The organism is Lentzea sp. (assembly GCF_036380075.1).
Taxonomy (GTDB): domain Bacteria; phylum Actinomycetota; class Actinomycetes; order Mycobacteriales; family Pseudonocardiaceae; genus Lentzea.
In genome coordinates this window covers 1-43,123 of sequence record NZ_DASVFL010000391.1, presented here as the reverse complement: position 1 = coordinate 43,123, position 43,123 = coordinate 1, and the positions used below count along the sequence as shown (strand labels likewise).

Below are 43,123 nucleotides of genomic sequence, written 5' to 3'. Positions count from 1 at the left end.
CACGCGCGGAAGTGCTCGCTGTCAACGTGGGTGACCTCCCCGCACGCCTGCTTCCCGATTTCAGGACAACCGCGCTGCTTCGGATTCCCTGGTCCCGACCCAGTGACATCAGTTTGAAGCGCAATCTCGGGCTCCTGATCGGGAGAGCGGCCGGCTGGCAGCGCGTCGTCTTCCTCGATGACGACATCGTGGTTCCCGAACCACTCGATCTCGAACGAGCGGCCGCGCTCACCGACAGGTATGACGGGGTCGGTCTTGCCATCGGCGGACATTTCGACAACTCAGTCGTCTGCCACGCGTACAGAGCGGCCGGCGGAGCTCAGGACGTGTTCGTCGGAGGCGGCGCACTCGTGATCCACACGAGGTCGACGAGGGCTTTCTTCCCCAACATCTACAACGAGGACTGGTTCTTCCTCCTCGACGACAAGGAGTTGCGCCCCACCGCTGTCATCGGTGAGGCGGTCCAGCAGGAATACGACCCGTTCGATCGAGTCGAGCGCGCTCGTGCAGAGGAACTCGGAGACGTTCTCGCCGAGGGACTCTTCTGGCTGCTGGACGACGGCAGATCTCTGAAGAACGCCACTGAGGGCTACTGGGCCTGGTATCTCCGGAAGCGAAGACGATTCATCATGGACACCATGAAGGCCGTACGCCTGCACGTGGAGGACTCAGAGCAGAAGAATCGCATGCTCAACTCGTTGAAGGCCGCATGGGGAAGGAACTGCCTCATCCGTGCCGATTTGTGCGAGTCGTACGTGCGAGCATTGCGCAGCGATCGACGTACCTGGCACCGGCATCTCAGCCGTAACCAACTGGTCGGAAGGCGACCCCGCTTCGAGGGTGACCTCAAGGAGCTGATGGCTGCCATGGGGCTTGCAACCAAGAGCACGTACCTACCGGGTGAGCGACTTGGTCATCACAGCGCAGACCTCCACCCGGCGATGTCCGTTGACGTCGCCGAGGGAGTAACAGTTGATCAGTCCGTGTCTCCAGTTCCGGAAGCCAAGACTCTTGTATAGGTTGGCAGCGGCGCCGTTGTTCACCTCAACGGCAAGCGCGACCGAACGGTGGCCTTCTCGCGCCAGCAGTTCCTCGGCCTTGCCGATCAACCCACGCCCGATTCCCTCACCGCGGTGCTGCGGGTGGACCTCCAGATGGGTGATCAGCGGCGTGTCGGGCAGGTGGCGGCGGATCTCCGGTTCCTCCGCGATCTCGAGCCACACGTAGACCACGCCGAGCACCACACCCGCACGCCAGGCGGTCAGGAGCACGCCCAACCCTCTCGACTGGCGGTCCAGGCGATCGGTGAAGTACCGGCCCTGCCCCAGTCGCCAGGTCAGCGACGCGAGGTCTTCGAGCCGGGCCGGTCTGACGGTCCAGTCGCCCATGCCACCCCTGCACCAGGTTACCGAACCGAGTCAGACCCAAGCGCGAGTCCGAAGTAGACGATCCGGCTCCCGATCACCGTATCCTGGAGGCATGGCCTCGGTGTTCGTGAACTACCGCGTCCAGGACCAGCCCGGCTACGCCACACTGATCCACCAGGCGCTGACCCAGCACCTGGGCTCCGACCAGGTCTTCCTCGCCTCCCGCTCGATCCACCTGGGCGACGACTTCGTCGACAGGGTCTTCGACACGCTGAGCCGCTGCGAGGTGCTGATCGCCGTCATCGGCAAGAGCTGGCAGGAGCTGCTGGGCGACCCGGAGCAGGACTGGGTGCAGCGGGAGATCGTGGATGCTTTCTCCCGTGGAATAAGGGTCATCCCGGTTCTCGTCGAGGACGCGCAGGTACCCTTGGACCTCCCCGACGGCATCAGGGCGCTGGCCAGGTGCCAGCACCTCAGGCTCCGGCACTACACCATCGAGAACGACCTGGCCCACCTGGTGCGAGAGCTGCGCAACCTGTTGCCACACCTGGCAGACGCGCGTGCCTCCGGACCGGCGACGTCGTTCCGGCTCTCCGCGGACCGGGGCTGCGAGTTCGTGATCGTGCCGGGCGACATCCTCCGGTGCACCAACGCGGACGTCTGGGTCAACAGCGAGAACACCGACATGTACATGGCCAGGCCGACCGACTTCAGCGTCTCGAGCATCATCCGGTTCTGGGGAGCGAGCCGCGACAACACCGGGCGGATGCTCGACGACCCGATCGCCACCGAGCTCGAGTCGCAGGCTGAGCAACGGCCTGTGGCGCCCGGCAGCGTGTACGTCACGGGCAGCGGCGAGCTTGCGCGCACTCACAACGTGCGGCACATCGTCCACGTGGCGGCCGTGCACGGCGAGCCCGGCGCCGGGTACCGGCAGGTGGGTGACGTCGGTGGCTGCGTGCGCAACGTCCTGCGGACTGTCGAACAGCTCGAAAGCCGGCGCAGCGTCCTGTTCCCGTTGCTGGGCACCGGTGCCGCGGGCGGTGATCTCAGCCGTACCGCCGAGGCGATGGTTTCGGCGGCTGTCGACCACGTCGTCGATCATCCGGACACGGCGCTGCGGCGCATCCAGTTCCTGGGCTACACGCGCCGGGAGGAAGAGGCGCTCGCGGCGGTCTTCCGGGTGCTTTCCTTGACAAAAATCTGACACCGCAAGGAGAAGCCAGGGCGAGGAGGTACCTTCGGCCGCAGGAGCGCGCTGCCAGAACAGGACCAGGGTGACCATCCGAGCGACCGACACCGTTGTCGTGCTGACGGCTTTGGAGAGCGAGTACGCCGCCGTCCGGGACCTCCTCGAGGCGCCGGAGGTGCACCGCCACGCCGCCGGCACGTGGTTCGAGGTCGGCCGGGTCCGCAGCGGCGGAAGGATCGCGCTGGCGGTCGCGGGAGCCGGAACCGCGCCTGCCGCCGTGCTCGCGGAGCGTGCGATCACCGAGTTCCGGCCGCTCGCCGTCCTGTTCAGCGGGATCGCGGGCGCGCTGCACGACGACCTCAAGCTCGGCAGCGTCGTCGTCGCCACCAAGGTCTACGGATATCACGGCGGTTTCCAGGAGCGCAGAGGTTTCAAAGCCCGCCCTCAGGCTTGGGACGCGGACCACGAGCTCGAACAGATCGCGCGCCACGTCAGCAGGTCTGGTGCCTGGAGCCGTGGGCTTTCCGCCGTCCCAGGCGTGGTCTTCCGGCCGGTGGCGGCCGGAGAGGTCGTGCTCAACTCCCGTGACACCCCGCTCGACAAGCAGTTGCGGCTGCACTATGCGGATGCCGCCGCCATCGAGCAGGAGAGCGCGGGCACGGCGAAGGCCGCGCAGCTCAACAGGTCCCCGTTCTTGGCCGTGCGCGGCATCAGCGACAAGGCCGACGGGCTCAAGTACGAGACCGATCGCCACGGGTGGCAGACGACGGCCGCCCGCAACGCCGCTGCCTTCACCATCGCGGTCGCCACCGAAGTGCTCGCCCAGGTCCCCAGGACGCCGCGCCGGTCGAGGCATCCCATGAATGTCAACTGGCGAGCGGACCTCACCGGGACGAGATCGGCAGTCGAACGTTGCGCCGTCGAAGTGCACCTCGTACCCATGGACGACTTCGGGCAGTTGGAGGCAGCACGGCTGGAACAACTGCCCGGCGTCCTCTCCGACCACGGCAGAGTTCGCGGGTTGTTCAGCGGCACGGAGAGGCTCACGTCCGACGTGGCCGGCGAGGTGGCCTGGGTGCGCTCGGCACCGAGTCCCTCCGGGCACAAGGGACTCGCGGTGCACCGCACAGGGCAGCGGTCCGCATGGTTGCCGCTCCTCAATAACGCCCGCGGGTCGGTCCTCGACCTCAACGCGCTGAACGACCAGATTGAACGGTGTCTGCGCTGGCTGGCCGAGATCGCAAGCCTTCCGGCACCGGCGACTGTCGCGCTGGCCGCCGGGCTCGAGCCAGCCGCGGGACTCACCGAACGCCAGGCAGGTGGCTTCTGCACCGTGCACCACCTCAGGGTGCTCTCCGAGGACGCGATCCCCATCCGGGACCTGCTCCACCAGGCGCGGGAGGTTGCCGGCGAGCTCTCCGCGCGGTTGCACGACGCCTTTCGAAAAGCCTGCTGAGCTACCTCACACCGTCGTCCGAGTTTTTGCTCCAGTGCAACCTGTGAACAGCCGTCAAGATCGACTGCTGGCGCAGTCGCGCCGGCGTGGGTAATCATGCGGGTGGGCTGATCACGGAGAGAGCAACGGAGGACCGACGACAACGGGAGTCTGCATGACCACAGGGGGCAGGAAGCAGCTCGGCATCGACCTGGACGAGCTGCGTCTGCTGGTCGGCTTGTCCTACCGCGAACTGGCGCGCCGCACCGGGTGCGCGCGCAGCACGTTGCACGACGCGTTGACCGGGCGGCGGTTCCCGCGGCTCGACACGGTTCTGGCCATCGCACGGGCCTGTGGCGGGGACCCCGCCCGGTGGCGGCTGCGGTGGGTGGCGGCGTGCCGGCGGTCAGGTGCCGCGCACCACGCCGACCACGTCCCGGCAGTCGACGAGGCCCAGCTGACGGGAGTCCTGTGAGCGCGGGTTGTCCCCCGCGACGGCGACGAACCCGGCCGGGACGTGCGTCACGTCCGGCATCGCCGGCGCCAGCCAGTCCGGTACGGGGTCGCCCGCTACGGCCGCCACCCGTTTGACCCGGTGGGGGAGATCGGGGTCCGGCACCCGGAACACGATCACCTCGTGACGCCGTGGACGGCGGAAGAGCCTGCGCGCCAGCAGTTCCTGGCCGTCGCGCAGGGTCGGGGACATGCTGGAGCCCCGCACGGTGACCCTGACCCACATCAGCTCACCCTCGCATCCTGGTAGCCGTCCGCCTGCAACCGGAACAGGCGGGCGTACTCACCGCCGGCGTCCATCAGCTCGTCGTGGTCACCCTGTTCGGCGACTCGTCCGCCGGCCAGGGTGACGATGACGTCCGCGTCGCGCAGGGCCGCCATCCGGTGGGAGATCAGCAGTCTCGTCCTTCCCCCGGCGTGCCGCCGCACGGTCTCGTGCACCCGGTGCTCACCTTCTGCGTCGAGGCCGGACGTCGGTTCGTCGAGGATCATCAGCTCGGCATCGGTGCGCATCAGGCAGCGGGCCAGCGCCACGCGTTGCCACTGGCCGCCGGACAGCGTGACGCCCGGCCGGTCGTCGTCGGCATGGGTTCTCGACAACACCGTGTCGTAGCCGTGCGGCAGTGCTTCGAGGGTGTCGGCGATGCGCGCGGTGGTCGCGGCTTCGACGATCCGCGGCCGGTCGTCGTGCGAGTCGGCGCGGCCGATGCCGATGTTCTCCGCCGCGGTCAGGTCGTAGGCCATGAACTCCTGGAACACCACGCCGATCCGTTGCCTCAGCAGCACGACGTCCAGGTAGCGCAGGTCCACGCCGTCCCACGTGATCGATCCCCGCTGCGGGTCGTAGAAGCGGCACAGCAGCTTCACCAGCGTGCTCTTGCCCGCGCCGTTGACCCCGGCCAGGCCCACCGCCGCACCCGCCGGGATCGTGAGGTTCACCCCGCGCAGCACCCACGGCCCGTCGTCCTCGTAGCGGAACCACACGTCCCGCAGCTCGACAGCACCGGCCGACGGCGTCCCGGCACCGTTGACGAGGTCGTCCTCGGTGCCGATGACGTCGAGGTAGTGCCCGAACAGCCGCACCGCCCGTCCCGCCTCCCCCAGCTGGAGCACGACGCCCGACAGCCCGGTCTGCACACCGGTGACGGCACCGAGGAACAGCACGAGATCGCCGACCGACGACTGCCCCCGCACGACGTTCAGCGCCACCACCACCGTTCCGGCACCGGCCACCACCGCCCCGAGCAACGCCAGGGCGCTCTGCACGCCGGTTCCCCGCCGCTGCGCGTCGAGCCTCGCACCGGAGACCGCGTGCAACGAGCCGATCATCCTGCTGTGCAACAACTCTCCGAGCCCGAACAGCCGGATCTCCTTGGCCGCCCGCACGTCGGTGAGCAGCGCCCGGTAGAACATCCGCCGCCGGTCGGTCGCGACCCACGCCTCCTCGGTCGCCGCCTCGCGCCGTGCGGTCGCGAGCCGCGCGAACACCGCCGTGACCACGGAAGCGAGCAGCAGCAACGTCATCGGCGGCCACACCACCAGCAGCGCGCCGGTGAAGCTCGCCAGCAGGACGACCGAGCGGACCAGTTCCTGCGCGAACTGCGAGATCGTGCCGGGCGCCTCCTGGGCGGCCTGCTCGGCGAGCCGCAGCCGGTCGTGGAACGCGGGGTCCTCGATCCTGCGCAGGCCGGGCAACGTCGCGACCCGCCGGAACAACCGGCTCTCGACGGTGAGCGCGACCCGGTGCCGCACCACCTCCCCGAGGTAGCCGCAGAGGTAGAGCAACGCGATCGCGACACCACCGGTCACCGCCGCGGCGATCGCCAGGAACGCCGCCCGCCCGGCGCTCGCCGTGGCGGAGGTGAGCTCGTCGACCAGCGACCCCGTCAGCCAGGCGCCCCACGCGGGGGCGGCTCCGGCGAGCACGGTGAGGGCGAGCGTTCCCCCGGCGATCACCGGCGCGGCCCGGAACGGCAGGGCGAGCGCCGCCGCTGCGTTGCGGATCATGCCACCGGCGCCGGAACGCCGGCGAAGTCGTCGAGCCTGATCCCGGACGCCGTGACGACACCGCCGTGCGTGTGCACCAGTGTCGGGAACGCCATGACCTCGAACGCCGACAGCACCGGGTCGTCGGTGCCGACCACGACGACCCGCCCGAGTCCGCTCACCTTCTCGACAAGTCGTTTCGTGGCATCGGGATCACTCGGATCATCATCCACAACGGACACGAAGCGGGCGACGGGCGGACTGTCCAGCAAGGCGTCCGTCAAGGTCCGGCACGGCCCGCAGCCGACCGAGAAGAAGCCGACCTGCACCGGTCCGTCGAGGTCGGCCTCGGTGAACGCCCGGCCGTCGGTGTCGGTGAGCGCGAAGGGCTTCACCACCAGCCCCGGCTGAGGCAGGTTCGACGGACGCGCGGGGCCCTGGCGCTCCTGCAGCTCCCGCACCCTGGCCACCAGCCCGAACGTGAACAGCACGTGCACCGCCACCACCACGGCGAGCAGCACGACGGCGATCGTCAGCAGGGTCAACGGTTCCTCCCAAGAACCAGGGGTCGGCACGAAAGCCCCCGAAGCGGCGACTCCGATCAGCGCGCCGTTGCGCACGAGGTGCTTCGTGCCCAGCACATCGCCACCGGCGCCGAAGCACTTGCAGCGCACCGGCTTCCGGCCGGACATCGCCAGGACGATCGCGCCGCAGAACACCGCGAGCAACGCGGCCACGACCGCGTAGCCGATCCGCGTCCCCGGAACGGCGAGCAGCACCACAGCGACCGCCTCCCCCGCCAGGACCAGGACGGCGAGCGGTCCGGCCGGCAACCGCGGCACGAGTGCGGCGACCGAGCCGCGGAACTCCACGAAACCCTGCCCGGTGCGCACCTTTCCGGCGAACGCCGCGGCGAAGACGGCACCGAGCAGCAGACGAGCGAACAGATCGAGCACTTCGGCCTCCCGCGACGGGTGCGGGGGTGCCGGCGGGACGCGCCCGCCGGCACCCCCTTGCGTCACTTGCAGGTGCTGCTCACCGACGAGCAGATCCCGTTGCAGTTGAAGCGGTAGCCCTTCTTGCAACACTGCCCGTGCTCCGGCACGCAGGCACCGGCGTCGATCCTCGGCAGCACGAGTCCGACGAGCCGCTCACCGGCCAGCTTCGCGAATCGCTTCACGGGTCCGCTCCTCCCAGTCGACCAACAGAACGCCCCCACGCTCGCCCGGCGGGGCGGGTCGGCGGAAGGAGGGTCGGACACTGTCGGACGGGGTCGGACGCACCGGTGATTCCAGCCCGGGTGGGGCGGCACTGCCGGCTTTTTTAGATCGATCGGGGCATCGACGCAGGTCCCGGGGCGTGAATCATGGAAGCATGCGGGCGGACCAGTCCTTCTGGGGGATGATCGACGACCAGGACCGCGCGGCACTGCGGGCGGCGGCCACGCAGGTGGCGTTCGAGTCCGGGGTCGTGATCTGCCACCAGGGTGACGACTCGCGCAACGTGCTGCTGGTGTCGCGCGGCCGGGTCAAGGTCAGCCGGTTCGCCCTCAGCGGTGAGGAGACGGTGCTGGCCGTGCGGGGGCCCGGTGAGATCATCGGCGAGTTCTCCGCCATCGACGGGCGGCGGCGGTCGGCGACGCTCACCGCCGTGGATCCCGTGATCGGCATGGTGATCCACGCTTTGGCGTTGAAGAGGTTGTGCGCCACCAGGCCTGAGATCGCGTGGGCGTTGCTCAAGGTCGTCGTGTCACGGCAGCGGGCCACCGGGGAGCAGCAGGACCTGCGGACCGGGCCGTCGTTGTTCCGGGTGGGTGCGGTGTTGCTCGACCTCGCGCACCGGGGAGCCGACGACATGATTTCCACGGTTCCGCTGAGCCAGAGCGAGGTCGCCGGCATCGCGGGGATTTCCCGTGAGACGCTCGCCAGGGCCTTGAAGACACTGCGGCAAAGGGGGATCATCGTCACCAGCCGCACCAGCATCAAGATCCTGCGCGAGGACGAACTGCGCAAGCTGTGTGGCATCTGACGCAGACGTTCGCGCCGGACAGGCGTTTCCTTGGGGCTCAGACGAAGAGCACTCACCCAGGAGCCGTCATGAAGCGCCAGACTCTGCCGGAAGACCACTCCCGCAAGCAGCTGCAGCGCGCACGGCGCAAGCACACGGAACGGGTGGTGTACGCCGTCGTCTTCACCGCTGTCGAACTGTGGGCCGTCGTCGCCGCGGTCGTGCTGCTCGACGACGACGGCGTGCTCGCCGTGGCCGTCGCCGTGGTGCTGTCGGCAGCGCTCATCGCCGTGTGGGACACATGGCAGTCGGTACTCGCCAACGGTCGGGCGTTGCGCGAGAAGATGCCGGACCGGAGTCCCGCCGAGGGGATCGACCCGCACCACCGCGCGAACCTGGTGCGGCTCTGATCCCGGTGTGGCCGCGGCGTAGGGGGGCGCGGCCACACCACCAGCTTCACACCGCGACGGGCTCGCCGGCCATCTTCCGGACGGCGAGCGCGATCCGCGCGGCCGGCGAACCGGTGCCGTAGGGGGACGGGATCTCCCGCAGCGCCAGGCGGTGTGCCGCGACGTCGTCGAGCCAGGAGCGGACCGCGTTGCCCACCAACGGGCCCGGCGGGACGAGCGTGCCGAACGTTCCCTCGATCTCCGGCCGCTCGGTGCTGCGGCGGACGACCACGACGGGACGCTTGAGCACGCTCACCTCCTCCTGGATTCCACCCGAGTCCGACACGACGACGGCGGAACCGTGTGCCAGGGCCAGGAAGTCGCGGTACGGCCGCGGTTCGACCACCTGCAGGCCGCGCACCAGCTCCGAGAGCCCGAACGAGCTCACCCGCGCCGCGGTCCGCGGGTGCAGCGGCAGCACCACGGGCAGCGGCAACGAGAGCAGCTCGCGCAGGATGATCTCCAGGTTGCCCGGGTCGTCCACGTTCTCCGGGCGGTGGATCGTCGCCAGCACGTAGCGGTCGCGCGTCAGGCCCAGGCCCGCGAGGACCGCGTTCTCCTCGTCCTGGCCGGGCAACGCGTGCGCGAGCGCCTCGACGACCGTGTTGCCGGTGACGACGACCCGGCTGTCGGCGACCCCCTCGGCGAGGAGGTTGTGGCGGTTCAACGACGTCGGCGCGCAGCACAGGTCCGCCAGGTGGTCGATGACCACGCGGTTGTGCTCCTCCGGCATCGCGCGGTCGTAGCTGCGCAGGCCCGCCTCGACGTGCACCAGCGGGACGTCGCAGGCGTTGGCCGCCAACGCTCCGGCGAGCGCCGACGTGGTGTCGCCCTGCACGATCACCGCCGCCGGGCGGTCGGCGGCCAGCACCTCGTCCACGGCCGCGACGGCGCGGCCCAGCTGGTCGCCCCGGCGCAGGCCGCCCAGGCGCAGCTCGTGGAACCCGCCCGGTTCCGGCACCTCGCGGCGGATGAGCGAGTACATCGAGCGGTCGTAGTGCTGGCCGGTGTAGATCATGGTGCACGCGCTGCCGAAGTGGTCGACGAGCGGCGCGAGTTTGATCAGTTCGGGCCTGGTTCCGCAGACGATCGTCACGGTGTTCGTTTCCCGCACGGCGGCAAGCTACTTCATCGTTCCGCGCGTTCCCCGGCGTTCACCGCTCACGTTCACCCGAAAGCGTTGCCTGGGATATCGCTCGAAAGTGTTGCGGCAGAGGCGTGTCGTAGTGTGCGCGCTCATCTGAGGCGCGCGCCGAAGCGTGTTTCGCCGAAACCGACGGAGAGTCCCGCGTGTCCGGTCATCTGGCGCTTGCCGTGTCCACCGTGCTGTACGGACTGGGGATAGTCGCGCAGACCGTCGCCGCGCGCAGGGCGGACGACCGTCCCGGCACCGGCGTGGGGCTGCTCGCCCGGCTCGCCTCCGACCGGGTGTACCTGCTCGGGTTCACCGGTCAGGTCGGCGGGTTCGCGTTCGCCTTCCTGGCGCGCGAGGACCTCCCGCTCTACCTGGTGCAGGCCGGGTCCTCCAGCGCGGTCGGGCTGGCGACGGTGATCGGCGTGCTGCTGCTCGGCTGGCGGATCCGCCGCGTCGAGGTCGCGGTGCTCGTGGTGATGGCGTGCGGACTGCTGCTGCTCACGGGCGCGGCGGCGCCGTCCACCGCGAAGGAGCTCCCGCTGGTGCCCGCGCTGGTGGTGCTGGGCGCGCTGACGCTCGCGGTGCTCCCGCTGGCGCGCACGCTGAAGGCCGCGACCCCCGTGCTGGCCGGTGTCGCGTTCGCCGTCGTCGCCGTGGCCGCGCGCAACGTCGCCGGCAAGCCGCTGCTCGACCTCGTGCTGCACCCGCTGACCTGGGTGATGGTGGTGGCCGCGTTCGCCGGGCAGGCCTGTCTCGCCACGGCCCTGCAGCGCGGCTCGGCCACGTCCGCGGTCGCGTCGATGGACGCCACGACGGTCGTGCTCGGCTCGGTAGCGGGCCTGCTGCTCATGGGCGACCGGATCGCGCCGGGACGCGAGTGGTGGGTCGTTCTCGGCGTGCTGCTGGTCGTGTCCGGGGTGCTGGTGCTCGGGTCGACCGCGCGGCCGGCGCGGGAGCTCGTGCACGCGGGAGGCGAGCGGTGAAGCCCGTCGCCAGCGTGTCGCTGGACCTCGACAACCTCTGGGCGTACCTGAAGACGCACGGCGACCCGGCGTGGGAACGCAGGCCCAGCTTCCTGCCGTCCGCGGTGCCGAGGCTGCTGGACGTGTTCGGCGAACAGGGTCTGACCACGACGGTGTTCGTGGTCGGCGCGGACGCCGAACGCGACGACGGCGCCGAGGCGGTCGCGGCGATCACCCGAGCGGGCCACGAGGTCGCCAACCACTCGTTCGGCCACGAGCCGTGGCTGCACCGGTACTCCGACGACGAGCTCGCCGCCGAGGTCGCCAGGGCGGAGGAGGCGATCACCGCCGCCGGGGCGCCGCGCCCGGTCGGGTTCCGCGGCCCCGGTTACAGCGTCACGCCGCAGCTGCTCCACGTGCTCAAGGAGCGCGGATACCGTTATGACGCCAGCGTTCTGCCCACCTGGATCGGGCCGCTGGCCCGCGCCTACCACAACCGCACCGCCGGCTCGCGGGACGACGCCGCGGACCTCTTCGGCGGGTTCGGCAAGGTCAAGGCCCCCAACGAGGCGTACCGCTGGCGCGCCAACGGGCTCGTCGAGCTGCCCGTGACCACGATGCCGTTGTTCCGGGTCCCGATCCACGGCGCGTACCTGCTGCAGCTGCACCAGGTCTCGCCCCGGCTCGCGCGCGGCTACTTCCGCACGGCGCTGGGGTTGTGCCGTGCCGGGAACGTCTCCCCGTCGCTGCTGCTGCACCCGACCGACGTGCTGACCGCCACCGAGGCGCCCGGCATGGAGTTCTTCCCCGGCATGGCGGTCCCCGGCCACGAGAAGGTCGCGCTGCTGGAGTGGGTGTTGTCGTCGCTGCGCCGCCACTTCGACGTCGTGGGAACCGGCGAGCACGTGGACCGCGTCACGCGGACCCGTCTGCGCGAACGGGACCCGGTCGCATGTGGCTGACGGCCCTGCTGCGCGTCCTCGCCTGCGGCACGGTCGCGCTGGCCCCGCTGGAGGGGTACCTGCTGGAGGTGAACGGCCAGCTCGCCAAGGTCGTGCCCGCCGCGCTGATCGCGGTGTGGGTGGTCTCGCTCGTCCGGAACCGCCGGCTGCCGGAGCCGCACCCGTTGCACCTGCTGGTCGCGCTGCTGGCGGTGGTGCTGCTGACGACCTCCGCGGTGCACGTCGCCGAGCCGTTCACGCTGGAGTACCTGGTCCGCTGGGTGCCGTTCCTCGTCATCACCGTCGTGCTGGCCGACGTGGCCGCGCGTGAGGTGCCGGTCAAGGCGCTGCTCGCCGCGGCGGTCGCGGGCGCGGTCGTGGCGGCGTCCGGCGGGCTGGTCAGCCTCGTCAGCGGTGAGCTGCGGGCGACCGGGCCGCTGGAGGACCCCAACGACCTGTCGTTCTTCCTCGTGGCGGCGTTGCCGTTGCTGGTGGCGCTGCCGGCGCGGGGCCGTTCGCGGATCGTGTTGCTGCTGCTGGGGGCGGTGCTGGTGGCCGGTGCCGCGGCGACGTTCTCCCGCGGCGGCGGGATCGCGCTGGGCTGCGCGCTCGCCTGGCTGGTGCTGCGCCGCGCGATCCCGGTGCGGGCGGTCGTCGTCACCGCCGCGGTGACCGGGCTGGCGGCGCTCGTGTTCGCGCAGACCGCGCAGGCGGAGCTGTCCCGGGCGTTCCAGGAGAAGAGCCACATCGCGGGCACCAACGCCGACACCAGGGTGCTGCGCTGGCAGGCCGCCGCGCGGATGCTGGCCGACGACCCGCTGCTCGGCGTCGGGCCCGGCGGGTTCCGCCAGGAGTACGCGGCGGCGTCGCGCAACGCGGAGATCGACGAGCAGACCCCGGTGGCGCACAACCTGTTCATCGAGGTGGCGGCGGAGCTCGGGCTGCCCGGTTTCGCGGTGCTGGCCGCGCTGGTCGCGCTCGGCTTCGTCGCGAGCGAACGGGCCGTGCGGGCGAACCGGCGGGAGGCGGTGGCCGTGCAGGCCGCGCTGATCGCCGTGCTGGTGGCCTCGATCTTCCTGTCCGAGCAGTACTACCTGCCCCTGTGGTCGCTCGTCGCCGTCGCCGTCGCGATCGGGCAGCGGGCCCTGAAGGAGAGTCGATGCGCGTCCTCCACGTGATCAGCGAGATGGGCGCGGGTGGCGCGGAGGCGCTCGTGGCCGGGATGGTGAAGGCGGGCGGTGACGTCGGCTGGGAGTCCGCGGTGGCGAGCGGCGGCGGGTTCCGCGCCGACGCCCTGCGGCGGGACGGGTTCCCGGTGTTCGACGTGCCGGTGGCCCGCAGGTCGCCGCTCGGGGTCGCCCGGGCGGCGTGGGCGACGCGGCGGGCCGTCCGCCGGTTCCGGCCCGACGTCGTGCTGGCGCACAACGTGTCCGCGAGCCTCACCGCCCGGATCGCGGCGCCCCGGCGTCCGCTCGTGACGGTGTTCCACGGGGTGGCCGACGCCGACGTCGCCGGTGCCGTGAAGGTGCTGCGGCGGGTGTCGGACACCGTCGTCACGGTCGCGGACGCCGCCGCCGACCGGCTGGAGGGCGCCGGGCTCGGCGCCGTGGTGGTCATCCCCAACGCGGTCTTCCCCGAACCCGCCCGCACGGACCGCGCGACCGTGCGCGAGGCCCTCGGCACCCCGCCGCACGTGCCCGTCGCCCTGTGCCCCGCGCGGCTGGAACCGCAGAAGCGGCACGACGTCCTGCTCGACGCGTGGGGACTGGTCCCCGGCGACGCCGAGCTGTGGCTGGCCGGGGACGGCAGCCTGCGCGGTGAGCTGGAGAAGCGGGCGGAGCGGTTGTACGGCGTCCGCTTCCTGGGCACGCGCACCGACGTGCGGGACCTGCTGGAGGCGGCGGACGTCACCGTGCTCACCAGCGACTGGGAGGGCATGCCGATCGCGCTGCTGGAGTCGCTCGCGGCGGACCGGCCGGTCATCGCGTCCGATGTGGACGGTGTGCGCGAGGTGCTCGCCGGCGGGGGCGGGGTGCTCGTGCCGCGCAGGAGCCCCGGCCAGACCGCCAAGGCGTTGCGCAGCCTGCTCTACTCCCCCACCGCCCGCTCGGTCGCCGCGGCCCGCGACGGCGGCGCCGACGCGCACACGTTGATGAAGTCCTACGACGAACTGCTCCGCACGGTGGCGGAACGTCGGTGAGTTTCCCGCGAACTACCGTCCTGGAGGGACGATGAAGGCTCCCAGAGCTGTGGTCGAGGGCGTGCTGGCCGCCATCGCGGTCGGCGCGCTCGTGCTGCTGGCCGTCGCCCTGCGCGACGGCGTGAGCGAGGGCAGGCTCGCCCTGCTCGCCACTCCGTCCACACCGGACAGCTCCCAGTTCGGCGAGGTCACCTCGCTCGCGGCGCCCGCGGTGGTGCAGCTGGTCCGCAGCCCGTCCGTGCTGGCCGCGGCGGCGCAACAGGCGGGCACGACGCCGGAACGCCTGGCCGACGCCATCGCCGTCGAGCTGGTGCCGGCGTCCGGTGTCGCGCGGATCTCCGTGCGCGCCGACACGGCCGAGCACGCCTCGAAGGCCGTGACCGCCGTGGCGAAGGCCGTGGTCGACGCCGACCTGCTCGCGCCCGCGGCCCGGTTCCGGCTGGTCGACCCGCAGCCGGAGACCGCGACGGTGAGCCCGGACTGGCGGCTCGCCACCGGTCTCGCGCTGGTCGCCGCCGTGATCGCGGGTGTCGCCGTCGGCGTGCTGCGGCGGGGGAACACGGCTCGGTCCTCCCTCACCAAGGCGGGCATCGACCACCCCGTGGTCGTGGCGCAGGACGACGACCCGGCGCTCGTCGAGCGGCTCACGGCGCTGTGCATGGCGGCGGCACGGCCGGTGCGCGTGCTGGCCGTCAGCCCGAACCTGGCAGAGCGGGCGGAGGAGCTCGCGCGGACGTTGCCGGACAAGGCTTCCGAGCCCGCGGACGGCACGGCGGTGATCGCGGTCGCCGAACGGGGCCGCAACGACCTCGCGACGGTGCTGGCCGTGCTGCCGGAGTCGTCCGTCGTGGTGGCGGTGGTGCTGGCGTGATCACGACGACCAGCCGCGCGGGACTGGCCAGGTCGCTCCTGGTCGGGCTCGTCGCCCTCGCGGGTGCCGCGAGCGCGTTCCGGGCGTTGCGGCCGTCGTGGGAGGTGCCGCTGCCGACCGAGGGGAACCTGCCCGAGGAGCGCATGCAGGACTTCCGGGACGCGCTGTACTTCCCGATCCGGGAGTTCCTGAACGGCGGCAACCCCTACGACCCCGCCGTGATGTTCGACCACTGGCCGGTGCGCCAGAACTTCAACCTCTACCAGCCGTACCACCTCGTGCTGCACCTGCCGTTCGCGCTGCCGGACTACCGGGTCGGCGCGGTGTCGTTCGCGCTGGCCTGCCTGGTGCTGCTGGCAGGGCTGTCGGTGATGGCCGCGGGCAGGGCCCGGCTGCCGCTCGTCGCCGGCACGGTCGTGATCGGCACGTTGCTGGTGACGAGCCAGGTCGGCAAGGCGCAGCTGTACATCGGCCAGGTCAACCCGCTGCTCGCGGTCTGCGTGGCCGGCGCGCTGCTGCTGCGCGCGTCGAACCCCGGCTGGGCGTCGGTGGCCCTGGCGCTGGCGTGGCTGAAGCCGCAGTTCGGGTTGCCGCTGGCGGTGGTCCTGTTCGCGCGGGGCGACCGGAGGGTCGCGCTGCTGGGCACCGGGATCGCGGCCGCCGCGAGCCTTCCGGTGGCGCTGCTGCTGGTCGTGCGCGGCGGTGGCGTCGGCGAGTTCCTCGACGTGATCTCCCGCAACCTCGCCTGGGCCAGCCACACCGGGTACGGCGCCGTCGACTCGATGGAGGCGCAACGCGTCGACCTCCCCGCGGTGTTCTTCCGCACCACCGGCTGGCTGCCCCCGGCGGCCGAGCTCCTGGCGCTGTGCGGTGTTCTCGCGGCGACCGCGTTCCTGGCGCGCCGGCTCGACCGGACCGAGAGCGGGTCCGAGGTCGCGGACGTCCTGACGTGCCTGGGCATCGTGGTCGCGCTGGTCCACCAGCCCGGTGACGTGCTGATCGCCGTGCCCGCCCTCGTCGCGCTCGCGGTCCTGTGCTGGCAGCGCCGCGGCGAGAGCCACTGGCGCTGGGCCGGGTTCGCCACGCTGCTGCTCGCGGTTCCGTTCGCCCACCTGCACTTCGTCGACACGGCGGTGCGGAGCGCGTTCGGGGCCAGGGCGAGCGTCACGCTGGACGGACTGGCCGTCGTCGCCGCCTGGGTCGTGCTCGTGGTCTTCGCGGTGCGGCACACCCGGCGCGCCGCATGACCGACGTGGCGGTGCGGGGCTCGCTCTGGCTCTTCGCGGTCAACCTGGTGAGCAAGAGCAGTCAGATCGCCGTCACCCTGGCGCTCGCGGTGTTCCTCACCGAGGCGGACCTCGGCGCGGTCGCCCTGGTCGTGTCGGTGGTCAACATCGGCCAGGTGGTCCAGGCGATGGGTGTCTACGACATCGTCAGCCGCACCGCGCGCGACCCGCTCGTGCTCGCCGGCACCGTCCTCACGATGAGCGTCGGCACCGGCGCCGTCCTCGCCGCCGCCGTGGTCGCCGCCGCGCACCCGATCGCCGCCGCGCTCGGCGCACCGCAGGCCGCGGGCATGCTGCGGCTCGCGGCGCTCACCCTGCCGTTCACCGCCGCGGGTGGCGTGCAGATGGCGTTGATGCACCGCAACCTCGACTTCCGCCGCCGGATGCTGCCGGACGCGGGCGGGATGCTCGTCGGCGCGGTGGTCACCGTGACGCTGGCCGCGACCGGAACCGGGCCGACCGCGCTGGTGGTCGGTCTGCTGTGCACGGCGGTCGCGCAGCCGGTCCTGGCCGCGGTCGCCGGGGCGCGGATCAGGCCGGTGTGGGACCGCGGCAGCGCGTCCGAGGCCGCGCGGTGGATGGCCGTCGTCGGACCCGGCGCGCTCATCGCCGTGCTGCTGGTCAACGTCGACTACCTCGCCATCGGGCACGTCCTCGGCCCGGAGGCGGTGGGCGGCTACTCGCTCGCGTTCCGGATCGCCTGGGTGCCCTACATCCTGGTCGCGGTCGTGCTGGGCGGGGTGCTCTTCCCGCTCTGCGCGGACCTGGTCCGAAGTGGACAGCGGGACCGGCTCCCCGGAACGCTGCACCGGTTCACCGTCGCGACGCTCGTCGTCACCGGTGGCCTGTACGTCGTCGTGGCGCTGCTGGCGGACGGCGTCGTCGTGCTGGGCCAGCAGTGGGCGGGTGCGGCGCGGATCCTGGTGCTGCTCTGCGGCTACGGCCTCGGACTGGGCTTGCTGCACGTCTGGTACCAGGGGATCAGGGCCGCCGGGCACGCCCGGCAGTACCTCGCCCTCGAAGCCGCCCACCTCGCCGCCCTGCTGACGGCGCTGGTGTTCACGACGCGCCTCGGCCCCGAGGCGGTCGCCCTCACCCAGCTCGCCGTGGTGTGGCTGCTGGTCCCGATCACCTGGCTGGTGCTGGCCCGCAACGGACTCGCGCTCCCCCGGTTCGCCCGGCCCGTGGCGACGGTGGCGGCGGGTGGCGCACTCGCTTTCGCGCTGCACGCCGTCCTTCCGGACAGCACCGGCGTTCCCGGCCTCGTCGCCACCGGGCTCGCACTGGCCACCGCCTACTGCGCCGTCGTCCTGCCGCTGAACCGCACCGTCCTCATCGGACTGAAGGAGCGCGTGTGAAGATCGTCCACGTGACGCAGCCGGTCGAGGCCGGGGTCGCGGTCGTGGTGCTGGCCCTCGCCGGGGCGCAGCTGCGGCGCGGCTGGGACGTGGGCATCGCCTGCCCGCCCGGCTGGCTCGCCGACCAGGCCGGGCAGGCGGGCATCCCGGTCCACCCGTGGCACGCGACCCGGTCCCCCGGCCCGCGCACCGCGTCGGAGCTCCGGGCGCTCCGCAGGACCCTGCACCGCCTGCGGCCGGACGTGGTGCACCTGCACAGCTCCAAGGCCGGACTCGCCCGGCTCGTCCTGCGCGGCCGCGTGCCGACGCTGTTCCAGCCGCACCTGTGGTCGTTCGGCGTCGCGGAGGGCCTCCTGAGCCGCGCCTGCAGGCGCTGGGAGGCAACGGCTTCCCGCTGGACCGGGCTGCTCGTCTGCGTCAGCGACGACGAGCTCGCCGCCGGCCGGCGGGCAGGGGTGACCGCACCGGCCGAGGTCGTCTGCAACGGCGTCGACACGCGGCACCTGCGCCCGCGCCCCAAGGACGACGACACCCCGACGGCCGTCTGCGTCGGACGGCTCGCCCACCAGAAGGGCCAGGACCTGCTGCTGCGGGCCTGGCCGCAGGTCCTGGAACGGGTGCCGGACGCCCGACTGCTGGTCGTCGGCGACGGTCCCCTCCGGGACTCGCTGCGGGCCACCGGCCACCCGAACGTCCACTGGCACGGCCACAGCGACGCCCCGGCCGACTTCTACGCGCAGGCCGACGTCGTAGTCCTGCCGTCACGGGCCGAAGGCATGGCATTGGTTCCGCTGGAAGCCATGGCCTGCGGACGTTCCGTCGTCGCGTTCGACGTCGAAGGCGTGCGGCAGAGCCTCGGCGACGCGGGCGAAGTCGTGGCACCGCAGGACACCGCGGCACTCGCGCAAGCGATTGCGCTGAGACTCGCCGACCCGGAGCTCGCGGCTACCGAGGGCAAGCGCGGCCGGGTCCGCGCCGAGGCGCTGTTCGACCGCGACCGCATGACCGACCAGATCACGACCCTCACCGAGAAGCTGGTGGAAGGACGACGATGACACGGATCGCCTACCTGCTCACACAGGACAGCGGTGGCCCGGTGGACGTCACCGTGCGCCTGGCCGCCGCACTGGCCCGGACCGATCAGGCCGAGGTGCGCGTCTTCGGCCCGCGCCCGCGCCGGGGCGCCGACCTGGTCGACCCGTTCTTCGAGGAGATCCTCGTGCCGCGCAAGGGGGACGTGCGCGCCGCACGGCTGGCCCGCGCCGCGCTCAGGACGTGGCGGCCCGACGTCGTGCACGCCCAGGACCGGCGCTCGGGCCTGGTGAGCGCGGGTCTCTCCACCACCGGCACCAAGATCGTGCACACCTACCACGGCGTGCCCGACGACGTGGAGGAGCCGTGGTTCCGCGGGGTGCGCGGCGCGACTCCCCCGCCGGCCTACACCCGAGCGGTGCTGGCGGCGGACGCCGCCGTCGCCCGCGTCGTGCACCGGACGGTCGTGCCCGCCAGGGAGATGGGGCGGTTCCTGCGCGACCGCCTGTACGTCCCGCCGCACCGCATGACCCACATCGACAACTGCGTCGAGGTCGGCGCCACGAACCCGCCCACCGGTCCCGTCCGGAACCTGATCTTCGTGGGCCTGCTGGTCGAGCGCAAGGGACTGCTCACCCTGCTGGACGCGCTGGAGACCACGATGCCGGACGACGCGACCCTGACGGTCGTCGGCGACGGTCCGCAGAGGATGCAGGCGGAGGGCAGGGTCACGCGGCGGGGGCTCGGCGACCGCGTGCGGTTCCTCGGGTTCCGGTCCGACGTCCCCGACCTGCTGCTGGAGCACGACGCCCTGGTGCTGCCGTCCACGATGGAACAGCAGCCGCTCGTCGTCGCGGAGGCCATGGCGGCGGGCAAGCCCGTGGTCGCGACGGACACCGGTGGTGTGGCGGACATGCTCGGCATCTCCGGCGACGACTGCCCGCGGCCGGGCGACGTGACGGCGCTGGCGGCACGGCTGCAGGAGCTCTTCGCCCACCCGGACCCCGGTGGCACGGGCGCCAAGCTCGCGACGCGGGCGCGGGAGCGGTTCAGCGCCGAGGTGTGCGCGCGGCGCCACCTCGACCTCTACCGCAAGCTCACCACCTCGGACCGTTGACCAGCACCACGGCGTCCGCGGGCGGCAGGTCCAGCTGCGGCGGGACCTGCTCGCCCTTCAGCGTCACGAGCCCCTCCGGCGGGGTGAGCAGCGCGGAGGTCTTCGTCGGGTTCACGGCCACCCAGCCACCGCTGTAGCGGCGGGTCCACACGCCGTTCGCCAGCCGGGCGGCGCTCTCGACCGCCTCGCCGAGCCGCGCGTCCTGGTACAGCGACCAGTACGGGCTCTTGTAGTCGGGGTTCGCCCGCGTCCAGCAGGTGTGGGGGCTCGCGAGCAGCGCGGCCGAGGCGTACCCGACGCGTTCCTCCTGGTCGGACTTCGTGTGCGTGACCAGCAGCAGCCAGGACTCGCCGAGCGCGGCCTGGGCGCGCTGCTCCTTGAACTGGTTGCCCTGGAACGTGATCAGCTCACCGGTGCCGTCATCGCCGCGCAGGCCGAAGTTCTCCTCCATCGCGCCCGCGTACCGGGAGTGCGCCGCCCACCGGCCCGGCGTCAGCTGCGACTCGGACACGTTGGGGACCAGCATCTTCCCGGACTTCTCCAGGGCGTCGCCGGTGAGCGCGAGCATGTCGTCGAGGCCGTCGCGCAGCAACCGGTCCGTGCCCGCGGCGTCGGAGGTGCCGGCCACCACCGCGGTCGAGTAGTACTTGAGCGAGCTGAAGTCGTTGTCCGCCAGCACCCCGTCCCAGCCCTCGCGGAGCACCTCGCCGACGACCGCGTCCGCCCAGGCCTTCCGGTAGGCCGGGTCCCACACCGTCATCTGCCAGTGCTGCGGGTAGCCGCCCCACTCGATGCGCTGCCCGAGCGTGCTGATGGCGAACCACTCGGGGTGGCTCTCCTGAGCCGCGAAGTAGCCGACGCCGGTGGGCAGGTACTTGGCGTCACGGCTGCCCTCGACCGCGCCGGGGTAGTTGCGCACGCTGGAGAAGTCCTTGTACACCAGGACCTTCACCTCGGGGTTGAGCTCGTGGAGCTTGCGCATGTGCGCGGTCTCCCACGCGTTGAGCACGACCACGTCGTAGTGCTTGGCCGCGGTCTTGACCTCCCAGGCGGTCGGCGAGTCGCCGATGGCGTACCACCAGGCGCACGGCGCCAGCGGTCTCGGCGCCGGTCCGGTGGCGCGGGGCTCGGTGGCCATGCTGGCCGTGCACGCGCTCGAAAGGAGAACGAGAGCGACGACGGCGAACCGACGTATCAGCGATTTCTCCGACAACACAACTCACCCGCAGTCATCAGTAGAATCCTCAGGTCGAGCCACAACGACCAGTTCGCGATGTAGTAGTTGTCGTATCGGGACCTGTCGGCGATCGAGGTGTCCCCTCGCAAACCGTGCACCTGAGCGAGCCCCGTCAGGCCGGTCGGAACGCGATGACGCGCCCAATATAGCTCGTGAATGGCGGAGAACTCGCGAACGAAACCCGGCCTTTCCGGGCGCGGCCCGACAATGCTCATGTCGCCGCGCAGGACGTTCCACAGCTGGGGCAGCTCGTCGAGCGACGTGCGGCGCAGGAACCGGCCGACCGGGCCGACCCGCGAGTCCCCCACGACCGACCACGTGACCTGCGAGTCGTCCGCGCCGGACTGCCGGACGCTGCGGATCTTGAAGAGGACGAACGTGCGGTCGTCCATGCCGACGCGGACCTGCCGGAAGAACAGCGGTCGGCCGCTCTCGACCAGCACGGCGAGCGCGCACAGGCCGATGACCGGCGACAACACCACCAGGGCGAGCGCGGCCAGCAGGAAGTCGGCGGCGCGCTTGACCCACCAGGTGGGCCTGCTGGTCGGCGACGTGCCGAGGCGCATCAGCGGGTAGCTGCGCAGCCGTTCGATGCCGGGGCCGTCGGGGTGCAGCTCGTACATGCGGGGCACGACGAGCGTGGAGCAGCCCATCCGGTGGGCGGTGATCGCGGCGTCGACCAGCGGCGACTCGCGGGTGTGGGAGAACGCGACCACGACGGTGCCCGCCCGGTACCGCACGATGGCGTCGGCCAGGTCGCCGTCGGCGATCTCCAGCAGGGGCGGTTCGCGGTCGGGGTCGGGTCCCGAGTCGGCGAACGCGACGGGCCGCAGGCCGAACTGGGGGTGCTCGAGCATGGTCTTCGCGAGGTTCACGCCGACGCTGCCCGCGCCGACGATGATCGTGCGGTCGCAGCGGTCGAACCGCCGGCGGCACCAGCGGCCGAACCAGAACACGCACCACCTGACCGGCTCGACGACCAGCGCGAACGCGACCATCGCCCACTGCGCGGCGGCCAGGTCGTCCGCGGGCGCCTCGGCGACCAGGCCGATGCCGGTGAGCAGTGCGAACGCCAGCGCCGTGCTCGCGGCGGACCGCGGCAGGTCCTCCAGCCACGACAGCCACAGCCGCCGGCGGTAGAGCCGCCAGGCTCCCCTGATCGTGAGCACGGCGGCCGCGACGGCGCCACCCCAGCCCCAGCCGACGCCGCCGTCCAGGCACACCCACGCGAGCGTCGCGCAGTCCACGAGGACCAGCAGGACGGCCACGGCGTTCACCCGGCTGAGCAGGTCCTGGCGCCGGCGGTGCGGGTGGGCGGCGTACCGGGGCGGCTGTCTGGGGTCAGCCTGCGGGGACGGGAGCGGTGCGGCCGCGAGGGCGTCCGCCGAAATGTGACTCATGAAAGATCATCCGATCGAAGGAGTTTTGACTGCGCGGCTGCGCAAAAGAGTGAATGCGCGGGAGAAAATCATCTCTTCGGGTATCAATATCCCTCTTCAGTGTCCCGCCGAATGCGGTTGGTGAGGTTTCGACGTGCCCGCTGCCCTGAACACGCCCAGGGGCGCCTCAAAAGCTTTAGCACGTCGTGTCAATAATTCACGCCACCAACCGCGAGCCACCGAAGAGGGGGCGTTGAGTGAGAGTCGACGAACACGGCACCCGGCATTCAGCCGAGGGCGCCACGCTCGTCCAGGACCCGGTCCGCACCCGCGGCGACGTGCACCTCGTCCTGCCCGCCTACAACGAGGCGGCCGCGCTGCCCCGGTTGCTGCGGCGCGTGGCCGACGTCGAGATCGCCGGCCGGATCACCGTCTGGGTGGTCGACGACGGGTCGTCCGACGGCACGGGCGACTGCGCGGCCGGTGTGCGGGGCCTCGACGTCCGGCTGGTCCGCCACCCGGTCAACCTCGGGCTCGGCCAGGCCGTCCAGTCGGGACTGCGGGCGGCGCTGTCGGATGCCGCGCCGGAGGACGTCGTGGTCGTCATGGACGCCGACGACACGCACGACCCCGGCGTGATCCCCGCGCTGCTGGAGGAGATCGCGACCGGGTCCGACATCGTGATCTGCTCGCGCTTCGCCGAAGGCGGCGACGACTCGACCGCACCGCGCTTCCGCCGTTTCCTGTCCCGCGGCGCCGCCGTCGTGCTCGGCAGGGCCCTGAAGGTCGACGGTGTGCAGGACTACTCCAGCGGCTTCCGCGCGTACCGGGTGAGCCTGCTGCGCCGCGCCTCCGCGCACTGGGGCGAGCGGCTGGTCGAGGAGCGCGGGTTCGCGTGCATGGTGGAGCTGCTGATGAAGCTGCGGCACTGCTCGCCCGTCGTCACCGAGATCCCGCTGCTGCTGCGGTACGACCGCAAGCCCGGCGCCAGCAAGCTCAAGCTCGGCAGGACCCTGCGGCAGTACCTGCTGCTGCTGACGCGTGACCGGCTCACGCCCGTCCCGTTCAAGAAGCTCTGATGCCCGGCCGCGTCGTCGTCATCGGCGGGGGCGTCTGCGGCCTCGCCACCGCGCACCGGCTCGTCCGCGGGGGACTGCCCGTGACGCTGCTCGAGGCGAGCGACCAGCTCGGCGGCCTCGGGACGTTCTTCTCCTCGCGCGGCCAGTGGGTCGAACGCTTCTACCACTGCGTGATGCCGACCGACGCCGCGTTGCTCGCGCTGCTCGACGAGGTGGGGCTCAAGGAGAGCGTCGGCTGGCGGCCCACCACGATGGGCATGGTCGTCGACGGCGTCCTGCGCCCGTTCAACTCCGCGCTCGACCTGCTGCGGTTCACACCGCTGAGCCTCACCGACCGCGTCCGGTTCGGCGTGGTGTCGCTGCTGCTGCGCCGGCTCGGCGAGGGCAAGGACCTCGACCGGATGCGCACCGAGGACTGGCTGCGCGGCCTGTACGGCGACCGGATCTGGAACCTGCTGCTCGCGCCCATGTTCGGCGCCAAGTTCGGCTCGGCGTTCCCGGACGTGCCCGCGCTGTACGTGTGGCAGCGGCTCGGCCGGGAGAGCAACGAGGCCGTCCGCGGCTACCCCGCCGGCGGCTACAAGAGCGTGATCGACGCCCTGCGCGCGTCCATCGAGGCGGGCGGCGGCGAGGTCCGCACCTCGGCCCCCGTGCGGCGGCTGGAGACCACGCCGGACCGCGTGGTCGTGACGCTGGACGGCGGCGAGACCGTCGAGGCGGAACGCGCGGTCTCCACCGTGCCGCTGCCCGCGCTGAGGAGCATCGCCGACGACGAGCTGGCGCGCCTGCTGCCCGACGTGCGGCTGCCGTACCAGGGCGTGGTCAACGCGCTGTTCTTCCTCCGCAAACCGTTGTCCGGGCACTACTGGGCGCCGGTGCTGCGGTCCGGCACGGACTTCGACGGCGTCGTCGAGATGACGCCGCTGACCGGGTCCGAGCGCTACGGCGACCGGCACCTCGTGTACGTCATGCGCTACACCGGCCGCGAGTCCGCGCTGTACCTGGAGGACGAGGACGCCATCGCGCGGCGCTGGACCGAGCAGCTGCTGGGCGTCCACACCGGACTGACGGCGGACGACGTCGACGAGGTCCGCGTCTTCAAGGCGCCGTTCGTCGAACCCGTGTACCCGCTGGGATACCTCACCCGGCGCCCGTCCGTCGAGGTGCCCGGCACGCCGCTGCTGCTCGCCACCACGGCCCACGTCTACCCGAACGTCACGAGCTGGAACTCGAGCGTCGAGCTCTCCAACTCCGTGACGGACCTCCTCCTGCGCGACGCGCAGGAATCTCAGCCACAGGAGCACACCGCATGGTCAGCAGAATCGGCGCGGTGATCGCAGCACTGACGATCACCGCGAGCAGTCTCGTCTCCTCCCAGCAGGTCCTGGCCGACCCGGAACCGCTGCTGCCGGACCTCCGGCAGGCGCCCGTCGGCTGTCCCGGCGGGTTCTCCGGCGATCCGGTCACGTGCCGCGACTGGGACGTGTGCCTGGTGCGCGACGCGTCCGAGCCGCGCGGCAAGTGCACGCACGGCGGTGGCCGGATCGGCGCGGTCCGCCTCCGGTTCACCACCGCGATCGACAACGTCGGCGACGGCCCGTTGCTGCTGCACGCCCACCGCGCCGGCACCGGGGTGGAGACCATGAAGGTGCGGCAGGCGCTCCAGTCCGGCGTGGACGGATCGATCGCCCGCAGCTACTCCGAGGCCCGTCGCGCCACCCGGTCCAGCGCCTACTACGAGCCCGCGCCGACGCACGAGCACTGGCACCTGCTGCACTTCGAGTACTTCCAGCTGCGCACGCCCGGTGGTGACGTGGTCGTGACCGACCGCAAGAACGGGTTCTGCATCGGCGACCGCTACCGGGTGCCCGACGACCTGCCGCACCGTCCCGCCGCCGACGAGAGCCCGGCCGGGCAGCTCGCGCGGAGCCTGGACGGCCACATGTGCGGGCACCACGACCCGTCCGCTGTGGACACGATGTTCGGCATCTCCGTGGGCTCCGGTGACGACTACCGCAAGGAGGTCGACTTCCAGTGGCTCGACCTCACCCGCGTGCCGTCCGGTGTGTACGACGTCGTCAACGTCGTGAACTCCGACCGCGCGCTGCTCGAGAAGAACTACGACAACAACGCGTCGTCGATCGCGATCTCGGTGCAGTGGCCGGGCGGCGCGGTGACCCCGCCGTCCCGGATCGACGGCGCTCCCGAGGTGCGGCTGATCCGCAGCTGTCCCGGCCGCGACCGTTGTGCGGGGACGCTGAACTGAGCGGTACCGCAACCTGGCACAGAACGGGGTACATCTGTCAAAGCAGATGTACCCCGTTTCATTTGCACCGGGACAACCGGGCACCATTCGGGCCGGAGTTCGCGAGTCCCATTCCCGGTGCCGTCCTCACTCTTTGAAACCAAAAGCGATCACGCATAGCACACGTGCACGCAATCACACAATTTCACTCTCAAACAGGATTCCGCAGGGCTGTCAATAGGCCAAGCAGTGCAACGTTGATCACAGCGAAGAGTGTCCCGCGCTACCCCGTTGGACCTTGACCTGCCCGTGTGGTGGCTTGAGAGAATTCACTTCACATTCCACCCCGTCAGGATTGTGACCCCACCTGATTCCCCGGCCGATCAGGAGTGCCCCGTCTTGAGCGCGCCAGCTGTGTCATTGCGTGATTTCGCCCTCGGACAACTCCACAACCTGCTGCGCGCCGTCGGATTGGCGAGGTCCGCGGAAAGCGCGTCGAAACTGCTGGCACAGGCATTGGGTCCCGGTTCCGGGCTGCCCCTCTCCGCGGTTCCGCATTGGCCTTCCCACGTCGCCGACGACCACACACCCGTTGAATTCTCGGTGGCTTTGGCCCGGAACGAGCCGCCGACCGTGCGCATGATCGTCGAGTCGCTCGCCGAGCGGCCGGACCACCGGGCGAACCTCGCCGCCGCGCTCGACGCGCTCGCGGCGTTCAGCACCGAGCACGCGCTGGACCTCGGCCGGCTCGACCGGGTGCGCGACCTGTTCCTGCCCGCGGACCCGCAGGGCGCGTTCGCGTTCTGGTACTCGCTGATCGTCGGACCCGGCCCGTCCCCCGCGATCAAGGTCTACCTCAACCCCGACGTACGCGGCCGGGAGAACGCGACCCCCCTCGTCCGCGAGGCGCTGGACCGGCTGGGGCTCAGCGCCGCCTACCCGTCGATCGCCGGTCACGCGTTGCGGCGCGAGGGACTCGACCGGTTCTCGTTCTTCGCCCTCGACCTCGCGGACTCCGACCGGGCGCGCGTGAAGACCTACGTGTCGCACGACGACGCCGTGGTGGCGGACGTCGTCAGGGCGGCCTCCGCGGTGCCGGACGCCGACCCCGGCCTGCTGGCGGACGTCGTCGAGCTCGCCTGCGGCGGCACCGGCCCGTTCACCCGGCGGCCGCTGATGTCGAGCTACACCTTCCTGTCCGGCGACGTCGACACCCCGAGCGGCTACTCGCTCTACCTCCCCGTGCGGGACTACGTGCAGGACGACCTGGAGGCGTGCGAACGCGTCCTGGCGGTGATGACCCGGTGCGGGCTCGACACGAAGCCGTTCGTGCTGGCGCTGACGAGCATCGTCCAGCGGCCGCTGGGCGAGGGCGTCGGGCTGATCGCCCACGTGTCGCTGCGGCTCGGGAAGCCGCGGCCGGGCGTCACGGTCTACCTGTCCTCGGAGGCGTACGACGTGACACCTCCGCGCACCACCGCTCTGTCAGTTTAGTGCTGCCGCAGCACGGAGAAAGGCAACGTTGTCGTGGAGCCGTACCGCATCAAGGTCGTCGAACCCATTCCCATCACCACCCGCGAGTACCGGGAACGCGTGTACGCCGCCGGTGGCTACAACCAGTTCAACCTCACCGCCGACGACGTGACGATCGACCTGCTGAGCGACTCCGGCACAGGCGCGCTGTCCGCGGAACAGCAGGCGGCGGGCATGCGCGGTGACGAGACCTACGCGGGCGCCCGGTCGTGGTTCCGCTTCCGCGACGTGGCGCAGGACCTGACGGGCTACGAGCACATCTTCCCGGTGCACCAGGGCCGTGCGGCCGAACGGATCCTCTTCAGCGCGTTGCTCCAACCCGGGCAGCTTTCGGTCAGCAACACCCACTTCGACACCACGCGCGCCAACGTGGAGATCGTCGGTGCCGTCGCCCGCGACCTGCCGTCGCCCGCGTTCGCGAACCTCGACAGCGACGCGCCGTTCAAGGGCGACATCGACCTCGTCGCGTTGGAGGAGGTGCTGGCGGGGCCGGAGGACGTCGGCCTGGTGCTCATGACGATCACCAACAACGGCGGCGGCGGGCAGCCGGTGTCGATGGCGAACCTGGAGGCGGCGAGCGCGTTGTGCCGCAAGCACGGCGTGCCGTTCTTCCTCGACGCGGCGCGGTTCGCGGAGAACGCGTGGCTCGTGACGCAGCGGGAGGAGAAGTACCTCGGCCGCAGTCCACGTGACGTGGCGAAGCTGGCGTTCCGGCTGGCCGACGGCTGTGTGCTGAGCCTGAAGAAGGACGGCATCGTCCACATCGGAGGGATGCTCGCCCTCAACGACGCGGATCTCGCCAAGCGGTGCGAACTGCTGCTGATCGCCACCGAGGGGTTCCGCACCTACGGCGGGCTCTCCGGCCGCGACCTCGACATGTGCGCGCAGGGCCTGATCGAGGTGACCGACCCGCTGTACCTGCGGGAGCGGGCCGAGTCCACCGCCTACCTCGCCGAATGCGCGCGACAGGCCGGAGTGGACAGTGTGCGGCCGGCGGGGGTGCACGCCGTGTACCTCAACGCGGCGAGGTTGTTGCCGCACATCCCGTCGAGCCGCTTCACCGGTCACGCGCTCGCGTCGGAGCTGTACCTGGCAGGAGGAATCCGGTGCGCTGAGGTGGGTTCGCTCTACCTCGGGGAGATCGACGAGGCGGGCGAACTGGTCACGCCGGCGCCGTTCGAGCTGGTGCGCCTGGCGATTCCACGCCGCGTCTACACGCGCAGCCACCTGGAGTACGTGGCGGAGACGCTCGCCGGCATCGCGAAGAACCCGTCGCAGGTGCCCGGCTACCGGCTCGTCGAGGCACCGGCCATGCTGCGGCCGTTCCGGTGCAGGCTCGACCAGGTCCGCGAGGTCTGACGCGTTCGGCGAGGCCGGTTCTCCCGGCCTCGCTCCGTCGCAGGTCTCAGCCGGCCATCGCGTCGAGCCGGTTCATCGCGTGCTCGATCACGCGCGCCAGCACCGCCTTGCACGACTCGCGGTCGCGGGCGTCGCACAGCACCAGCGGCACCGTGTCCGCGACGTCGAGCGCCTGGCGCATCTCGTCCGCCGTGTAGGTGTGGCTGCCCTCGAAGCAGTTCACGGCCACGACGAACGGGATGCCCCTGCGCTCGAAGAAGTCGATGGCGCCGAAGCCCGCGTCGAGCCTGCGGGTGTCCACGAGCACGACCGCGCCGATCGAGCCGACGGACAGCTCGTCCCACATGAACCAGAAGCGGTCCTGGCCCGGCGTGCCGAACAGGTACAGCACCAGCTCGGGGTTGATGGTGATGCGCCCGAAGTCCAGTGCGACCGTCGTCGTGTTCTTGCCCTCGACACCGGCGAGGTCGTCGATCTCCTCGCCGGCCTCGGTGAGCAGCTCCTCGGTCCGCAGCGGGGTGATCTCGCTGACCGCGCCGACCATCGTGGTCTTGCCGACGCCGAACCCGCCGGCGACGACGATCTTGACCGACGAGGGGACGAGCAGCTCCTCGCGCCGCCCCTCAGATTGCACGGACACCATCGAGCACCTTCTGGAGTAGGTTCAGGTCCATCGGGACCGCGGTCCGCGACGGGTCGCGCGTGATGACGTCACCGCGCTGGATGAGGTCGCTCAGCAGCACCTTCACGACGACCAGCGGCGCGTTCAGGTAGGCGGCGACCTCCGCGACGGACAGCGGTTTCCGGCACAGCTTGATGATCTCGAGGTGCTCCACGAGGAGCGACGCCTGGTCCGAGGTCGTGCGGAGCGCCCGGACCTGGGTCGTCAGCGTCAGCTCGTCACCGGCCGGCTTGGGTCTGGTGCGACCGCTCGTCATGGCGTAGGGGCGGACCAGGGGGCCCGCCGCCTCGTCGTACCACCAGTCCGCCGAGTGCTGGCTCATGACAGGCCGAGCGCGTTGGGGAGCCTCGGCGAGGCCAGTGTCCTCGGCGCCGAGGACAGGTAGCTGCCCACCCGCTTGACCAGCATGTTCATCTCGTAGGCGATCATGCCCATGTCCGCGTCCTCGTCCCCGACCACCGCGAGGCAGGCGCCCTGGCCCGCCGCCGTGACGAACAGGTGAGCGCGCTCCATCTCCACGATGGTCTGCCGGACCTGTCCGCCGCCGAAGTGCCGTCCGGTGCCCCTCGCGAGGCTCTGGAACGCCGACGCCATCGCCGAGAGGTGGTCGGAGTCGTCCTTGGACAGTTCAGGAGATCGGGCGAGCAGCAGGCCGTCCGCGGAGAGAACCACGGCGTGGCGTGCGCCGATCACTCTGGAGACGAGGTCGTCCAGCAGCCAGTTGAGCTCGGGGTGCCCGCCGGTCTTGTCGTCCACTGAAGTAGCCCTTTCGGTGTTCAGTCGTCCCACGTTCAGATTCACGGTTCCACGACGTCGTCCGCCTGGCGGGCGTTGCGCGTGCCCCGCTGGAAGGCCGACATGCCGTCGCGAGTTCGTTCCGCCCGTTCCTCGGAGTTGACCTCCGCCAGGTCGGGCATCGGCCGGAGCTCGTCGTTGGCCAGTTGCGGTACCAGGTGCTGCTGCCGCCTCCGGCGCGGCAGCTCCGGCCTGCTGTCCTGACGCGTGTCAACGCCTTCCGCCTGGTCGTCGTCCGGCCACGCCCCGGTCTGGTGGCCTTCGTCCTGCGGCAGTTCCAGACGTCCGCTGAGCTCCGGTTCCCGCGGGTGGACCGGGCCGCGGCCTTTTCCCACCCCGGCCTCTGCCCAGAACTCGTCCAGGGCGAAGGTCTCGGTCGGCCGGGAGGACGGGTCCTCCTGCGCCAGGTCGCCCTGCAGCGTCGGGTGCGAGGCCTGCTGGAGCGTCTGCTGCCGGAACGTCGGCTTCGGCATCTGCGTGGCCTCGGTGGGGTCCGCGGCACCGGCCTCGCCGACGATCAGGTCGGACGGGATGAGCACGAGCGCGATGGTGCCGCCGGACGGGCAGTCGCGCAGCTCCACGTGGACGCCGCGGCGGGCGGCCAGCCGGGCGACGACGAACAGGCCCAGGCGGGACTCGCCGCGCAGCCGCATCGCCTCGAAGTCGGGCGGCGCTGCCAGCATCTCGTTGTGCTGCTCGCGGTCCTCCGCCTTGATGCCGAGACCGTGGTCCTCGATCTCGATGACGAGGCCCTGCGGCACCTCGCTGCTGTGCACCTCGACCTGCGAGCGCGGCGAGGAGAACGACGTCGCGTTGTCGACGAGCTCGGCGATCAGGTGGATCGCGTCCGCGACGGCGGCGCCGACCAGCGCCACCTCGGGCACCGGGTTCACCTTGACGCGGGCGTACTGCTCGGTCTCCGCGACCGCCGCGCGCACGACGTCGAGCATGCGGACGGGCTTGCGCCACTGCCTGCCGGGCTGCTCACCGGTGAGGATGATCAGGTTCTCGGCGTTGCGGCGGGCGCGCGTGGCGAGGTGGTCGAGCTGGAAGAACGCGTCGAGGTGGTCGGGGTTCTCCTCCTCGCGCTCCAGCTTGTCGAGGATCTTGAGCTGGCGGTGCACGAGACCCTGGTTGCGGCGGGCGATGTCGAGGAAGACCCGGTTCACGCCCTCGCGCGTCTGGCTCTCCTTCACCGCCGCGGCGACCGCGGTGTACTGCGCGGCGTTGAACGCGTCGGCCACCTGGCCGATCTCGTCGTTGCCGTAGTCGAGCGCGGGGACCTCGGCCGCCACGTCGACGTGCTTGCCGTCGCGCAGCCGCTCGACGATGTTGGGCAGCCGCTCGTGGGCGAGCTTGAGGGAGTCGCTCTTCAGGTTCGTGAGGCGGACGATCAACGCCTTGTTGACCAGGCGGCTGGAGATGCGCACGGCCAGGAAGATCCCGATGATCACCGCGACGAGGGCGATCAGCGAGCCGATCAGCACCTGGGTGAACTTGCTCTCGCCGTTGGCCATGGCGATGTTCACGGCGCCGGTCGTCTGCTCCTGCACCAGCGTGGTCAGCTCGGCCGACACCGAGCGGCTGGCGGACTCCCAGTCGGCGAGGGTGACGGAGTTGCCGATGGGCCGTTCCGCGTTCTGGAGCAGGCGGTTCTCGAGGTTCACCAGCTGCTGCCACTGGGCGCTGCTGACGATCTCCTTGTAGTGGTCGCGCACGTTCGGCAGCGAGTCGGGCTCGGTCGAGGTCAGGTACGAGCGGTACCCGCCGACGAGGGTGACGAACTCGCGGTGCTCCTCCGGCGTGAACCTGCCCGCGGCCACCGCGGCGGCGGCGAGCGAGCTGGACCGCGACATCGCGTCGTTGGCCAGGAAGTACTGGAAGCCGACGAGCGCGCCCTGCACCGTCTCGGCGTCCGGCACGATGCGGGCCTGGGTGCTGAACAGCGAGGCGCCGGCGTCGAGCACGCTGTTGTAGTACCGGTAGATCTCGGGCTTGAGCGCCGTGCCCGACTCGACGCGCTCGCGCTGCTCCGGCAGCTGGTCGAGGACCGCGTTGAGCTTGTTGATCTTGTCGACCACCTCCTGCGGCGCCTGGGACGCGAGCTCGGCGAACGCCTTCTTCATCGAGTCGACGTCCGCGTCGGTCTCCTGCTGCTGCTTGAGCAGCGCGGTCGTCCCCGCACCCGGCTTGCTCAGGCTCGTCATGGTCAGCTCGCGTTCCTTCTGCAACGACGCGAACGACTGCACGGCGGGAATCGACGCGTCACGCGCGCCGGCGGCGACCAGCTGGAGGTACAGCCCCTCGAACACCGTGTAGGACGAGAACAGCGCCCACATCACCAAGAGGACGATGCTGGGAACCACCACGACACCAGTGAGCCGAGAACGAATTGTCTTGTAATTCGTGTCCGGCACGTTCTTCAGCTTCACAACGCTCCACGACCACCCGAATTGGCGACGGAAAGATAGCACCGCTCGATGAGCATGATCAACAGCGATGATCTTGAGGGGGTGTGAGCAGAGTACTCAGTCAGATGCTCTGTGCAACACCCCCGTTCCCGAGTTGAGTCCTGCGCGACGGGACAGGAAGGCGCTTTCCCAGGTAGGGGCGCGTGAGCGGTGTTTATCGAAGTGAACACCAGAAACGTAGCAACTATTGCACCGAGACCTTGACAAGGGCACGCCAAAGCGCTCCGAGCAGGACGGGGTGCGACCGGTCGTTGCTTTCCGTCACCGGGGGCTCGGAAAAGCGACGGCGTCCCGACTGCCGGGAGCGGACGTGGTGGAGCGGGTCATTCCTCGATGGTGATCAACGCCACGGCTGCGGGCCCACCGGCGACGATCTTGAGGGTTCACCTCCGGAACGTTCTACCACGCGAGTCCGCCCGTCCCGTGGACGGCTCCTCCCGGAACAACGACGGCAGCCGGCCCCGGTTACGGGCCGGCTGCCGAGGAGATCGGGCCGGGGAGTCCACTTTCGTCAGGGCGTGAGGAGCGCGCGCCCCCGCACCCGGCCGGCGTCCAGGTCGTCGATCGCGTCCCGGAACCTGTCCAGCGGGTACTTCCGCGTGTGCAGCGCGACCCTCCCCTGCGCTGCCAGCACCATCAGCTCGCAGAGGTCGTTGCAGGACCCCACGAGGTTGCCGATCAGGTTGATCTCCGCCGAGATGATGTCGATCGCGGGCACGTCGATGTTCTCGCCATATCCGACGACGTGGTAGTCGCCGGCCCGCCGCAACACGGCCACACCGTCCCGAGTGGCCCCTCCCTCTCCGACGAAATCAATGACGGTTTCCGCGCCGTGACCACCAGTTAGATCGAGAACCGATGAAATGTGCGATCCGTCCGCGACGACGCCGTGGTCGGCGCCGATTGAAGAAGCGAGCGCCACCGCGTCGGGATTGCGATCGACCACAATGACCTCGGCGGCGGTCAGTGCTTTCAGGACCTGCACGCCGATGTGTCCCGGGCCACCGGCGCCGATGACCACGCACCGGTTCCCCCGGCCGCAGCCTGCGCGCCGTCTTGGCCGCCGCGTGGTAGGCCCCCGCGAACGCCTGCTCAACGCCCGGCCACCCTCCCCCGACGAGGTCGACGGCTGGCTGCGGCTGTGGACCCCGGAGCTCGGTAAGGACGACACCTGCGTGGTCGTCGAGGCCCCCGCCCTGCGCCACCGCCCGGACGACGTCCTGCCGCCGGCCCACTCCTTCGCGCACCGCGACCGGGGCCGCGAGGTCACGTTCACCTCGGCGGCCGCCGGTTGAGCCGCCTCCAGGCGCTCGAACGCGACGAGATCGTGCGTTGCCTGACCGCGCCGGGCGCGACGATCGCCAGGGCGTCCGCCGAGCTGGGCATCGGCCGCACGACGATCTACCGCAAGATGGCGCAGTACGGCATCAACCCGCGCTCGTGACGGCGTTGGCGATCCTCAGGGTCATCTGCTGCTGCGCCTCGTCACGGGCCGTCGGCGTGAACGAGTAGGCGATGCGCCGCTGCTGGTCCCTGGTGGAGAACAGTCCCGCGTTGTACCCGTACTGCTCGCCCGTCTTGCCCCACACCGTGACGCCGTTGATCGTGAACGTCTGCAGGCCGGCGCCGTACGCGGCGGGCCGTCCGTCCGGCATGGACACGTCCGGCAGGGTGAACATCCTGTCCAGCAGGGCTTTCGGCAGCAGTTGACCGCTGAACAGCGCCTTGGTGAACGCGGTGAGGTCGCCGGTCGTCGACACCATGTCGCCCTCGCCGTAGGACCTCGACGTGTTGATGTCGCTGACGTCGACCAGCCCCCGCCCCGGCACGTCGAGGTACCCGTGCACGTGCGCGCCGCGGAGCGCGGTCTCGTTGCGGCCGGGCACGTACGTGTCGGTGAGGTGCAGCGGGCGCAGGATCCGCTTCTCGACCTCCCGGCCGTAGTCGTGGCCGGTGACCTCCTCGACCAGCATGGCGGCGAGCACGTAGTTGATCCCGCGGTACTCCTGCCGCGTGCCGGGCGCGAACTTGGCCGGGGTGTCGGGGATGTGCCGCGCGCGTTCCCCTGGCGCCCACCGGTCGTAGCGGTGGTCGAGGACCTTCTCCGGCGTGCTGAGATCGGGCATCTCGACCTCGTTCGGGATGCCGCTGGTGTGGTTGAGCAGCTGCTCGACGGTGATCGGCTCCAGGCTGGGCGGCAGGACGCCGGGCAGGTAGTGCTGGACGGTCTGACCGAGGTCGATCCTGCGTTCGTGCGCCAGCTGCAGGGTGACCGTGGCGACGAACACCTTCGTGACGCTGCCGATCCGGAACCTGTCGCCGGGGCGGACCGGCCGGCGCAGGTCGGCCGTTCCCGCCGTGCCGTACCAGCGGCCCGCGTCGCCGGAGACCCTGAGCTGCGCGGACGTGGCCGCCGGGTGGTCCAGGTCGGAGATGGCCGCGTGGAGGGCCTGGGGGTTCAGCGCGGGTAAGGGAGTCGTGGCGACGAGGGCCGCGACGAGGAGAGTTCTCATGATCGCCACAGTCCCGCGAGGGCGGGGGCTGAACCATGTGGTCAGCCCCCGCGCTCGGGGTGGGGCCAGCACCAGGCCCGACCGCTGTCAGCACTTCACCCAGTAGTTCGCGGACGTCTGCCGGATGCCGCTCGTCGTGAACGTGTTCCACAACCCGAGCGCCTGGTTCGACCCCAACGCGTAGGTCTGCCCGAGGTTCGCGTAGGCACGACCGGCGACCGTGTGCGCGTAGTTGGAAGCCGTGACGCACTCCGGCACCGGCTGAGTGGTCGTCGTGGTGGTGGTGGTGGTGGTGGTCGGCCCTCCCCCGCCGCTCAGAGCCCGGACCATGTTCACCACCGCGGCCATCTGCGGCCCGCTCTTCACCGCGTACTGCGCCGACTGGTAGCCCCACCAGTCCCAGCAGCCGCGCGGGTTCGAGCCGGACGTCGTGGCCTGCGGGTAGAGCACGATCATGTTGTTGGTGTCGGCGTACTCGTTGAGGTAGGCCTTGTCCATCAACGCGTTGCCGACCAGCCCGAAGTACTGGTAGCACCCGTGCAGCGTCACCATCAGCTTGCAGGGCCCGGTGTCGCAGGCCCGCGGCACGTAGGCGAAGCCCTCCCGGCCCATGCTCACCGCGGAGGCGTTGCCGCCCGGCACGTAGGTGTTCTGGTCGAACTGCACCAGCTTGCCGGTCAGCGAGGACGCGGCCGTGGTCACCGAACCGAACAGGTGCCCGAGCATCTCCCGCACGGGGTCGGTGGTGCCGCACTTGTTGACGTACGGCGAAGAAGTCGCCCCGCAGGCGTTCGGTCCGATAGGACTGACCCAGGCGTGCCCGGAGGCCGACGAGTTGTTGTAGACGACCCGTGCGCCGAAGTCGCGGTAGTAGGTGGCGAGGTCGTTGTTCACGGCGGCGTCGACCGTCTGGTCCGCGGTGCCGTGGAACAGCCACACGGGGTCGCCCGAGAGGTTCTGCGGTGAGTCCACCGAACCGGCGGAGGCACGGGTCCGCGTCAGGGCTTCGAGCTCGGCCGGGGTCTTGCGCGGCAGCACGGTGTCCATGCAGGCGGAAAGCGCCGTGCTGAGGTTGTTCTGGGCGCAGTCGTAGGGGCCGGCGGAGAAGATGCCCGCGCCCTGGAACAGGCCCGAGTAGGCGACGTGGAGCTGGTTCGCCATGAAGCCGCCGGACGACAGACCGCTGACGTACGTGCCGGTGATGTCGTACCTGGCGAGAGAGCCGGGTTGCGGCGCGGGAACCGCCGCGAGCGAGATCGACAGGGATGCGGCGGCCAGCCCGGTGGCCGCGCCGAGTGCCAGGAACACGTTCCTCAATCGCATGAGCTCGCCTCCGTCGTTGCAGGCAGGAGCACCGAGGCTAGAAGCACGCGGTGGCGCGGCACCACGTGGGCGAGCACCACGCCGCACCGCCGCCGGACGTCGCGCAGCACCATTGCCGGACGGGACGAGGGCCCATATAGTGCGCGCGGACCAATTCGCCGCGAAACTTCTTGCACCCCTTCCCGGTCCCGCCCACCGGCTGGTACGACCTGGGGTGAACCCCTGCAGCAAGGAGACAACGTGGTTTCCTCGGCTTTTCGCGTCCTGCTCACGACAGCGCTGGCCCTGGCGCTGATCGCACCGGTGCAAGGTTTTGCGGCACCTCCGGGCAACAAGGACGTCACAGTCACCCTGTTCCAATGGCCGTTCTCGCGCGTGGCCTCGGAGTGCACCACCGTCCTGGGCCCCAAGGGCTACGGGTACGTGGAGGTCTCGCCCGCCACCGAGCACATCCAGGGTCCACAGTGGTGGACCTCCTACCAGCCCGTCAGCTACCGGATAGCGGGGCGCCTCGGCGACGAGACCGCGTTCCGGAACATGGTCTCCACGTGCCACAACGCGGGCGTGAAGGTGATCGCCGACGCGGTGATCAACCACATGAGCGCGGGATCGGGCACCGGCACCGGCGGCACCGGCTACTCCAAGTACAACTACCCCGGCGTGTACAGCGACTGGGACTTCCACTCGTGCCGCTCGCAGATCAGCAACTACCAGGACCGCTCCAACGTCCAGAACTGCGAGCTCGTCGGACTGTCCGACCTGGACACCGGCAGCGACTACGTGCGCGGTGCGATCGCCGGCTACCTGAACCGGCTGATCGGCATGGGCGTCGACGGCTTCCGGGTCGACGCGGCCAAGCACATCGCCGCCGCCGACCTGTCCGCCATCAAGTCGCGGCTGACCAACCCGAACGTCTTCTGGGTGCACGAGGTCATCTACGGCGCGGGCGAGGCGGTGCAGCCCGGCGAGTACACGGGTTCCGGTGACGTGGACGAGTTCCGCTACGCCTACGACCTCAAGCGGATCTTCACCAACGAGAACCTGGCGTACCTGCGCACGTTCGGCCAGTCGTGGGGCTTCCTGCCCAGCGGTCAGGCACGGCCGTTCGTGGACAACTGGGACACCGAGCGCAACGGCTCGACGTTGACCTACAAGGACAACTCGACCTACACGCTCGCGAACGTGTTCATGCTCGCCTGGAACTACGGCGCGCCGCAGGTCTACTCCGGGTACGAGTTCAGCGACAAGGACGCGGGCCCGCCCGGAAACTCGGTCTGCTACAGCGGCTGGAAGTGCCAGCACGCGTGGACGCAGATCGCGAACATGGTGGCGTTCCGCAACACCGTCGCCGGCACCGACGTGAACAACTGGTGGGACAACGGCTACGACGCGATCGCGTTCGGGCGCGGCAACAAGGGTTTCGTGGCGATCAACCGCGAGACCTTCGCCGTGACGCGGACGTTCCAGACGGCGCTGCCCGCGGGAACCTACTGCAACGTCCAGGAGAACGGCTGCGCGCGCGTGACCGTCGACTCCTCCGGCAGGTTCACCGCGACGCTGGGCGGCGGCGTCGCGCTCGCCCTGCACGTCAACGCGCGGGGCTGAAAGGGTGATCGGGCCCGCCGCGGCGGCAGGCGGGCCCGATCAGGCTCCGCAGGACTCCCTGACCACCAGCCGGGTCGGCAGCACGACAGGACCTTCCGGCCCGGCGCCGGTGACCATCGCCATGATCGCCTTGGCGGCCGCCACCCCGAACCCGGGCTTGTCCTGGGCCACGGTGGTCAGCGCCGGCTCGACCACGGACGCGACCTCGATGTCGTCGAACCCGACGAGCGCCAGGTCGTCCGGCACCCGCAGCCCGGCGGCACGGGCCGCGAGCAGCGCGCCGACCGCCATCTCGTCGCTGGCCGCGAACACCGCGGTCGGCGGCTCGTCCAGCGCCAGCAGTCGTTTCATGGCAGCGGTTCCGCTCGCCCGGTAGAAGTCGCCCGTCTCGACGTAGTCGAAGCGCTCCGGGATGCCCGCGTCCCGCAGGGCCTTGCGATAGCCCGCGACCCGCGCGTCCGACGGCTGGTTGCCCAGCGGACCGGTGATCGTGGCGATCTTCGTGTGCCCCAGCGACATCAGGTGCCGGACCGCGTCACGGGCGCCGCCCGCGTTGTCCGACGTGACGTAGGTGGCGCGGGGACCGTCGACCACGACGTCCAGCGCGACGCACGGAACTCCGGAATGGGCGAAGGACCCGAACGCCTCCGCGTCCGATCCGCTGTCGATGAGGACCAGCCCGCCGAGGTGGTGGCGGCGGGTCATGTTCACGTAGCCGACCGGGTCCGCGAGCGACGCGCCGACCTCGCGGGCGTCGCCGCTGGTCGCGAGCATCAGCAGGTGGTAGCCGTGCGCGCTGAGTGCGGACTTCAGCCCGATCAGCAGGTCCTGGAGGTACGGGTGCCGCCAGCCCGGCCTGCGGTGGTCGGTGTCCCAGACCAGTCCGATCATCGTGGACTGCTTCGTCGACAAGGCGCGTGCGGCCTCGTTGGGCCGGTAGTCCAGCTCCTTCGCGACCCGCAGGACGCGTTCACGCGTTTCCCCGTTCACCGTTTCCGGCTGGTTGAAGACACGTGACACCGTCGCGACGGAAACGCCGCAGAGCTGGGCGATCTCACGCCCGGTCGCCATCTGGCCTCCGTTTCACCGTAAGCGGTTACATCACCGTAGGAGCTGCACTTCTCCTAGTCAAACGGTTGCGGAAGTTGATCTGTTTATCATCTCGTTACTTGACGTCCACCACGTAACCCCGTTGTCATAGGCGCCACACATCTTCGTCCGGCGATTCTCAGCGACGCCGGCACCCCGCTCGAAGAACCACCTGTTGGGCTGGAACGCGCCCAAAAAACGACGGAGGCCCTTGAATGCGCCCGAAAGCACTCGCCCTCGGCTGCGCCGTGCTGGCGACCGCCGTGGTGCTCAGCGGTTGCGGCAGTGACACCGCTTCCGGCGGGAAGACCAAGCTGTCCATCGGCTTGTTCGGCAACTTCGGGTACGCCGAGCTGCTCAAGGAGTACGCGGCCGCGCACCCGGACGTCGAGATCACCGACCGCACCGCGTCCTACTCCGACCACCACAAGAACCTCGCGGCGCACCTCGCCACCAACAGCGGTGCCGCGGACATCGAGGCGGTCGACACCGGCTACATCAACCAGTTCAAGGCGACGCCGGACAAGTTCGTCGACCTCAACACCAAGGGCGGTGACCAGCTCAAGGAGCGCTGGCTGCCGTGGAAGTGGGAGGGGTCGCTGAGCAAGGACGGCAAGCAGATCGGCTACGGCACCGACGTCGGCGGCCTCGCCATCTGCTACCGCCGCGACCTGCTGCAGAACGCCGGGCTGCCCGCCGACCGCGACCAGGTCGCCGCGCTGTGGCCGACCTGGCAGGACTTCATGAACGCCGGCAAGAAGTTCCAGGAGAAGGCGCCCGACGGCGTGAAGTGGTTCGACGGCGGCCCGACGGTGCTCAACGCGATCGTCGGCCAGGCGTCGGTCGGCTACTACGACAAGTCCGACAAGATCGTCGTGGGCGACAACAAGGAGGTCAAGGCGGCCTGGGACCTCGTGGTCGACGGCGTCAACTCGGGTCTCTCGTCGAAGCTGCTCTACTCCACGCCCGTCTGGAACACCGGGTTCAAGCAGGGCCAGTTCGCGACGGTGACCTGCCCGGCGTGGCAGATGGCCAAGATCAAGGACCAGTCCGGTCCCGAGGCGGCGGGCAAGTGGGACGTCACCTCCGTCCCCGGCGGTGGCGGCAACTGGGGCGGCTCGTACCTGACGGTGCCGAAGTCGGGCAAGAACGTCGACAAGGCCGTGGAGCTGGCGGCGTGGCTGACCGCGCCCGAGCAGCAGGCGAAGGTGTTCAAGAGCGCCGGGCTGCTGCCGTCGATCCCGAAGCTGTACGAGGACCCGTCGATCGTCGACTTCAAGAACCCGTACTTCAACGACGCGCCGATCGGCAAGCTCTTCACCGACGCGGCCAAGAAGCTGAACCCGCAGTACCAGGGCCCGAAGGCCGGCGACATCCAGACGGCGATCGGCAACGCGATGCAGCGCGTCGAGCAGGGCAAGCAGAACGGCGAGGACTCGTGGCGCCAGTTCGTCGGCGACGTCCAGAAGTGACGCGCTGACATGGTCGTGATGGACCCACCAGTCCTGGACAGGGCGGCCAGGAGGCACCGCTGGGACACGAAGTTCGCGCCCTACGCGTACGTGGCGCCGTACTTCCTGATTTTCGGTGTCTTCGGGCTGTTCCCCCTGCTCTTCACCATCTGGGTGTCGCTGCAGGAACGCAACCTGCTCGACGAGAGCGCCGCCCACCTGGTCTGGTTCGACAACTACGCGGCGCTGTTCGCGGACCCGTACTTCTGGAACGCCATGGGCAACACGCTCAGCCTGTGGCTGCTCACGACGGTGCCGCAGATCCTGTTCGCGCTGGGTGTCGCGGCGCTGCTCAACCGCAAGGTGCGCACCCGCACGCTGTTCCGGATGGGCGTGATCCTGCCGAACATCACGTCGGTCGCCGCGGTGACGATCATCTTCGCGCAGCTGTTCGGCCGGGACTTCGGCCTGGTCAACTGGGTGCTGGAGCTGTTCGGCGCCGGGCAGATCGACTGGCAGGCCGGCACGGCGTCCTCGCACGTCGCGATCGCCGTGATGGTGGTGTGGCGCTGGACCGGCTACCACGCGCTGATCTTCCTGGCGTCGATGCAGGCCATCTCGCCCAGCCTGTACGAGGCGGCCACGCTGGACGGCGCGAGCGGCTGGCAGCAGTTCTGGCGGATCACCGTCCCGCTGCTGCGGCCGCAGATCATCTTCACGACGATCATCGCGACCACCGGGAACATGCGGCTGCTCGCCGAGCCGCTGCTGTTCAACCCCGGCGCGGCGGCCGCGACCGGCGGCTCGGACCGGCAGTTCCAGACGGCCGCGCTCTACCTCTACGAACAGGGCTTCACCAAGTACGACTTCGGCTACAGCTCGGCGATCGCCGTCGTGCTCGCGATCGCCACGGTCCTCGTCGCCGGACTCGGGTACCTGGTGACCAAACGGATCCAGACGGAGTGAGGACACCATGACCGCAGTGCTGGATCCTCCCGCACCGGTGCGTCCCGCGGGTCCGGTGACGAAGGCGCGCCGGCTCGTCCGGCGCGCCGCCGGGCCGTGGACCTACGCCGCGCTGATCGCGGTGCTGGCCGGATCGGCGTTCCCCGTGTACTGGTCGTTCGTGGTGTCGTCGCAGACACCGGACGCGATCGACAGCGTGCCGCCGGTCCTCGTGCCGGGCGGGCACCTGTTCGAGAACATCGCGCGCGTCTTCGACACCACGGACTTCGCGCTGGCGCTGATGAACTCGATCGTCGTCTCGGGCACGGTGACCGTGTCGGTGGTGCTGTTCTCGACGCTGGCCGGGTTCGCGTTCGCCAAGATGAAGTTCCGCGGCCGCAACGTGTTGCTGCTGCTCGTCATCGGCACGCAGGCCATCCCGACCGAGCTCGGCATCATCCCGCTGTACATGATGATGAGCGAGTTCGGCTGGGCCGGCGAGATCCACGCGGTGATCGTCCCGGGCCTGGTGACCGCGTTCGGCGTGTTCTTCATGCGGCAGTACTTCGAGCGGGCCATCCCGGACGAGCTGCTCGAGGCCGGCCGGATGGACGGCTGCCACTCCCTGCGGCTGTTCTGGCACGTGGCGCTGCCCGCGGCGCGGCCGGCGGCGGCGGTGCTGGGGTTGTTCACGTTCATGCAGGCGTGGAACGACTTCTTCTGGCCGCTCGTCGTGCTGGTGCCGGAGAACCCGACGGTGCAGACCGCCCTGTCCACCCTGGCCAGCGGCTACACCACCGACTACACGCTGGTGCTGACCGCCGCGACGATCGGCACGGTCCCCGTGCTGCTCGTGTTCCTGTTGTTCGGCCGCCAGATCGTCGGCGGCATCATGTCCGGCGCCGTCAAGGGCTGAGACCCCTGCCTGAGGAGACTGTTGTGAGCTTTCCCGCCGGCTTCCGCTGGGGCGTGGCGACCTCGGCCTACCAGATCGAGGGAGCGGCGCGCCTCGACGGCCGCGGTCCGTCCATCTGGGACACCTTCTCGGCCGTGCCCGGCGCGGTCGCGAACGGCGACACGGGCGAGGTGGCCGCCGACCACTACCACCTCTGGAAGCAGGACGTGCGGCTGCTCGTCGACCTGGGTGTCGACGCGTACCGCTTCTCCGTCTCGTGGTCGCGGATCCTGCCGGAGGGCCGCGGCCGGGTCGAGCAGCGCGGCCTCGACTTCTACCGGCGGCTCGTGGAGTCGTTGCTGGACAACGGGGTCGAGCCGTTCATCACGCTCTACCACTGGGACCTGCCGCAGGCGCTGGAGGACCAGGGCGGCTGGCGCAACCGCGACACCGCCGGCTGGTTCGCCGACTACTCCGCGACCGTCCACGAGGCGCTCTCGGACGTCGTCACGAAGTGGACCACGCTGAACGAGCCGTACTGCTCGGCGGTCGTGGGCTACGGCGAGGGCCGGCACGCCCCCGGCGCACGCGAGGGGCACGGCTCGCTGGCGGCGGCGCACCACCTGCTGCTGGGCCACGGCCTCGCCGTGCAGTCCATGCGCGCCAACGGC

41 protein-coding genes and 1 pseudogene are annotated in these 43,123 nt (G+C 70.5%); 26 read left to right on the top strand and 16 right to left on the bottom strand.

The window, feature by feature from the left end; translation table 11 throughout:
- Positions 1 to 893: 893 nt before the first annotated feature.
- On the bottom strand, positions 894 to 1,388 hold the full coding sequence (locus tag VF330_RS40840; protein WP_330857127.1) for a GNAT family N-acetyltransferase: 495 nt from the start codon (positions 1,386 to 1,388) through the stop codon (positions 894 to 896).
- A gap of 91 nt (positions 1,389 to 1,479) precedes the next feature.
- On the opposite strand from VF330_RS40840, the gene VF330_RS40835 reads away from it, so the two are divergent.
- The 3 genes from VF330_RS40835 to VF330_RS40825 all read left to right on the top strand — a co-directional run bounded on the left by VF330_RS40835 (position 1,480) and on the right by VF330_RS40825 (position 4,469).
- The gene (locus VF330_RS40835; RefSeq protein ID WP_330857126.1) at positions 1,480 to 2,574 is read left to right on the top strand and encodes a TIR domain-containing protein; all 1,095 of its coding nucleotides are present in this window, start codon (positions 1,480 to 1,482) and stop codon (positions 2,572 to 2,574) included.
- Between the two features lie 70 nt (positions 2,575 to 2,644).
- The gene (locus tag VF330_RS40830) at positions 2,645 to 4,015 is read left to right on the top strand and encodes a 5'-methylthioadenosine/S-adenosylhomocysteine nucleosidase (RefSeq protein WP_330857125.1); all 1,371 of its coding nucleotides are present in this window, start codon (positions 2,645 to 2,647) and stop codon (positions 4,013 to 4,015) included.
- Between the two features lie 154 nt (positions 4,016 to 4,169).
- The gene (locus tag VF330_RS40825) at positions 4,170 to 4,469 is read left to right on the top strand and encodes a helix-turn-helix transcriptional regulator (RefSeq protein ID WP_330857124.1); all 300 of its coding nucleotides are present in this window, start codon (positions 4,170 to 4,172) and stop codon (positions 4,467 to 4,469) included.
- Here VF330_RS40825 and VF330_RS40820 read toward each other — a convergent pair.
- The 4 genes from VF330_RS40820 to VF330_RS40805 all read right to left on the bottom strand — a co-directional run bounded on the left by VF330_RS40820 (position 4,401) and on the right by VF330_RS40805 (position 7,673).
- Positions 4,401 to 4,733 (bottom strand): S26 family signal peptidase, encoded by a 333-nt coding sequence (locus tag VF330_RS40820; RefSeq protein ID WP_330857123.1) that lies wholly within the window; start codon positions 4,731 to 4,733, stop codon positions 4,401 to 4,403. The two genes, VF330_RS40825 and VF330_RS40820, sit on opposite strands and share 69 nt — an antisense overlap.
- A complete protein-coding gene (locus VF330_RS40815; RefSeq protein WP_330857122.1) occupies positions 4,733 to 6,514 on the bottom strand; it encodes an ABC transporter ATP-binding protein in 1,782 nt (593 codons plus the stop codon). Before VF330_RS40815 ends, VF330_RS40820 begins: the two co-directional genes overlap by 1 nt.
- Positions 6,511 to 7,449 carry a MauE/DoxX family redox-associated membrane protein gene (locus VF330_RS40810; protein ID WP_330857121.1) on the bottom strand — a complete coding sequence of 313 codons (939 nt, stop codon included), beginning with the start codon at positions 7,447 to 7,449 and terminating at the stop codon, positions 6,511 to 6,513. The genes VF330_RS40815 and VF330_RS40810 overlap by 4 nt, the downstream gene beginning before the upstream one ends.
- A 62-nt stretch (positions 7,450 to 7,511) precedes the next feature.
- The gene (locus tag VF330_RS40805; RefSeq protein ID WP_330857120.1) at positions 7,512 to 7,673 is read right to left on the bottom strand and encodes a hypothetical protein; all 162 of its coding nucleotides are present in this window, start codon (positions 7,671 to 7,673) and stop codon (positions 7,512 to 7,514) included.
- 194 nt (positions 7,674 to 7,867) lie between these two features.
- Here VF330_RS40805 and VF330_RS40800 point away from each other — a divergent pair, with 194 nt between their 5' ends.
- Positions 7,868 to 8,521: a Crp/Fnr family transcriptional regulator gene (locus VF330_RS40800; protein WP_330857119.1), complete on the top strand. Its 654-nt coding sequence runs from the start codon at positions 7,868 to 7,870 to the stop codon at positions 8,519 to 8,521.
- 68 nt (positions 8,522 to 8,589) lie between these two features.
- Complete coding sequence (locus VF330_RS40795) at positions 8,590 to 8,910, top strand: hypothetical protein (RefSeq protein WP_330857118.1); 321 nt, start codon at positions 8,590 to 8,592, stop codon at positions 8,908 to 8,910.
- A gap of 46 nt (positions 8,911 to 8,956) precedes the next feature.
- Here the strand turns inward: VF330_RS40795 and wecB are convergent, their stop codons facing one another.
- On the bottom strand, positions 8,957 to 10,063 hold the full coding sequence (gene wecB, locus VF330_RS40790) for a non-hydrolyzing UDP-N-acetylglucosamine 2-epimerase (protein ID WP_330857117.1): 1,107 nt from the start codon (positions 10,061 to 10,063) through the stop codon (positions 8,957 to 8,959).
- 176 nt (positions 10,064 to 10,239) lie between these two features.
- On the opposite strand from wecB, the gene VF330_RS40785 reads away from it, so the two are divergent.
- Genes VF330_RS40785 through VF330_RS40745 form a run of 9 tightly spaced genes read left to right on the top strand, consistent with a single transcriptional unit; the run spans position 10,240 to position 19,851 of the window.
- The gene (locus VF330_RS40785; protein ID WP_330857116.1) at positions 10,240 to 11,067 is read left to right on the top strand and encodes a hypothetical protein; all 828 of its coding nucleotides are present in this window, start codon (positions 10,240 to 10,242) and stop codon (positions 11,065 to 11,067) included.
- Positions 11,064 to 12,008 carry a polysaccharide deacetylase family protein gene (locus tag VF330_RS40780; protein WP_330857115.1) on the top strand — a complete coding sequence of 315 codons (945 nt, stop codon included), beginning with the start codon at positions 11,064 to 11,066 and terminating at the stop codon, positions 12,006 to 12,008. The genes VF330_RS40785 and VF330_RS40780 overlap by 4 nt, the downstream gene beginning before the upstream one ends.
- Positions 11,999 to 13,165 carry an O-antigen ligase family protein gene (locus VF330_RS40775; RefSeq protein WP_330857114.1) on the top strand — a complete coding sequence of 389 codons (1,167 nt, stop codon included), beginning with the start codon at positions 11,999 to 12,001 and terminating at the stop codon, positions 13,163 to 13,165. Before VF330_RS40780 ends, VF330_RS40775 begins: the two co-directional genes overlap by 10 nt.
- Positions 13,147 to 14,187: a glycosyltransferase gene (locus VF330_RS40770; RefSeq protein ID WP_330857113.1), complete on the top strand. Its 1,041-nt coding sequence runs from the start codon at positions 13,147 to 13,149 to the stop codon at positions 14,185 to 14,187. Before VF330_RS40775 ends, VF330_RS40770 begins: the two co-directional genes overlap by 19 nt.
- A 31-nt stretch (positions 14,188 to 14,218) precedes the next feature.
- Entirely contained in the window at positions 14,219 to 15,058 is an 840-nt protein-coding gene (locus VF330_RS40765; protein WP_330857112.1) for a hypothetical protein, read from the top strand.
- Positions 15,055 to 16,305 (top strand): glycosyltransferase family 87 protein, encoded by a 1,251-nt coding sequence (locus VF330_RS40760; RefSeq protein WP_330857111.1) that lies wholly within the window; start codon positions 15,055 to 15,057, stop codon positions 16,303 to 16,305. Before VF330_RS40765 ends, VF330_RS40760 begins: the two co-directional genes overlap by 4 nt.
- Positions 16,302 to 17,702 carry an oligosaccharide flippase family protein gene (locus VF330_RS40755; protein ID WP_330857110.1) on the top strand — a complete coding sequence of 467 codons (1,401 nt, stop codon included), beginning with the start codon at positions 16,302 to 16,304 and terminating at the stop codon, positions 17,700 to 17,702. The genes VF330_RS40760 and VF330_RS40755 overlap by 4 nt, the downstream gene beginning before the upstream one ends.
- A complete protein-coding gene (locus tag VF330_RS40750; RefSeq protein WP_330857109.1) occupies positions 17,699 to 18,757 on the top strand; it encodes a glycosyltransferase in 1,059 nt (352 codons plus the stop codon). Before VF330_RS40755 ends, VF330_RS40750 begins: the two co-directional genes overlap by 4 nt.
- Entirely contained in the window at positions 18,754 to 19,851 is a 1,098-nt protein-coding gene (locus VF330_RS40745) for a glycosyltransferase family 4 protein (RefSeq protein WP_330857108.1), read from the top strand. The genes VF330_RS40750 and VF330_RS40745 overlap by 4 nt, the downstream gene beginning before the upstream one ends.
- Here the strand turns inward: VF330_RS40745 and VF330_RS40740 are convergent.
- Positions 19,832 to 20,989 (bottom strand): putative glycoside hydrolase family 15 protein, encoded by a 1,158-nt coding sequence (locus tag VF330_RS40740; protein WP_330857107.1) that lies wholly within the window; start codon positions 20,987 to 20,989, stop codon positions 19,832 to 19,834. The two genes, VF330_RS40745 and VF330_RS40740, sit on opposite strands and share 20 nt — an antisense overlap.
- Positions 20,990 to 21,045: 56 nt before the next feature.
- Positions 21,046 to 22,488, bottom strand: a complete 1,443-nt coding sequence (locus VF330_RS40735) for a sugar transferase (protein WP_330857106.1) — start codon at positions 22,486 to 22,488, stop codon at positions 21,046 to 21,048.
- A gap of 236 nt (positions 22,489 to 22,724) precedes the next feature.
- On the opposite strand from VF330_RS40735, the gene VF330_RS40730 reads away from it, so the two are divergent.
- The 5 genes from VF330_RS40730 to VF330_RS40710 all read left to right on the top strand — a co-directional run bounded on the left by VF330_RS40730 (position 22,725) and on the right by VF330_RS40710 (position 28,683).
- A complete protein-coding gene (locus VF330_RS40730; RefSeq protein WP_330857105.1) occupies positions 22,725 to 23,546 on the top strand; it encodes a glycosyltransferase in 822 nt (273 codons plus the stop codon).
- A complete protein-coding gene (locus tag VF330_RS40725) occupies positions 23,546 to 24,880 on the top strand; it encodes an NAD(P)/FAD-dependent oxidoreductase (RefSeq protein WP_330857104.1) in 1,335 nt (444 codons plus the stop codon). Before VF330_RS40730 ends, VF330_RS40725 begins: the two co-directional genes overlap by 1 nt.
- Positions 24,877 to 25,812 (top strand): lysyl oxidase family protein, encoded by a 936-nt coding sequence (locus VF330_RS40720; RefSeq protein ID WP_330857103.1) that lies wholly within the window; start codon positions 24,877 to 24,879, stop codon positions 25,810 to 25,812. The genes VF330_RS40725 and VF330_RS40720 overlap by 4 nt, the downstream gene beginning before the upstream one ends.
- Positions 25,813 to 26,064: 252 nt before the next feature.
- Positions 26,065 to 27,285, top strand: coding sequence for a tryptophan dimethylallyltransferase family protein (locus VF330_RS40715; protein ID WP_330857102.1), 1,221 nt, complete (start codon positions 26,065 to 26,067; stop codon positions 27,283 to 27,285).
- Positions 27,286 to 27,318: 33 nt separating this feature from the next.
- Entirely contained in the window at positions 27,319 to 28,683 is a 1,365-nt protein-coding gene (locus tag VF330_RS40710; protein WP_330857101.1) for a tryptophanase, read from the top strand.
- A 46-nt stretch (positions 28,684 to 28,729) separates the two neighbouring features.
- Here the strand turns inward: VF330_RS40710 and VF330_RS40705 are convergent, their stop codons facing one another.
- The 5 genes and pseudogenes from VF330_RS40705 to VF330_RS40685 all read right to left on the bottom strand — a co-directional run.
- Positions 28,730 to 29,326 carry a GTP-binding protein gene (locus tag VF330_RS40705; protein ID WP_330857100.1) on the bottom strand — a complete coding sequence of 199 codons (597 nt, stop codon included), beginning with the start codon at positions 29,324 to 29,326 and terminating at the stop codon, positions 28,730 to 28,732.
- Positions 29,307 to 29,687 carry a DUF742 domain-containing protein gene (locus VF330_RS40700; RefSeq protein WP_330857099.1) on the bottom strand — a complete coding sequence of 127 codons (381 nt, stop codon included), beginning with the start codon at positions 29,685 to 29,687 and terminating at the stop codon, positions 29,307 to 29,309. Before VF330_RS40700 ends, VF330_RS40705 begins: the two co-directional genes overlap by 20 nt.
- Positions 29,684 to 30,121 (bottom strand): roadblock/LC7 domain-containing protein, encoded by a 438-nt coding sequence (locus tag VF330_RS40695; protein WP_330857098.1) that lies wholly within the window; start codon positions 30,119 to 30,121, stop codon positions 29,684 to 29,686. The genes VF330_RS40700 and VF330_RS40695 overlap by 4 nt, the downstream gene beginning before the upstream one ends.
- 41 nt (positions 30,122 to 30,162) lie before the next feature.
- Positions 30,163 to 32,526, bottom strand: a complete 2,364-nt coding sequence (locus VF330_RS40690; RefSeq protein ID WP_330857097.1) for a nitrate- and nitrite sensing domain-containing protein — start codon at positions 32,524 to 32,526, stop codon at positions 30,163 to 30,165.
- 616 nt (positions 32,527 to 33,142) lie between these two features.
- Positions 33,143 to 33,707 (bottom strand): annotated as a pseudogene (locus tag VF330_RS40685) (zinc-binding dehydrogenase); the annotation flags it as partial.
- Between VF330_RS40685 and VF330_RS40680 the strand changes: the two are divergent.
- Positions 33,699 to 33,926, top strand: coding sequence for a hypothetical protein (locus tag VF330_RS40680; protein ID WP_330857128.1), 228 nt, complete (start codon positions 33,699 to 33,701; stop codon positions 33,924 to 33,926). The pseudogene VF330_RS40685 and the gene VF330_RS40680 overlap by 9 nt on opposite strands.
- Positions 33,923 to 34,075, top strand: a complete 153-nt coding sequence (locus tag VF330_RS40675) for a helix-turn-helix domain-containing protein (protein WP_330857096.1) — start codon at positions 33,923 to 33,925, stop codon at positions 34,073 to 34,075. The genes VF330_RS40680 and VF330_RS40675 overlap by 4 nt, the downstream gene beginning before the upstream one ends.
- On the opposite strand, the gene VF330_RS40670 is transcribed toward VF330_RS40675, so the two are convergent.
- Together VF330_RS40670 and VF330_RS40665 are read right to left on the bottom strand one after the other, a co-directional pair.
- Positions 34,059 to 35,144, bottom strand: a complete 1,086-nt coding sequence (locus tag VF330_RS40670) for a serine hydrolase domain-containing protein (RefSeq protein ID WP_330857095.1) — start codon at positions 35,142 to 35,144, stop codon at positions 34,059 to 34,061. The genes VF330_RS40675 and VF330_RS40670 overlap by 17 nt on opposite strands.
- An 87-nt stretch (positions 35,145 to 35,231) precedes the next feature.
- Positions 35,232 to 36,467, bottom strand: coding sequence for a PHB depolymerase family esterase (locus VF330_RS40665; protein ID WP_330857094.1), 1,236 nt, complete (start codon positions 36,465 to 36,467; stop codon positions 35,232 to 35,234).
- Between the two features lie 240 nt (positions 36,468 to 36,707).
- Between VF330_RS40665 and VF330_RS40660 the strand changes: the two genes are divergently transcribed.
- Complete coding sequence (locus VF330_RS40660; RefSeq protein ID WP_330857093.1) at positions 36,708 to 38,072, top strand: alpha-amylase family protein; 1,365 nt, start codon at positions 36,708 to 36,710, stop codon at positions 38,070 to 38,072.
- Positions 38,073 to 38,111: 39 nt separating this feature from the next.
- Here the strand turns inward: VF330_RS40660 and VF330_RS40655 are convergent, their stop codons facing one another.
- Positions 38,112 to 39,143, bottom strand: coding sequence for a LacI family DNA-binding transcriptional regulator (locus tag VF330_RS40655; RefSeq protein ID WP_330857092.1), 1,032 nt, complete (start codon positions 39,141 to 39,143; stop codon positions 38,112 to 38,114).
- Positions 39,144 to 39,376: 233 nt separating this feature from the next.
- Here VF330_RS40655 and VF330_RS40650 point away from each other — a divergent pair, with 233 nt between their 5' ends.
- The 4 genes from VF330_RS40650 to VF330_RS40635 all read left to right on the top strand — a co-directional run.
- The gene (locus VF330_RS40650; RefSeq protein ID WP_330857091.1) at positions 39,377 to 40,633 is read left to right on the top strand and encodes an extracellular solute-binding protein; all 1,257 of its coding nucleotides are present in this window, start codon (positions 39,377 to 39,379) and stop codon (positions 40,631 to 40,633) included.
- 18 nt (positions 40,634 to 40,651) lie between these two features.
- Positions 40,652 to 41,578 (top strand): sugar ABC transporter permease, encoded by a 927-nt coding sequence (locus VF330_RS40645; RefSeq protein ID WP_330857090.1) that lies wholly within the window; start codon positions 40,652 to 40,654, stop codon positions 41,576 to 41,578.
- A gap of 7 nt (positions 41,579 to 41,585) precedes the next feature.
- Entirely contained in the window at positions 41,586 to 42,473 is an 888-nt protein-coding gene (locus VF330_RS40640) for a carbohydrate ABC transporter permease (protein WP_330857089.1), read from the top strand.
- A 23-nt stretch (positions 42,474 to 42,496) separates the two neighbouring features.
- On the top strand, positions 42,497 to 43,123 hold a 627-nt coding region (locus VF330_RS40635; RefSeq protein WP_330857088.1), incomplete at its 3' end, for a family 1 glycosylhydrolase.

What these genes read in the sequence shown, in the direction of transcription:
- VF330_RS40840 (WP_330857127.1), bottom strand. Translation starts at nt 1,388, where the DNA reads ATGGGCGACTGGACCGTCAGACCGGCCCGGCTCGAAGACCTCGCGTCG.
- VF330_RS40835 (WP_330857126.1), top strand. Translation starts at nt 1,480, where the DNA reads ATGGCCTCGGTGTTCGTGAACTACCGCGTCCAGGACCAGCCCGGCTAC.
- VF330_RS40825 (WP_330857124.1), top strand. Translation starts at nt 4,170, where the DNA reads ATGACCACAGGGGGCAGGAAGCAGCTCGGCATCGACCTGGACGAGCTG.
- VF330_RS40820 (WP_330857123.1), bottom strand. Translation starts at nt 4,733, where the DNA reads ATGTGGGTCAGGGTCACCGTGCGGGGCTCCAGCATGTCCCCGACCCTG.
- VF330_RS40815 (WP_330857122.1), bottom strand. Translation starts at nt 6,514, where the DNA reads ATGATCCGCAACGCAGCGGCGGCGCTCGCCCTGCCGTTCCGGGCCGCG.
- VF330_RS40800 (WP_330857119.1), top strand. Translation starts at nt 7,868, where the DNA reads ATGCGGGCGGACCAGTCCTTCTGGGGGATGATCGACGACCAGGACCGC.
- VF330_RS40795 (WP_330857118.1), top strand. Translation starts at nt 8,590, where the DNA reads ATGAAGCGCCAGACTCTGCCGGAAGACCACTCCCGCAAGCAGCTGCAG.
- VF330_RS40775 (WP_330857114.1), top strand. Translation starts at nt 11,999, where the DNA reads ATGTGGCTGACGGCCCTGCTGCGCGTCCTCGCCTGCGGCACGGTCGCG.
- VF330_RS40770 (WP_330857113.1), top strand. Translation starts at nt 13,147, where the DNA reads ATGCGCGTCCTCCACGTGATCAGCGAGATGGGCGCGGGTGGCGCGGAG.
- VF330_RS40765 (WP_330857112.1), top strand. Translation starts at nt 14,219, where the DNA reads ATGAAGGCTCCCAGAGCTGTGGTCGAGGGCGTGCTGGCCGCCATCGCG.
- VF330_RS40755 (WP_330857110.1), top strand. Translation starts at nt 16,302, where the DNA reads ATGACCGACGTGGCGGTGCGGGGCTCGCTCTGGCTCTTCGCGGTCAAC.
- VF330_RS40745 (WP_330857108.1), top strand. Translation starts at nt 18,754, where the DNA reads ATGACACGGATCGCCTACCTGCTCACACAGGACAGCGGTGGCCCGGTG.
- VF330_RS40740 (WP_330857107.1), bottom strand. Translation starts at nt 20,989, where the DNA reads ATGGCCACCGAGCCCCGCGCCACCGGACCGGCGCCGAGACCGCTGGCG.
- VF330_RS40735 (WP_330857106.1), bottom strand. Translation starts at nt 22,488, where the DNA reads ATGAGTCACATTTCGGCGGACGCCCTCGCGGCCGCACCGCTCCCGTCC.
- VF330_RS40725 (WP_330857104.1), top strand. Translation starts at nt 23,546, where the DNA reads ATGCCCGGCCGCGTCGTCGTCATCGGCGGGGGCGTCTGCGGCCTCGCC.
- VF330_RS40705 (WP_330857100.1), bottom strand. Translation starts at nt 29,326, where the DNA reads ATGGTGTCCGTGCAATCTGAGGGGCGGCGCGAGGAGCTGCTCGTCCCC.
- VF330_RS40700 (WP_330857099.1), bottom strand. Translation starts at nt 29,687, where the DNA reads ATGAGCCAGCACTCGGCGGACTGGTGGTACGACGAGGCGGCGGGCCCC.
- VF330_RS40670 (WP_330857095.1), bottom strand. Translation starts at nt 35,144, where the DNA reads ATGAGAACTCTCCTCGTCGCGGCCCTCGTCGCCACGACTCCCTTACCC.
- VF330_RS40665 (WP_330857094.1), bottom strand. Translation starts at nt 36,467, where the DNA reads ATGCGATTGAGGAACGTGTTCCTGGCACTCGGCGCGGCCACCGGGCTG.
- VF330_RS40655 (WP_330857092.1), bottom strand. Translation starts at nt 39,143, where the DNA reads ATGGCGACCGGGCGTGAGATCGCCCAGCTCTGCGGCGTTTCCGTCGCG.
- VF330_RS40650 (WP_330857091.1), top strand. Translation starts at nt 39,377, where the DNA reads ATGCGCCCGAAAGCACTCGCCCTCGGCTGCGCCGTGCTGGCGACCGCC.
- VF330_RS40645 (WP_330857090.1), top strand. Translation starts at nt 40,652, where the DNA reads ATGGACCCACCAGTCCTGGACAGGGCGGCCAGGAGGCACCGCTGGGAC.
- VF330_RS40640 (WP_330857089.1), top strand. Translation starts at nt 41,586, where the DNA reads ATGACCGCAGTGCTGGATCCTCCCGCACCGGTGCGTCCCGCGGGTCCG.